Annotated in this window: 43 protein-coding genes (1 of these 43 running past the window's edge); 20 read left to right on the forward strand and 23 right to left on the reverse strand. The window is 31.8% G+C overall.

The window, feature by feature from the left end; genetic code table 11:
- Together E0F76_RS12780 and E0F76_RS12785 are read right to left on the reverse strand one after the other, a co-directional pair.
- Positions 1 to 3,598: the 5' portion of a LamG-like jellyroll fold domain-containing protein gene (locus tag E0F76_RS12780; RefSeq protein WP_165932699.1), read on the reverse strand. Its footprint begins 1,265 nt before the window's first position; 3,598 of the gene's 4,863 nt are visible here — the first part of the coding sequence; it begins with the start codon at positions 3,596 to 3,598; the stop codon falls past the left edge of the window.
- 670 nt (positions 3,599 to 4,268) lie between these two features.
- Positions 4,269 to 5,342, reverse strand: coding sequence for an AI-2E family transporter (locus E0F76_RS12785; protein WP_132006623.1), 1,074 nt, complete (start codon positions 5,340 to 5,342; stop codon positions 4,269 to 4,271).
- A gap of 269 nt (positions 5,343 to 5,611) precedes the next feature.
- Between E0F76_RS12785 and E0F76_RS12790 the strand changes: the two genes are divergently transcribed.
- Complete coding sequence (locus E0F76_RS12790; protein WP_132006626.1) at positions 5,612 to 7,039, forward strand: L-serine ammonia-lyase; 1,428 nt, start codon at positions 5,612 to 5,614, stop codon at positions 7,037 to 7,039.
- Between the two features lie 13 nt (positions 7,040 to 7,052).
- Here the strand turns inward: E0F76_RS12790 and E0F76_RS12795 are convergent, their stop codons facing one another.
- Positions 7,053 to 7,799 (reverse strand): NUDIX hydrolase, encoded by a 747-nt coding sequence (locus E0F76_RS12795; protein ID WP_132006629.1) that lies wholly within the window; start codon positions 7,797 to 7,799, stop codon positions 7,053 to 7,055.
- Positions 7,800 to 7,957: 158 nt separating this feature from the next.
- Between E0F76_RS12795 and E0F76_RS12800 the strand changes: the two genes are divergently transcribed.
- The 13 genes from E0F76_RS12800 (at position 7,958) to E0F76_RS12860 (ending at position 26,368) form a co-directional block, all read left to right on the forward strand.
- Entirely contained in the window at positions 7,958 to 10,429 is a 2,472-nt protein-coding gene (locus E0F76_RS12800) for a glycoside hydrolase family 3 N-terminal domain-containing protein (RefSeq protein ID WP_132006632.1), read from the forward strand.
- A gap of 443 nt (positions 10,430 to 10,872) precedes the next feature.
- Complete coding sequence (locus E0F76_RS12805; protein WP_132006635.1) at positions 10,873 to 11,988, forward strand: acyltransferase family protein; 1,116 nt, start codon at positions 10,873 to 10,875, stop codon at positions 11,986 to 11,988.
- 184 nt (positions 11,989 to 12,172) lie between these two features.
- Entirely contained in the window at positions 12,173 to 12,991 is an 819-nt protein-coding gene (gene panB / locus E0F76_RS12810; RefSeq protein ID WP_132006638.1) for a 3-methyl-2-oxobutanoate hydroxymethyltransferase, read from the forward strand.
- A gap of 42 nt (positions 12,992 to 13,033) precedes the next feature.
- Positions 13,034 to 13,810 carry a glycosyltransferase gene (locus E0F76_RS12815; RefSeq protein ID WP_132006641.1) on the forward strand — a complete coding sequence of 259 codons (777 nt, stop codon included), beginning with the start codon at positions 13,034 to 13,036 and terminating at the stop codon, positions 13,808 to 13,810.
- Positions 13,807 to 15,228 (forward strand): ArnT family glycosyltransferase, encoded by a 1,422-nt coding sequence (locus E0F76_RS12820; RefSeq protein WP_132006644.1) that lies wholly within the window; start codon positions 13,807 to 13,809, stop codon positions 15,226 to 15,228. Before E0F76_RS12815 ends, E0F76_RS12820 begins: the two co-directional genes overlap by 4 nt.
- Positions 15,229 to 15,245: 17 nt before the next feature.
- A complete protein-coding gene (locus E0F76_RS12825) occupies positions 15,246 to 15,935 on the forward strand; it encodes an RluA family pseudouridine synthase (protein WP_132006647.1) in 690 nt (229 codons plus the stop codon).
- Positions 15,936 to 15,978: 43 nt separating this feature from the next.
- A complete protein-coding gene (locus E0F76_RS12830; protein WP_132006650.1) occupies positions 15,979 to 17,307 on the forward strand; it encodes an aldehyde dehydrogenase in 1,329 nt (442 codons plus the stop codon).
- On the forward strand, positions 17,298 to 18,035 hold the full coding sequence (locus E0F76_RS12835) for a nitroreductase family protein (RefSeq protein ID WP_132006653.1): 738 nt from the start codon (positions 17,298 to 17,300) through the stop codon (positions 18,033 to 18,035). Before E0F76_RS12830 ends, E0F76_RS12835 begins: the two co-directional genes overlap by 10 nt.
- 25 nt (positions 18,036 to 18,060) lie before the next feature.
- A complete protein-coding gene (locus E0F76_RS12840) occupies positions 18,061 to 18,834 on the forward strand; it encodes a hypothetical protein (protein WP_132006656.1) in 774 nt (257 codons plus the stop codon).
- A 135-nt stretch (positions 18,835 to 18,969) separates the two neighbouring features.
- Positions 18,970 to 23,013 carry a PAS domain S-box protein gene (locus tag E0F76_RS12845; protein ID WP_246022056.1) on the forward strand — a complete coding sequence of 1,348 codons (4,044 nt, stop codon included), beginning with the start codon at positions 18,970 to 18,972 and terminating at the stop codon, positions 23,011 to 23,013.
- A 58-nt stretch (positions 23,014 to 23,071) separates the two neighbouring features.
- A complete protein-coding gene (gene ypfJ, locus E0F76_RS12850) occupies positions 23,072 to 23,929 on the forward strand; it encodes a KPN_02809 family neutral zinc metallopeptidase (RefSeq protein WP_132006659.1) in 858 nt (285 codons plus the stop codon).
- A 60-nt stretch (positions 23,930 to 23,989) separates the two neighbouring features.
- Positions 23,990 to 24,943, forward strand: a complete 954-nt coding sequence (locus E0F76_RS12855) for a phosphatase PAP2 family protein (protein WP_132006662.1) — start codon at positions 23,990 to 23,992, stop codon at positions 24,941 to 24,943.
- Positions 24,944 to 25,081: 138 nt separating this feature from the next.
- Complete coding sequence (locus E0F76_RS12860) at positions 25,082 to 26,368, forward strand: DEAD/DEAH box helicase (RefSeq protein ID WP_132006665.1); 1,287 nt, start codon at positions 25,082 to 25,084, stop codon at positions 26,366 to 26,368.
- A gap of 278 nt (positions 26,369 to 26,646) precedes the next feature.
- Here E0F76_RS12860 and E0F76_RS12865 read toward each other — a convergent pair whose 3' ends face one another.
- The 20 genes from E0F76_RS12865 to E0F76_RS12955 form a co-directional block, all read right to left on the reverse strand.
- A complete protein-coding gene (locus E0F76_RS12865) occupies positions 26,647 to 27,252 on the reverse strand; it encodes an REP-associated tyrosine transposase (protein WP_132006668.1) in 606 nt (201 codons plus the stop codon).
- 334 nt (positions 27,253 to 27,586) lie between these two features.
- On the reverse strand, positions 27,587 to 27,769 hold the full coding sequence (locus tag E0F76_RS12870; RefSeq protein ID WP_132006671.1) for a hypothetical protein: 183 nt from the start codon (positions 27,767 to 27,769) through the stop codon (positions 27,587 to 27,589).
- Positions 27,770 to 27,950: 181 nt separating this feature from the next.
- Positions 27,951 to 29,486, reverse strand: a complete 1,536-nt coding sequence (locus tag E0F76_RS12875) for a YifB family Mg chelatase-like AAA ATPase (RefSeq protein ID WP_132006674.1) — start codon at positions 29,484 to 29,486, stop codon at positions 27,951 to 27,953.
- Positions 29,487 to 29,770: 284 nt separating this feature from the next.
- Positions 29,771 to 31,048: an ATP-binding protein gene (locus E0F76_RS12880; RefSeq protein ID WP_132006677.1), complete on the reverse strand. Its 1,278-nt coding sequence runs from the start codon at positions 31,046 to 31,048 to the stop codon at positions 29,771 to 29,773.
- 89 nt (positions 31,049 to 31,137) lie between these two features.
- Positions 31,138 to 31,572: a hypothetical protein gene (locus E0F76_RS12885; protein WP_132006680.1), complete on the reverse strand. Its 435-nt coding sequence runs from the start codon at positions 31,570 to 31,572 to the stop codon at positions 31,138 to 31,140.
- Positions 31,573 to 31,602: 30 nt separating this feature from the next.
- Positions 31,603 to 33,018, reverse strand: coding sequence for an eCIS core domain-containing protein (locus E0F76_RS12890; RefSeq protein WP_132006683.1), 1,416 nt, complete (start codon positions 33,016 to 33,018; stop codon positions 31,603 to 31,605).
- Positions 33,019 to 33,036: 18 nt separating this feature from the next.
- Positions 33,037 to 34,446: a contractile injection system tape measure protein gene (locus E0F76_RS12895; protein WP_132006686.1), complete on the reverse strand. Its 1,410-nt coding sequence runs from the start codon at positions 34,444 to 34,446 to the stop codon at positions 33,037 to 33,039.
- On the reverse strand, positions 34,446 to 35,150 hold the full coding sequence (locus tag E0F76_RS12900; RefSeq protein ID WP_132006689.1) for a hypothetical protein: 705 nt from the start codon (positions 35,148 to 35,150) through the stop codon (positions 34,446 to 34,448). The genes E0F76_RS12895 and E0F76_RS12900 overlap by 1 nt, the downstream gene beginning before the upstream one ends.
- A 22-nt stretch (positions 35,151 to 35,172) precedes the next feature.
- Complete coding sequence (locus E0F76_RS12905) at positions 35,173 to 37,680, reverse strand: hypothetical protein (RefSeq protein WP_132006692.1); 2,508 nt, start codon at positions 37,678 to 37,680, stop codon at positions 35,173 to 35,175.
- Between the two features lie 10 nt (positions 37,681 to 37,690).
- On the reverse strand, positions 37,691 to 40,735 hold the full coding sequence (locus E0F76_RS12910) for a hypothetical protein (RefSeq protein WP_132006695.1): 3,045 nt from the start codon (positions 40,733 to 40,735) through the stop codon (positions 37,691 to 37,693).
- Positions 40,736 to 40,746: 11 nt separating this feature from the next.
- Positions 40,747 to 43,995 (reverse strand): hypothetical protein, encoded by a 3,249-nt coding sequence (locus E0F76_RS12915; RefSeq protein WP_132006698.1) that lies wholly within the window; start codon positions 43,993 to 43,995, stop codon positions 40,747 to 40,749.
- A gap of 10 nt (positions 43,996 to 44,005) precedes the next feature.
- On the reverse strand, positions 44,006 to 44,425 hold the full coding sequence (locus E0F76_RS12920) for a GPW/gp25 family protein (protein WP_132006701.1): 420 nt from the start codon (positions 44,423 to 44,425) through the stop codon (positions 44,006 to 44,008).
- Positions 44,426 to 44,438: 13 nt separating this feature from the next.
- Positions 44,439 to 44,729, reverse strand: coding sequence for a PAAR domain-containing protein (locus E0F76_RS12925; RefSeq protein WP_132006704.1), 291 nt, complete (start codon positions 44,727 to 44,729; stop codon positions 44,439 to 44,441).
- A gap of 8 nt (positions 44,730 to 44,737) precedes the next feature.
- Complete coding sequence (locus E0F76_RS12930; RefSeq protein ID WP_132006707.1) at positions 44,738 to 46,420, reverse strand: phage baseplate assembly protein V; 1,683 nt, start codon at positions 46,418 to 46,420, stop codon at positions 44,738 to 44,740.
- 7 nt (positions 46,421 to 46,427) lie between these two features.
- Positions 46,428 to 47,198, reverse strand: a complete 771-nt coding sequence (locus tag E0F76_RS12935) for a CIS tube protein (RefSeq protein WP_132006710.1) — start codon at positions 47,196 to 47,198, stop codon at positions 46,428 to 46,430.
- Complete coding sequence (locus E0F76_RS19350) at positions 47,195 to 47,368, reverse strand: DUF5908 family protein (protein ID WP_165932700.1); 174 nt, start codon at positions 47,366 to 47,368, stop codon at positions 47,195 to 47,197. Before E0F76_RS19350 ends, E0F76_RS12935 begins: the two co-directional genes overlap by 4 nt.
- A 9-nt stretch (positions 47,369 to 47,377) precedes the next feature.
- Entirely contained in the window at positions 47,378 to 47,836 is a 459-nt protein-coding gene (locus E0F76_RS12940; protein WP_132006713.1) for a phage tail protein, read from the reverse strand.
- Between the two features lie 5 nt (positions 47,837 to 47,841).
- On the reverse strand, positions 47,842 to 48,282 hold the full coding sequence (locus E0F76_RS12945) for a phage tail protein (RefSeq protein WP_132006716.1): 441 nt from the start codon (positions 48,280 to 48,282) through the stop codon (positions 47,842 to 47,844).
- A 32-nt stretch (positions 48,283 to 48,314) separates the two neighbouring features.
- Positions 48,315 to 50,231 carry a phage tail sheath C-terminal domain-containing protein gene (locus E0F76_RS12950; RefSeq protein ID WP_132006719.1) on the reverse strand — a complete coding sequence of 639 codons (1,917 nt, stop codon included), beginning with the start codon at positions 50,229 to 50,231 and terminating at the stop codon, positions 48,315 to 48,317.
- Between the two features lie 43 nt (positions 50,232 to 50,274).
- Positions 50,275 to 50,928 carry a DUF4255 domain-containing protein gene (locus E0F76_RS12955; protein ID WP_132006722.1) on the reverse strand — a complete coding sequence of 218 codons (654 nt, stop codon included), beginning with the start codon at positions 50,926 to 50,928 and terminating at the stop codon, positions 50,275 to 50,277.
- An 882-nt stretch (positions 50,929 to 51,810) separates the two neighbouring features.
- Here E0F76_RS12955 and E0F76_RS12960 point away from each other — a divergent pair.
- The 6 genes from E0F76_RS12960 to E0F76_RS12985 all read left to right on the forward strand — a co-directional run bounded on the left by E0F76_RS12960 (position 51,811) and on the right by E0F76_RS12985 (position 57,416).
- Positions 51,811 to 52,824 carry a dipeptide epimerase gene (locus tag E0F76_RS12960; RefSeq protein WP_132006725.1) on the forward strand — a complete coding sequence of 338 codons (1,014 nt, stop codon included), beginning with the start codon at positions 51,811 to 51,813 and terminating at the stop codon, positions 52,822 to 52,824.
- Positions 52,825 to 52,827: 3 nt separating this feature from the next.
- On the forward strand, positions 52,828 to 53,838 hold the full coding sequence (locus E0F76_RS12965) for an aminotransferase class I/II-fold pyridoxal phosphate-dependent enzyme (RefSeq protein ID WP_132006728.1): 1,011 nt from the start codon (positions 52,828 to 52,830) through the stop codon (positions 53,836 to 53,838).
- A gap of 252 nt (positions 53,839 to 54,090) precedes the next feature.
- Positions 54,091 to 54,429 (forward strand): P-II family nitrogen regulator, encoded by a 339-nt coding sequence (locus E0F76_RS12970; RefSeq protein WP_132006731.1) that lies wholly within the window; start codon positions 54,091 to 54,093, stop codon positions 54,427 to 54,429.
- A gap of 855 nt (positions 54,430 to 55,284) precedes the next feature.
- Positions 55,285 to 55,623: a P-II family nitrogen regulator gene (locus E0F76_RS12975; protein WP_132006734.1), complete on the forward strand. Its 339-nt coding sequence runs from the start codon at positions 55,285 to 55,287 to the stop codon at positions 55,621 to 55,623.
- 41 nt (positions 55,624 to 55,664) lie between these two features.
- Positions 55,665 to 56,870, forward strand: a complete 1,206-nt coding sequence (locus tag E0F76_RS12980; RefSeq protein ID WP_132006737.1) for an ammonium transporter — start codon at positions 55,665 to 55,667, stop codon at positions 56,868 to 56,870.
- Positions 56,871 to 56,981: 111 nt separating this feature from the next.
- On the forward strand, positions 56,982 to 57,416 hold the full coding sequence (locus E0F76_RS12985; RefSeq protein WP_132006740.1) for a helix-turn-helix domain-containing protein: 435 nt from the start codon (positions 56,982 to 56,984) through the stop codon (positions 57,414 to 57,416).
- The last annotated feature ends 104 nt before the right edge of the window (positions 57,417 to 57,520 follow it).

Raw genomic sequence — 57,520 nt, forward strand, 5'->3', positions numbered from 1 at the left:
CAACAGAACCAACACCTTTCAGAGTAAATCCTTGTGATGGTTTAATTGGATCTGTTTCATTAAAATGAATCCAATTTGAATATTCTGATCCGTTTTCGAATTTGTATAACCAATATCGTGCTAAACTTATTGACGAACTTTGACTACCATTCAATCCATTAACCCAGTTTATGTTTTGTGGATTAGTTGTTGTGCCACTTTTAAATACAGTATTAACAGTTAGATTATTATTTATTGCCACTGAGTTTGTTGGCCCAACAGGAGAACTCCAATAGTTATAATTGTATTTGTTAACCGATCCTTGTTGCGTTCTTTTAATATAACCCATGCTATTAACATCTAATTCGCTATTTAATGTTTGAATTAATTGTGAACGCCCAGTCAAATCAATTACTCCATCCAATTTTAAATAATGAGAAATTTCTATTTTACTGTCATTACTTACTTTTAATGTTTTATAATTTGACGAATCAGTTCCTAAAACAGTTAGCCCTAGTAGGGTCATATTACCTGTTGATTCAATGTTATGATTTATATTAACAATACACCCATTTACTATTGGTTTTGTAGTTTTATTTACAATAGAGATGTCATTAGGTATTTTTTGAATGGATCCATTTTTCCAAATTGCTGAATCACTCCATATTCCATCAGCTATAGTTTCATAAGGTAATGGAGCTGTTTGTGTCCCCACAATTTGTTTGTTTTTATTCAAATATTTTATTCTTAAAAAATTACGATCATCAGTTAAGCCTTCAACAGTTGTACCATAAAAAGAATTAAAATCGTAATACGTTTTCAATCGATTCCAAGCTATAGAATTCACTTCATTTTTTATAACAGAATAAGGTAATATGGCGCCATCTACAGTATTATCTGGAGAATACTTAACGATTTCCTGATTCATTAAGTAATTAACCTGCTTTGCTACTAATGCTTTATCCCAAATATGAATTTGATCAATTTCACCTCTAAATGGTGCAATAATTGAATTCTTATTTATATATAATGCTCCTACTGAAAATCTTGAAAAATTAGGCGTTGGATTAGTTAGATTAAACGTAGAGGTGTCTAATATTCCATCAATATATAAATCAGCACTTCCTTCATAATAAACCGCTACTATATTATGCCATTTGTTATCTGCTATTATTGTATTAGATGTAAATTGAGTAAGACCATCCCAAAATACTTCAATTTTATTTGCAGCGTTTAATTGGATTCCAAAATTGACCCCTTTGCCAATAATCGTTTTATTAGTTGCACTTGAACCATCATTTCTAATCCAACAACCAATAGTAAATGAACCACTATTTAGATTTAAATTATATTCTCCTACTAAAAAATCAGGGTCAGTTGCCGAAATTTTTACTTGGTATTTACCTTCTACTTTGGTTGATTTTCCGAATGTAAAATATTTCGTTCCATCAAAATCATACCAAGTCTGTAAATTGCCTTGACCATCCGATTTTAAAGGAACTATATCTACAATATTAGCATCGCCAAAACTAGCATCATCACTTACGATTAAAGTATACTCTTCATTTGCTAATTTTGAAAACGAACTGAATGCCGTTGCTGGAATACCCACAATTACATTCCCTACATCACCACCAGTTTCTACAATTTTCCATTTTTTATTGATTCGTATTGTATTTGTTGTTAATCCAGCTGCAATAGTAGAAGAATTTGAACTACCAGCAGTATATGTGCCATTATCAGAACCCCATATCAAAAAGTTTTTATCAATTGGAAATTCATTAATATTGGCACTATTAGTAGCCGATATTTCACCCAAACCAATAGTTACTACATTAGTTTCATTACTACTTTTAGATTGTTTTTGATTTAAATCAGAACCAACATCGTTACCTATACCGGCAATATTATAATTATATCCTACATTTGAGGTCGCATTCCAAATAATTGCTCCTACAGAATTTATATAATTTTTACTTGTACCATTAACTCCTAATGTGATTCCATATTTTATAGCTAAATACGTCTCTATTTTAGGTCGATCACTATCAGGTACTCTTGCAGCAAATGAAATAATCTCTGCAATCCTACCATTCAAATTTCCAAAAGTTCCTCCATTTACATTTTTACCTAAATTATAGGGTGTCCCTTTCCATAACCCAGCGTCATTATAACCTAAATTAGTATAGGTTGTATTGATACTTGTCTGATTTCCTGAATCTATTGAGTTGAATAATAAATCTACACCATTTGAAGCAGTTGTAGTTTTATTTCTAGTATTTATTATGCCTGCTTTTGTATAACTTCCGCTAGCATCAGCAACTGTAAAATAATTACCCGTTGTTGTTTGCCACTGATTAAACCATAATTTTTCATTGGATAATCTACTAGTAAAATCTCCTAGTCCAATTCCAGAATTTTCATTTGGAACTATTGGATATGGCGCTCCTTCCGTTGCTGGTTTTGGTTCAGATGTACCAGAAATTATTGTCATTGCAGCTCCATTTGTTGCATCCGATTCCATGACAATGAAGGTTTCCTGTGTATAATATCCGTTTTCAGTATTGTATAAAAACTGATTTAATGTATTGCCGTTATTTTCAAATTTAACAACTGGATTATAATTAATATTGCCACTTGCACTATTTATAAAAGTAGGTTGTTTTGTGATATCTGATTGACTGGCATCTTTACCGTGTGAACCTAAATCTTTCCACAGTGGCACTTTATTTCCAGTACCAAGATTCATTCCTCGATTTGCTTTTAACCAAAGTCTAAAATCGGCGTTAATACCTCCGGGACCAACTACATTGGGATTATAACCTTCACCATTTACAACAAAAGTATAAGGGTTCTTTGTTCCATCATTACTCGGAATAGTTATAATTGCTGATTTGGTACCTGTAGATTGAGGAGTAAATCGAATTACCAAAGAAGCTGTACTGCCGGGTTCTATAGTTGAAGTTGATAATGATACTATTGAAAAATCGGGAGAAGGAAGCCCTGTTTGTGGGTTGTACGTCAAACTCGTTAATGCGCCAAGAGTCAAAGGACAGGTTCCTGTATTTGAAATTGTATAGGTTCTTGTTACAGATGTCAAAACATCAATTGTTCCAAAACGAGTTCCATTTATTGAGATTGGTGCAGTTTGTCCATTAGAAATAGGCTGTGTAGGCGAACCTCCTAGCACTGAAATCACTGGTGCATTAGTATAGGTTATTACAAAACTAAATGTAGCATAATTTGAGGCATTCGAATATATAGTTACAACTGTTGATTGTGGGGATGAACTACATGCAAAATTATTTTTGCGAATTTTAAATTTCCCAACTTCCCCTTTTTTAATGTTTGAACTTGATAAACCAGATGAAATAACAAAATTACTGTTACTTAAGGTTATATTTTGAATTTCTAATGTAGGGTTCCCTTGGTTAGGGATATTAATTATTGAATACTCAATTTCTGTAGATTGACCATAGTCTACATTGCCAGCATTAACAATATTTACTGATGGACTACCATAACTTAGAAATAAAGCTGGATTTGCTTGGGAAAAACTCACAAACGATCTTAATATAAAAACAATAATTATAAGTTCTTTTGGTATAATTAATTTCATAAGCACATTTATAAATTGCTTCATTTTAAATCGTTTTCAAAAATAAATTAAATAAACAATAAAATCAGTTCAAATACCGTATTAATCGACAAAATACACGTTTAATGCAAGAAAATACTTTAATTATTTTTTTTCATACTAAAAATATTACTTATTAACACCTAATTTAGAATGCAAAAGACTTGAAATAAAAAATTAATTGTAAAGTATTTCAGTAGATAAATAAAAAATCATTGCTCAAATTTAATTTGACAATCCAGAAAATATTAAATTACGTGTAGTAACAATTGGAAAGTAAAATGCCTTTTTTACGACTAAATCATTAGCGACTTCTTCTACTAAATTACCTACTAGAAAAGAGAATTTTGAGTTTGGTTTTTAGCGACCAAATTTACTTCGTAAGGAAAAGCAAATTGTTGTATGGGTTGGTGCGCTAACCATTTCTCTTCGTCTTCTGGTTTTGAAAGTTGTTTTTATTTAATAGTTGCTCGCGTGAGGGATGTAGTGGAGCTCTTTTTTATTTACATAGCCAAGGGTTTAAACCCTTGGTTATGTAAATAAAAAAAGCGGGAACGAAAGCCCGACCCGAAGTTTTTACGGAGGGGCACGCCCAAAAAACAAAAAAATTGATATAGAATTAGATCATTATTTTGATTAATTTTTAGAACAACTAATCTTCTATTTCACCATCCAACCACATCATAAAAAGTTTATACCCAATGGTAAGCACAATAGCACCCAGGAACAATCCAATAAAGCCATTGTAAATAAATCCACCAATAGAACCCAAGAAGATGACCATCATTGGAGCTGGGGCATTTCTACCTAATAATATGGGTTTTAAAATATTGTCCGTTATAAGAGTAATTCCTATCCAAATAGACAGCATAACCGCTGTACCTGTACTAGAAACAGAAAACATATAGATGCAAATAGGAATCGCTATTGGCCCCACTCCTACTTGAACAATTGCAAAAATAAGACATGCCATGGCCCATAAACCTGCATAAGGAACTCCGGCAACAAAAAAACCAATACCTGCCATCGAAGCCTGAATAACAGCAACGCCCAAAACACCTTTGACTACGTTTCGGATAGTGAGAACGGTTGTTTCGGCAAAATGATCTCCCTTTGATCCAATTAATTTTTGAAATATTTTTTTTGAAATAATAATGGAAGTATCCGAATAGATTAACAAAAACCCAGAGATTATTATTGAAACTATAAAAGAAGCAATTCCCTTGCCAACACCAGCGAATGACAGCAATAACAAAGAACCATATTCTTTTATTTCATCAGAATATCTCATAATCGCTTCATGCAAATTTTCTGAAGCTAATTGCCATATTTCAATAATAGGCTTGGCAATAGAGGGCCAATTCGCAGTACTTCCGCCAGGTGCAGGAATTAAAGGTTGTCCTAAACTAAATAATTCCCGAAAATGATTCACTCCTTCGTAAAGCGAATAGACGATCAATCCACTTGGAATTATTATAACACTCACCAGGAATAAAGTGAGAACAATTGCAGCAAAAATAGTCCTGCCTCTAAAAATCTTTACAATAGTTTCATAAACTGGAAATATGGCAATTGCGATTACAACAGCCCAAATCAAAATTAAAATAAAAGGTTTTAAAATATCAAAGCACCAAAAAAGAAGCAATAATAACACTCCAAGGCGAATAACAACATCAACTATATTTTTGAAGTTGAATCCTGTAGCGTTATCATTTGATGATTCCATTAGTTTCACTATTTTAATTTATAAATTGGTAAATATATAAAAGAGCCGTTGAACGCAAATCAAATTTTCCTAAAAACATTACATCGAAATTCAATTCTAAAAATCATTTTGTGCTTTTAATAATTAACTCAAAAAATCATTTAAAAACACTTATTTCATCAACTATTTATAATTTAAAAGAGAAGTCTTAGCAAATTCGCAATTTTTATGATTTAAAAATCATTTTGGGATATTCATTTGCTTTATATTTGTTATTCAAAATCACTTTTATGGAAGAATGTATCTCGGTTTTTGACATGCTAAAAATTGGAATTGGTCCTTCTAGTTCCCATACTCTTGGTCCATGGCGAGCTGCCAAACGATTCTTAGAAGAATTGCGAAACGAAAATGTACTGCATGCTGTTGTCAGAATAAAAGTAGATTTATACGGTTCCCTTTCCTTGACGGGAAAAGGACACGCTACTGATTTAGCAATAATGCTAGGTCTTTCAGGTCAAGATCCTGAAACTATTCCTATCCTAAACATTGCTGATATCATCAAAAATATTAAGGACCAAAATGAAATCCATCTTGGAAATGAAAGCATTATCCCTTTCCATTTTTTGCAAGACATTATTTTTAATAAAAACTTTCTTGATTTTCATGCCAATGGCTTGACTTTTACGACTTTTATTGATGATAGAACCCCATACACTTCAACCTTCTACTCCATTGGAGGTGGATTTGTAATAAAGGAAGAGCGTCTCAATGCCAAAATGAAAATCCAGATAAAATGTGCTTTTCCTTTTCCTATACAAAATGCCGAAGAATTGTTGAATTATACCCTTCAAGAAAACAAAATAATTTCAGAAATTGTCTACGAAAACGAAAAATCAATGCGTCCAGAAGCCGAAATTCATTACGAATTAATGCGCATTTGGAACACCATGCTGGAATGTATGTACATTGGTTGCCATACTGAAGGTGTTCTTCCAGGTGGATTAAATGTGCATCGAAGAGCATTTGACATCCACCAGAACCTCATAGGATTGTCTAATTACAATTCTCCTCAAACCTGGCTAGAACAAATACGATTAACAGAAGTTAAGTTTCGCCAAATATTAAAATGGGTAAGTTGTTTTGCATTGGCAACAAATGAAGTAAATGCATCCTTAGGCCGCGTAGTTACAGCACCTACAAATGGAAGTGCTGGAGTAATTCCAGCCGTTTTAATGTACTATTTAGTTATCGAAAACCACGATGCTGGAGAAAAAGAAATCAAACAATTCCTGATGGTTGCTAGTGAAATAGGCAGTATTTTCAAAAAAGGATCGACAATTTCAGCAGCAATGGGTGGTTGTCAGGCCGAAATAGGCGTATCGTCAGCAATGGCTGCCGCCGCTTTATGCGAATTAATGGGAGGTTCTCCCGCTCAAGTCTTAATAGCTGCCGAAATTGCAATGGAACATCATTTAGGATTGACTTGCGATCCGATTGGTGGTTTAGTCCAAATACCCTGTATCGAAAGAAATACAATGGGCGCCTTAAAAGCAATAAACGCTGCTGAATTAGCCTTGGAAACCAATCCAAAAAACGCAAAAGTACCTTTGGACAAAGTGATTGATACCATGTGGCAAACTGCCAAGGATATGAACAATAAATACAAAGAAACCTCCGAAGGTGGTCTTGCAATCGCTGTAAATATGGCGGATTGTTAGACTCAAAACTAAATCACCAACCTTCATTCAATCCGTTCCTTAATGCTGCTTGATATTTTTCGGTATCATACATATATAAATCCGGTGATTTGTGGGCACCTCCTTTTCGGCTTTCGTCTAGTTTTACTAAAATATCGTATCGCAACATTTTTCTAAAAAAATTACCTCGGTTGAGTTTTTTCCCTAAAATAATTTCATATAATTTTTGAAGTTCAGGCATTGTGAATTTTTCTGGCAATAAATTCAAACCTATTGGTTTATAATTCAATTGTTTTCTAAGTGTGCTTAACCCTTTTTCAAAAATAATTCCATGATCCATCATTAGTTGGGGCAAATCCTCAATATCCTTCCATTCACATGCGTCTGAAAAACTATCAACTACTAAATTTACCTTTGAATAATCAACTAAAGCATAAAATCCAATGGATAGAAATCGCTGTTTATTCCAAATTGTATCATCAAACTCACTAAAAAAACCTTCGGAACGATTCAAATCGCTAAAAACCCTGAATTGTTGTAAATAAATATTCTCTGCACCTGTTCTTTGTTGAAGTATTCTATTAGCAGCTTCTTTAATATTTTCTGTTTTTAAAACATAACCTCCAGGAAGTGCCCAAAGATTATTTTCTTTCATCTTCACTGTCAAAATTTTCAAACTAGCATTATGATACCCAAAAACAACACAATCAATAGACAAATTCGGGATATAAATTTCCCAAGATTCTTTTGACTTTTCTTCAATAATTTTTTTAAACTCCATAATTAAAAATTCATCGCTAAAGTACAAAAAGGAAGTTGACTTCAACTTTTTGAGAACCATATATAAAAATAATCTATTTTTTTTTACGAATATCTAAAAAAAATATCTATTATTGCTTCATATTGAAGCAATAAGTAATAATTAACTAAAATAACCTTATGAAAAACTCATCATTTTTGAAAACAGTGAAAATATCATTGCTTTCTACACTAATTATTTCTGGAATTTCTTGGAATAAAAAAAACGATATTAAAGATGCAAATGGAATTCCATTACTAACAATTAATGCATTTACTTTTTCGGATTTAAACCAAAATGGAAAATTAGATAAATATGAAGATACTCGTCTACCTATAAGTGATAGGATACAAGATTTAATAAGTAAAATGACCGATGATGAAAAAGCAAGCATGCTTATTGGAATTGGAATGCCAGGTTTTGACATGGTCTCAGCAAAATTTACAACTGAAGGTTTTCAAGGAAAAGTACCAGGAGCAGCAGGGGGAACTTATGAATTAAAAAGGTTAGGAATCCCAACTGTAGTTGTATCCGATGGACCTGCGGGACTGAGAATTAATCCAAAAAGGAATAATGATTCTAAAACGTATTACGCAACAGCATTTCCAGTAGGAACATCTTTGGCTTCGACTTGGAATACTGAGTTAATCAATAATGTTGGAAAGGCAATTGGTAACGAAGTGAAAGAATATGGTGTAGATGTTTTATTAGGACCAGGAATGAATATACACAGGAATCCATTATGTGGAAGAAACTTTGAATATTATTCTGAAGATCCTTTACTAACAGGTAAAATTTCGGCGGCTATTATAAATGGTATTCAGTCTAATGGGGTTGGAACTTCGGCAAAACATTTTGCAGCTAACAATCAAGAGCGCAATCGAATGGGAATAAACGCACATATAAGCGAAAGAGCGATGCGTGAAATTTATTTAAGAGGTTTTGAAATTACTGTAAAAGAAGCACAGCCTTGGACAATAATGTCTTCTTATAATTCCATTAATGGAACTTTTACCTCTCAAAGAAAAGATTTATTGACAACTATTTTAAGAAATGAATGGGGATTTAAAGGAATGGTAATGACCGATTGGTTTGGTGGATATAGAAGTTTTAGTGTTCCATTTCTAAAAGAAGCTCCAACTAGCGACGTAACTGCACAATTATCTGCTGGGAATGATCTAATAATGCCAGGAATGCCTTCACAAAAACAAGCCATTTTAGACAATATGAAAAGCGGAAAATTATCTGCAGCAGTTGTTAATACCGATTTAACTCGTATTCTAGAGTTGGTAATGAGATCGCCTTCAATGAGTAATTACAAGTATTCAGACAAACCAAACCTTAAAGCAAATGCCGAAGTGACTAGACAAGCTGCTGCAGAGGGAACAATTTTATTAAAAAATGATAAAAACACTTTACCGTTTACTTCTAAATCAACACCATTAGCCATTTTTGGAATAACTTCTTATGATTTCATTTCGGGCGGAACTGGAAGTGGTGACGTAAATGAAGCCTATTCAATTTCTTTAATAGACGGATTAACCAATTCAGGGTTTTCAATTGATAAAGATCTTGAAGGATTATACAAACCTTATGTAGTGGATCAGAAAGCAAAAGAAATGGAACGTCGTGAAAAAAACGGTGGATTATTAGCCACTCCAAAACGACTTTTAGAATTAGAGTTAAACAAAGCAATCATTGATAACAAATCGAATTCATCCGAACTTGCTTTGATTACGATAGGAAGAAATGCTGGTGAAGGAGATGATAGAAAAGTAGAAGACGACTTTAATTTAGCTGCAGACGAAGTAACATTAATAAACAATGTTTCGGAAGCATTTCACGCTAAAGGAAAAAAAGTAGTTGTCGTATTGAATATTGGTGGCGTAATTGAAACTGCTAGTTGGAGAGATAAAGTAGATGCTATTCTTTTACCTTGGCAACCAGGTCAAGAAGGAGGAAATTCTGTTGCCGATGTTTTTTCGGGGAAAACGAATCCATCTGGAAAACTAACAATGACTTTTCCTGTAAAATATGAAGACGCAGCTGCCTCAAAATTTTGGATTGGCACCCCTGCTGAAAACCCAACAAGTGTTACTTATGAAGAAGGAATTTATGTTGGTTATCGTTATTTCAATACTTTTGGAGTAAAACCTGCATATGAGTTTGGATACGGATTATCCTATACTAATTTTGATGTTTCTGGGTTGAAACTAAGTTCCAATTCTTTTTCCAAATCAATGACTGCAAATGTTACTGTGAAAAATACAGGAAAAATCGCTGGTAAAGAAGTAGTTGAATTATACCTTTCGGCTCCATCTAAAAATACAGACAAACCAAGTTCAGAATTGAAAGCTTTTGTTAAAACAAAATTATTGCAACCAGGAGAAAGCCAAACGGTTACTTTAACTTTAAACCCTAAAGATTTAGCTTCATTTGTAGCTTCAAAAAATGCTTGGATTGCTGAAGCGGGTGATTATAAAGTTGGCATTGGAACTTCGTCTTTAAATATCAAACAAAAGGTTAATTTTACTTTAGCAAAGGAATTAGTTGTGGAAAATACAAATCCATCTTTTGCTGCTGACGTGAAATTTAAAGATTTAAAACATTAGAATTGATTATACTATATTAATCATCGTTGTCCGATTAAATCTTTTCAGAATAGATAAAACGGAATAGGTACAGTCGCTACGGGACATTAGGATTAGATTGACTGGATATATTTCTACCAATATTTTGTTCCTAACAGAGCTTACCTCGTAGAGGTTAAATATTGGTAGTAAGAAAGTTGTAATATGTGATTTGTATATATTTGGAGCTGGTTCTTTTGGTTAGGCTATTGCAAGAAGAGTTGGAACAGGAAAACCTGTTTAGTTTGCAGATAGTAGCCTTAAAAATATTGAATCAGCTTCAAACTATTATGTGAAGCTGGTCCTGCCGCTAAACAGGAAGATGCGCTAGTTCCAATTTTTAAATAATGTAGCTATTAAATTATTAATTTGTATATAATTAAAGAGTAAAAACCTGTTTTTGAGTAAAGTACTAAACGAAATATATGCAAAACGGAATTCTTAAAACAAAACCCCATTATCCAATTTTAGATGGATTACGCGGCGTAGCAGCAATAATGGTGGTTGCTTTTCACATTTTTGAAGCACATGCAACAAGCCATCTTGACCAAATTATAAACCATGGATATCTTGCTGTGGATTTTTTCTTTTTATTGTCAGGATTTGTTATTGCATATGCTTATGATGACCGATGGGAAAAAATGTCGATTGGAAATTTTATTAAGCGACGTTTAATCCGTCTCCAACCCATGGTAATTATGGGTATGATTATCGGAGCCTTATTATTTTATTTTCAGGATTTCGCATTATGGCCAGTTATACATGATGTTCCAGTTTGGAAAATGTTGCTGGTAATGGTTATTGGATTTACATTAATTCCTGTAAGTTCTTCTTTGGATATTCGAGGTTGGGAAGAAATGCACCCACTTAATGGACCTGGTTGGTCTTTATTTTATGAGTATATTGCCAATATAATGTATGCTCTTTTTGTTCGAAAATTTTCAAAAAAATGGCTTTCAATACTCGTGTTTCTTTCTGGATGTGCTTTAATTCATCTCGCGGTTACAAGTCCTAACGGAGATATTGTTGGAGGTTGGTCATTAAATCTCGAACATACACATATAGGATTTGCCCGAATGATGTACCCATTCTTTGCTGGTGTTTTGCTTTTCCGTTTAGGGAAATTGACACAAATCAAAAACGCTTTTTTATGGTGCAGTTTGTTCGTTATAATTGCATTGGCTATGCCAAGATTTGGTGGAGGCGAACATTTATGGATCAATGGAATTTATGATTCATTAATTGTTATTCTGTTTTTTCCTTTAATTATTTATTTGGCAGCAAGTGGAGAAATCACAGGCAAATTTTCTACAAGATTATGTAAATTTTTTGGTGATATTTCATATCCAATTTATATAACTCACTATCCTATAATATACATTTATACAGGATGGGTAATCGATAATAAAATTCCGTTAATTGAAGCATATCCATTTAGTATATTAGTTTTGATTTCCACGATAGTTCTTGCTTATACATGCTTAAAGTTATATGATATTCCAATTAGAAAAATACTAAAAGAAAAATTCTTGAAGTTTTAAAGAATAAATACTATAATAATGGTTGAAATAAACTAATAATTTAAAAAAGCAGGTGTTTGAAAATTAATTATTTTAATTAAATATATTATAAAGGATTTGATATTAATATCAAATCCTTTTTTTTGTGTTTTATACAAATCGATTTTACTACTTTTACAATCTAAATTTTAATATCCAAAATTACATGTCTGCATCTAAAAAAGATTACAAACGAGTTACCACAAAGTCATTAATTGAAATGAAAGCGGACGGAGAAAAAATCTCTATGCTTACTGCTTATGATTTCTCAATGGCCAAAATTGTTGATGCTGCTGGTGTCGATGTAATTTTAGTAGGTGATTCTGCTTCAAATGTAATGGCTGGTCACGAAACTACTTTACCAATTACTTTAGACCAAATGATATATCATGCATCAAGTGTAGTTCGTGCCATTTCAAGATCATTAGTTGTAGTAGATTTGCCTTTTGGAAGTTACCAATCAGATGCTAAAGAAGCCTTACGTTCTGCCATAAGAATTATGAAAGAAAGTGGTGGACATGCCGTAAAATTGGAAGGTGGTAGTGAAGTTAAAGACTCTATTAAAAAAATATTGAATGCTGGAATTCCGGTTATGGGACATTTAGGTTTAACACCACAATCTATATATAAATTTGGGACTTACACTGTTCGTGCCAAAGAAGAAGAAGAAGCCGATAAATTAATGAAAGATGCTAAATTATTAGAAAAACTGGGCTGTTTTGCCATCGTTATCGAAAAAGTTCCAGCCCATTTAGCAGAGAAAGTGGCAAAAAGCATTTCTATTCCTGTCATAGGAATTGGAGCAGGTGGCGGAGTAGACGGACAAGTATTGGTTATTCACGATATGCTAGGAATGAATAATGAATTTAGCCCCCGTTTTTTAAGAAGGTACCTAAGTTTATATGAAGAAATGACCACAGCTATCGGACAATACGTTAATGATGTAAAGTCAAGTGATTTTCCGAATGAAAAAGAACAATATTAATTAAGTTTAAAAATGCTTTTAGACCAAACTTAAATCGTTTATATGTCAAAACAAAACAATATAAGTATTGTCATTCCATGTTATAATGAAGAAAAAGGCATATCAAATAGTGAATATTCCACTTTTCTTGACAATAAACCTGATGTTTTTATTTGTTTTGTAAATGATGGATCCACAGATAAAACTCTGGAGGCACTCTCTATTTTAAAGTCAAAATACGTATCACAAATTCACATTCTTACATTAGAAAAAAATTCAGGTAAAGCCGAAGCAGTTAGAACTGGCATTACCTTTTGTAATCAAAACTTACAACATCAATATATTGGATATTTAGATGCTGATTTAGCCACTACACTTGAAGAATTTGTTGAACTTCGCAATTATTTGCATGATGGAATAGTCTTTAGTTTTGGTTCCAGAATCAGAAAGATTGGCTCTCTTATAGAGCGCCAAAATAGTCGCTTTTTAATAGGTCGAGTTGTCGCTACTCTTATTTCAAATATTCTTGACATCAAGGTATATGATACCCAATGTGGAAGTAAACTTTTTACTAGAGAAATTTCTGAAAAATTATTTAATGAAGAATTCATTTCAAAATGGTTGTTTGATGTAGAAATTTTCTTTCGAATGATTCATCTTTTTGGGAAAGAAAAAGCAATAAAAAAAATGTATGAAGTTCCCTTGAAATTATGGGTCGAAAAGGGAGATTCTAAAGTTAAATTTACCTACGGTTTTAAACTTTGGTTTGATCTATTTAAAATCCGCAGAAAATACAGAAAATTGCAAAAAATAGTGCTAACTCAAAATCAAAATAAATGATTTCAGATCAACTCAAAAACAACTCCAAGATTCTATCAATATCTGTAATCGTACTTGTTCTCTTTAGATTATTATTGACAATTACAATTCCTTTATTAGACAAAACAGAAGCACGTTATGCCGAGATTGCTCGAATTATGCAGGAAACGAATCATTGGATTGTATTGCAAATTGATTATGGTGTTCCCTTTTGGGCAAAACCGCCATTATCGACTTGGTTATCTGCATCTAGTTTTGAAGTCTTTGGCGTAAACGGATTTGCATCAAGATTCCCTTCTTTCCTGATCAGTATTATACTAATTATAATTGCTGGAAAAATAGTTAAAAAAGAGGGTGTACCCTTTTATTTACCTGGTTTTATTTTATTGACTATGCCCGAATTTCTGATACATACAGGAGTTGTTTCAACTGATACTTCACTTGAATTTTGTGTTGTTATCATGATGATTTCCTTTTGGAAAACTATAAAAAGTGACGTAAAAACGTATTGGAATTATCTCTTTTTTATAGCATTGGGACTTGGATTTCTTGCCAAAGGACCGTTGATAATCGTATTGACTTTTCCTCCATTATTTTTATGGTGTTGCTTGGATTTAAAAAGATTTAAAGAAGTATTTTCTAAATTTTCCATTATTCCAGGACTAATTTTAACTGCTATAATTGCGATTCCTTGGTATTATTTTGCTGAAAAAGAATCGCCCGGTTTTTTAGATTATTTTATTGTTGGAGAGCATTATAAACGCTTTGTGGAATCGGGATGGAAAGGGGATTTATATGGCAGTGGTCACTCGCAACCCAAAGGAATGATTTGGGTTTTCTTGATTGCATTTGCATTACCTTGGATTCAAGTTGTTCTTTATAAGTTATGGAAAATCAAAAAAACCATTCTTAAAAATGATTGGGTTTCTTTCTTGGTATTATGGGCTTTTTGGACACCACTTTTTTTTACTATTTCCAGCAATATATTACATACCTATATCCTTCCATCAACAATGCCAATCATGTTTTTGATGGTGTATTTCTGGGATGATTTCACTCGAAAAAAATTACTGATTCGTATTGCATTAATTTTTCCTATTATTGTATTCTTTGCCTATTTTGGTTTGTTTGCAACAGGAAAATTGGATTACAAAATGAATACAGACAAATATTTATTAGAAAACTTAAAAGTTACTACTGCCAATAAAGAAATTCCCTTGTATTATTGGAAAGAGAAAAATTATTCAGGACAATTTTATTCTTATGGCAAAGCGCAAATTATAAAAAACGAAACTGAATTAGATTCCATTTTGAATGCCAACAAAAAAATATTTTTTGTAATTCCAACTAAAAAGCAAACAGAAATTGCGAACCAATATCTTGAAAAAATGAAATTAGTCGAAAGCAATTATAAAACTTCAATTTTCGAATCTAAATAAAGAATATTCCCCAATTAATGAAAATACTATCTAACAAAAACAACCTACAAATTCTACACGAAGACAACCATCTTATTGTGGTTAACAAACGTGTTGGAGATATTGTACAAGGTGACAAAACGGGCGACAAGCCGTTATCTGAAGTTGTAAAAGAATATATAAAAGAGAAGTACAACAAACCTGGTGAAGTATTTCTGGGAGTCGTCCATCGATTAGATCGTCCTACAACTGGAATTGTTGTTTTTGCCAGAACCAGCAAAGCTTTGACACGAATGAATGAATTGTTTAGTAATCGTGAAACGCAGAAAACTTATTGGGCAGTCGTAAAAAACAAACCTGAAAAAGCAGAAGATAAACTCGTTCATTATCTGAAAAGAAACGAAAAAAACAACTCTTCAAAAGCGCATTTAAAAGAAGTGCCTGATAGCAAACTAGCCAGTTTAGATTATAAAATAATCAAAGAATTAAACAATTATTTTGCTTTAGAAATTAATTTACACACTGGAAGGCATCATCAAATTCGAGCACAACTTTCGGCAATTGGATCACCCATAAAAGGGGATTTGAAATATGGTTTTGACCGTAGTAATCCTGATGGAGGCATTCATCTTCATGCTCGAAAGCTCGTTTTTGCTCATCCAGTTACAAAAGAAAACCTAATTATTGTTGCTCCAGTTCCAAATGAGGTAATTTGGGATGCCGTTTAATTTGAAAAAAATGTATCTTTAGAACTTATTTTAGTTTTAAATTATGGAATTCAAATCGAATATTAATTACCGAAAAGAAACTCTAATAAAGTTGTTGAATGCTATAATAATACATGAAAATGATATTATTCAAGCTTTATATGATGATTTCAAGAAACCGGCTTTTGAAGCTATACTTACAGAAACCAGTTATGTGATTTCTGAATTAAAAGACACCATCAAAAATTTGAAAAATTGGTCCAAGGAGAGAAAAATTTTTCCTTCTTTATTGAATTTTCCTTCGAGTGATTATATTTTTAAAGAACCTTACGGTAAAGTTTTGATTATTTCGCCTTGGAATTATCCATTTCAATTGGCACTTTGTCCATTAATATCAGCAGTTGCGGCTGGAAACCAAGTTGTACTCAAACCATCGGAACTCACCCCAAAAACATCCGAAATTATTACCTTAATTATCAGTAAAGTTTTCAATAAAGAACATGTTGATGTAATTGAGGGAGGAATCGACGTTTCTCAAAAATTGCTTGCCGAACGATGGGATTACATCTTTTTCACAGGAAGTGTCGCCGTTGGTAAAATAGTAGCTATGGCTGCTGCCAAAAATTTGACACCAGTTACACTCGAACTTGGAGGGAAGAATCCATGTATTATTGATGAAACTGCTAATTTGAAACTGGCTGCAAAAAGAATTGTGTGGGGAAAATTTATCAATGCTGGACAAACCTGTATCGCTCCTGATTATATCTTGATTCAACAGGATATGAAACCCTATTTTGTAAACTATTTAAAAGAAGAAATTACCAAGGCGTATGGAGAAAACCCCAGTGAGTCTCCTGATTTTGCAAGAATAGTAAATCCTAAAAACTGGAATCGATTGGTCAATATGATGGATCCAAATAAAGTGATTTTTGGCGGACAAACTGATCTGGAAAAACGCTACATATCCCCTACCCTTATTGAAGAATCTTCGGTTGACAGTTTAATTATGAAAGAGGAGATTTTTGGACCATTGTTACCCATTATTACCTATAAAAACGAATCAGAAATAGAGGTCATACTATCTAATTACGAAAAACCGCTGGCTTTGTATGTCTTTACAGAAAACCATAATTTTTATAATAAGATAATTCAAAAATATTCGTTTGGTGGCGGTTGTATCAATGATACCTTAGTTCAATTTTCGAATAAAAGGTTGCCCTTTGGAGGCGTTGGTCATAGTGGAATTGGTTCATATCATGGTAGTTTAAGTTTTGATGTATTTTCGCACAAAAAAAGCATTGTTAAAAAGGGAAATTGGCTAGATTTGCATTTCAGATATGCTCCTTATAAAGACAAATTACCAATTATTAAAAAAGTATTGAAATGGTTTTAACCAATGAAAAAACGGTAAGTGAAGCAATAGAGTATCGCCGTTCCGTAAGAGTTTTCAGCACAGAACCAATTGAGGACCAAAAAGTAAAAGAATGCATCCGCTTGGCTACTTTAGCAGCAAGTAGCAGCAACATGCAACTTTGGGAATTTTATCATATCGTTTCACCAGAAGTGCTTAGTCAACTCACGAATGCAAGTTTTAATCAAGGTGCAGCAAAAACTGCACAACAAATGGTTGTTATTATCGCTAGAAAGGATTTATGGAAAAAAAGAGCCCAATCGAATATTGATTTTCTTAGATCCCAATATGGAACAAAACCACAAACGGACTATTCGAAAAGGGAAAAATTCGCTTTGAATTATTACCAAAATATTGTTCCTAGTATTTATGCAGATTTTTTGGGAATTGCAGGTAGAATAAAATATCTAGCTTCAAAAATTGTTGGAATATTCAGACCTATTTATAGAGAAGCAAGACAAAGTGATATGCGAATTGTAGCGCATAAAAGTGCTGGATTGGCAGCACAAAATTTCATGATGAGTATGGCAGCCATAAATTATGATACTTGTCCAATGGAAGGTTTTGATTCCCTAAGAGTTAAAAAAGTACTGAATTTACCAAGATCATCCGAAATAAATATGATAATCGCCTGTGGTCTTCGAGAAGAAAATGGCATTTATGGAAAACGTTTCAGAGTACCATTCGAAGAAGTGTATTTTAAAAAATAAAATTATAAAACATCAAATCAATAAAATGAAATCAATACAAGACAGAATAGAAGAAATACAAAAAAATGGATACCAACTGGATTTCGGAACGGTTTTCGAAAATGCATTCGAAAATTATAAAAAAATTGCCTTATATGCAGGTTTAATGCTTTTGGTTTCTACCTTTTTAATTTCAATTATTCTACTAACGGGGGTAATCGCATATATTGGAATTGAAAACTTAGAAGCTTTTGGAGAAACATTAAAACGGTATTCAACAATTAAAATATTGCCATTAGAAATTGCCTTACCTTTACATATTGGTTTAATTTTGTTTTCAGGATTGATAAATCCATTTATGGCAGGTTTTTTTAAAATGGCTGATTGTGGTCAAAAAGACGAGGAATTTCATGTTTCAACAATGTTTACTTACTATAGGTCTCCCTATTTTTTAAGTATTTTTGTAGCAATTGTACTTACCACTTTCATCAGTACAGGTTCTTCATTGTTTTTCAATTATGTAGGATTTGAAATATTAGGTTCACTACTTTCAATAGTAATTTCATTTTTAATATATTTCACCATACCATTAATTGTATTTGGAAAAATGAATGCTACTGAGGCAATAAAATCAAGTGTTATCATTGTTTTAAAACAGCCATTACTAATTGTAGGATTAATAATTGTTGCAGGATTCGCTTCAATAGTAGGTTTAATAGGGCTTTGTATCGGAATTTTTTTTACAATCCCTTTTATATATTCAATGAGTTATACCCTTTATTTCTCAATAATTGGGAATGAAAACGATGCTAAAATGTAAGAAACGTTTTTAGTTATAGGATTTCAAATAGTTTATTAGTTTGTTTTTATCTAAAACGCACTAAAAAATTACTATTTTTACATCCAACTGATAAGATCCCAAATCTAATCTTAAACTTTACCTAAAACGTTCTCAATGCCCTGTAATTTATTATCAACTTATATTTATATATCAAATAATTCCTGTTTTTTTAATGATAATGTGATTTACAATATTTCTATTGCAAAATTTAAATTATTTTTAACTACTAATCTATTTGATGTTATTTCACCCATTTTAATTTTTTTGGCTTTTATAGTAATATATAAGTTTTTGGGAATTAAAGCTCATATCGATAAAAAATATATTGAGAACCTTCCTAAAGAAGATTCAAGAAACAAGGAAAACCAGCTTTATCTATTGTACTTGGGAATACTAATTCCAGTACTTGAGCTTTTCTTTGAACTATTTAAAGTGAGATCCAAAAGTTTAATAATACCCAATATTAGTATAGGAGCTTTTTTCTTGATCTTGTATTTTATAAGTAAAAAATCATCTTTTGTATTTCAGAATTTACAGCACATTTTTAAGTTTATTTATATACTTACATTTTGTTTAATTTGTCGAAATATAATTTACACCCCTGTTGATATAATTCCAATCATTGCATTCCTAATTTGGTTTTTCTTTTCCTATGACATCCTAAAACCTTTAAAATTATATTGGTTTTTCGTTTCCTCGGTCCCTATTTATATTAGTATACTAATTGTTTTTGATATAATTCCTTTAAAATCAACAACTACTTTATTAGATTTTTTTTTAATTATACAAATAATCAATTATATCCGTCATAAATCACTTTTAAACATTAAAGAAAAATTCAAATTTACTAATGTAATTATAAACAAAGGAAGCACACTAACAATTGCAACAAATACAATTGGTGAAGTTACTTTTTGTAGTGAAACAATAACTTCAATTTTAGGATATTCTCCTGAAGAAATTATGGGAATGGATTTTTGGAAACTAACAGACGACGATCAATTTAATATCGAAAAATACCAAGAATGTTATACAGATGAAATTCCATACGTTAGAAAATTGAAGTGCAAAAACGGCGAATTCAAATACATACAATGGAAAAATAAAAAACATAATGAGAATCTAATAATTGCAATAGGAAATGATATTACTAAAGAAATAAACCATCAATTTCAATATCAGAATTTAGTGCAAAATGCAACTGATATTATTTTTGAAGTTGATGTATATGGAAATTTCACTTTTATAAATGCATTTACAATTAAGACTCTAGGCTATTCTTTTGATGAAGCTTGCAATAGTAATTATTTAGATTTTATACGAAAAGATCACACAAAAAATATCAAGGATTTCTTTCATAATCTACCAAAAAATAATTGTGATTATTCGACTATCGAAATTCCTCTAATTAAAAAAAATGGAGAGGAAATCTGGATTTCTCAAAAAGTGATCATTCAGAGAAATGAATTGGGAAGAATAATAGGGTTTTCTGGAATTGCAAGAGATATTACTAAGTTTAAAGACATTGAATCCGAAAATCAAAAACGTCAGCAAAAAATAGAAAAATACAACCAAGCCATTAAAATTTTATCAACTACAAATTTCAGTAATTATAAAAATTTTGGGGAGATATCAAAAATTATAATTAAAACAGCTGCAATAACTACTGAATGCAACAGGGTTAGTTATTGGAAATATAAAGAGGATGCAATCACTCGCAAAAAACTGTATAAATTAGATACAAATGAATATGGGAAAAAAGTTGTTTTAACTAGTGATAAATATCCAATATATTTTGAATCAATTAAGACTAAAACACAAATTTGTGCAATAGATGCTTTCGATAAATGGGAAGTGTCAGAATTCAAAAAATATTTTAGTAATAAAGACATAAAGTCAATTCTAGATATACCAATATTTACAAATGGAAATTTAGTTGGAACGTTAAGTTTTGAATCAACCAAGTTTCAAAGAAATTGGGATAATGAAGACATTACTTTTGCAAGAACCATTTCAGATATTATTTCATTAGCCATTTTATCTGAACGAAGAAATGAAGTTGAGAAAAAACTCGAATATAAAAGTGAACTTTTATCTGCGATGGCGCAGTGTACTGAAAAATTTCTGTCGAGTAAAAGTATCGAAGAAATGTTTGTTGCTACTTATGAAATAATGGGTAAAGCAACAAAGGCGGATCACCTTTTTTACTATGAATTAGATTTTGAAACTAAATTATTCAGCCAAAAATTCAAATGGACTAAAGAAGGGATTCCAATTCAAACAACAAAAACACAATCTTTTACTTATGATAATCTTAAAGAAATAATATCCAATGCTGAAATCAAAAAGTATTTCAAAGGCATTACTCGAAAACTAAACGATTCTTATTTTAAAAAATTATTGTTGGACAATACTATTCAATCTATCCTAATTTTACCCATTTATGTAAATAATAAATTTTCAGGTTTTATTGGTTTTGATGATTGCTTTAGAGAAAAAATTTGGTCTAAAGATGAAATTTACATTTTGCAAATGCTTGCCAATAATATTACCTCGGCCTTGGAAAAAAATAGAAATGAATCTATTTTATTTGAAAGCCAAGAAAAATTTCGATTATTAACAGACAACATACCTGGCACAGTGTATTTGTCAAATAATGACGCAAATTGGAGCAAGATTTATATTAATGATGAAATTGAAAAACTTACAGGGTATAATAAATCTGATTTTTTAGAAAACAGAATAAATTATATTGATTTAGTACATCCTGAAGATTTTGAATACGTTCAAAGCATTGGTAAAAAGGTAGTTGAGGAAAATATTAAAATGCAAATCACCTACAGAATCATTCATAAAAATGGTCATATCGTTTGGGTAGAAGAATATGGAGACAGTATCAAAAAAAACAATATAATTAGTTATGTAGGCGGAATATTTTTTGACATTACAAAGAAAAAGGAAGCTGAATATGCATTAATCGCAAAAGAAATAGCCGAAGCCGCCAATAAAGCTAAATCAGAATTTCTTGCCAATATGAGCCATGAAATAAGAACACCATTAAATGGAATAATTGGTTTTACTGACTTACTGATGAAAACCAATCTTGACAAGGTACAAGAAAAACACATGATTACTGTAAATCAATCAGCGCTAACCTTGTTAGATATTATAAATAACATCCTTGATTTTTCAAAAATTGAAGCTGGAAAAATTGAATTATTTATAGAAAAATGTGACATTAACGAATTATTAAATCAAACAATTGATTTAATCTCCTATGAATCCAAACGGAAAAACTTAAATTTAGAACTTGAAGTAACATCCCATGTTCCAAAATATCTTTGGGTAGATATTGTTCGCCTAAAACAAATACTGATAAATCTGCTATCAAATGCGGTGAAATTTACCTACAAGGGTAGCGTCAAATTAATCGTTTCTATCCCAGAACAAACCGTTAATTCGAATGCCAAAATTCGTTTTTCTGTAATTGATTCTGGGATTGGAATACTTGAGAAAAATCGAAATAAAATTTTTAATGCTTTTACACAAGAGGACAATTCAACGACACGAAAATTTGGAGGTACTGGTTTAGGTTTAAGTATCTCAAATCAATTATTGGGATTAATGAATAGTAGGCTTTGCCTAGAAAGCAAAATAGACGTTGGAAGTTCATTTTATTTCGATTTGGATTTTCAAAACAGTAATCAAATAAATGAGGATAAGGTAAAATTTGAAATTCCATTAGATATTAATATTGAAAATAAAACTAGACCGATTGAACGCTATAAAAATTTGAGAGTTTTAATTGCTGAGGATAACAAAATCAATATGATATTATTGAAAACCATCATAAAAAACATATTTAGTGATGCAATAATTTTTGAAGTTTTTAATGGTAAAGATGCATTTGATCAATTCGAATCTATAAATCCCGATATTATTTTTATGGATATCCAAATGCCGATAATGAATGGTTATGAAGCTACAAAAGCTATCCGAAATACAATTTTAGGAAAAAAAACCCCAATAATTGCAGTTACAGCAGGAACTGAAAAAGAAGAAAAAGATAATTGTCTTAGCGCAGGAATGAATGATTATATTTCAAAACCTATTATAAAAGGATTAATAGAAAAATCTATTTACAAATGGATAAACTAAATTTTGATAATTATTGTAATTTTGTATATTCGTAATTAAGTCAATAAAAAGCAAATATATGAAATGGAAAGGCAGAAGACAAAGTGATAATGTAGATGATAGACGAGGAATCTCAGGAGGAAAAGCCGTAATTGGTGGTGGAGTAATTGGAATTATTATTTTATTAGTCAATATATTTGGCGGTGATAATGCAAAACAGCTTAGCCCAATTTTAGAACAGCTAAGTCAACAGCAATCAGCCCCAACTGAATCAAGAGCTTTAACTCCTGCAGAAGTTACAGAAGGTGAATTTGTTAAAACACTCCTAGCCGATAATGAAGATATTTGGAATCAAATTTTTAAAGAAAACAATTTAACTTTTGAATCTCCGAGATTAGTATTATTTAGTGGTCAAGTACAAACTGCTTGTGGTGGTGCAAGTTCAGCCTCAGGTCCTTTTTATTGTCCTAGTGATAAAATCATTTATATGGATATGAATTTCTTCGAAGAACTTAGAACAAAGTTTGGTGCAAAAGGAGGTGATTTTGCAGTTGCCTATGTTTTGGCACATGAGTTCGGTCATCACATTCAAACCCTACTTGGAACGTCATCTAAAATGCGTGAAATGCAAGAAGGTCAGAGTGAAAAAGTAAAAAACAGACTCTCTGTAGCTTTAGAATTACAAGCCGATTTCTATGCAGGACTTTGGACACACTATAACGAAAAACAAAATGCAATGCTCGAACCAGGAGACATTGAAGAAGCTTTGAGCGCTGCAAATGCTGTAGGTGATGACGCCATTCAAAAAAAGATGCAAGGGCAAGTGGTTCCTGATTCTTTCACTCATGGAACTTCTGAACAAAGAAAGTATTGGTTTAATCGCGGTTTTAAATCTGGAGATATTAAAAAAGGAGACACTTTTGCAGAATTACAATAACTAGGAATAAAATTTCTTTTTTAAAATTTACTATACTATAAAACGACTATAAATTATCGAATGAAAAAATACTCCCTGATATTTTTTATCATTATTACAAATTCTTGCTTAGCACAAATTGATACTCTTTCAAATAAAATAGACAGTCTTTATAGCAGAGAAAACCGATTTAAAGTTGCTGGTTCTGTGTTAAAAAATGTTGTCCTCAGTGTTCCAGGTGATTTTTCTGAAATGGGACATACTATATCAAGTGATTGGAAAAGAACTGCTTATTACACCGCAGGAATAATTGGATTAATAGCTACAGATAAAATAACGACAGGTTTTTTACACGACCATATTGAACCTGCCATCAATTATTCACTTCCAAAAAGAGACTATTTAAATACTAATATTACAGGAATAGGTGGCAATAACAATTACATTCTCTACCCTATAATGGGATTATATGTCGGTTCATTTGCTATTAACAACAAAAAAGGACAAACCGTGGCTACAAATGCCATGAAATCCATAGTCTATTCGTACGTAATTTCGCATTTAGTATTAAAAACTATAACCGGTAGAAACCGACCTCAAAGAAGGATAAATGATAACGAACCCATTATTGAACCTTGGACAAAAAACAATTGGGATTTTGGAAACTTCCATAAAGTGTATACAGATTCTAAATCTGACGGTACTGCCTTCCCTTCTTTTCATGCAACTTTTTATTATGCTGTTGCTAAGGTTTTTCAAATGGAATACAATAACTATTGGATACCCTATACAATCGCAACCGGAGTATTTCTATCTGACATCAAAGGGCATAACCATTGGGTTTCAGATATATTAGTAGGCGGTTTGGTGGGAACTATTATTGGGAAATCAATTGTAATAAGCAGTAGAAAACAAATAGAAAAAGATAAAAATACAGCTTTAATTTATAACCCTCGAAAATTTAGAATGAGCAAACAATTGATTCCTCAAATTTCAAGTTCTATGATAGGATTTCATTTCGTAGGAAGTTTTTAATGTAAATAAAACATACAAATTAACTGCATATTTCAACAAACTCATGTATTCAAAAGCAAATCGGAAAAATTAGCAGTATCTTCGCGCCAACTTAAAGAAGTACACCATTTAATAGTGCTTACTTCATAAACACTATTTATGTCATTCAACTCATTAGGATTATCTGATGCTATATTAAAAGCCATCAGCAAAAAAGGATATTCAACTCCTTCACCAATACAACAAAAAGCAATTCCACCCATTTTAGAAGGTCAAGATGTATTAGCATCCGCACAAACTGGAACAGGAAAAACAGCGGGTTTCACATTACCCATATTACAAATATTATCCCAAGGAAAACACCTAAGTCACAGACCTATACGTGCTCTAATTTTAACACCTACTCGAGAACTAGCCGCGCAAATTTTAGCGAATATAAAAGAGTATAGTGAATTTTTAGATCTGCGCAGTACAGTAATTTTTGGTGGTGTAAACCAAAATCCACAGGTTACTCAATTGCGTCAAGGAATTGATATTTTGGTAGCTACTCCTGGCCGATTAATCGATTTACAAAATCAAGGTTTAATTTCACTTTCAAAAGTTGAAATCTTAGTTTTGGATGAGGCAGATCGTATGCTGGACATGGGTTTCTTGCGAGATATTGAGCGTATTATGAAAGTATTGCCTGTAAAAAGACAAAACTTGCTATTTTCCGCAACCTTTTCTAAAGACATTAAGAAATTGGCAATGGGCATATTGCATAAACCAGTTCATGTAGAAGCAACGCCCGAAAATACAACTGTTGAAGCCATTATTCAAAAAGTATATCCTTGTGCAAAAGAGAAAAAAACAGAATTGATCATAAAATTGATTTCGGAAGGAAACTGGAAACAAATTTTGGTTTTTACTCGTACCAAACAAGGTGCCAATAAATTGACTGAAAGCATGATTAGTGCTGGAATTAAAGCAGCTGCCATTCACGGAAACAAAGGTCAAGGTGCCAGAACCAAAGCCTTAGCCGGTTTCAAAAACGGAAGTCTAACCGCTTTGGTTGCTACTGATATTGCCGCTCGTGGTTTAGATATCCCATTATTACCACATGTTGTCAATTTTGAATTACCTAATATTCCGGAAGATTACGTACACCGCATTGGTCGTACAGGACGTGCTGGAGCAAGCGGAGAAGCCATTTCTTTGTTTAGTCCAGACGAAACTGTGTTTTTACGCGATATAGAAAAATTAGTAGGCTTGAAATTGCCTAAAGAAAATATTGCAGGTTTTGAACCCGATCCAAACGCCTCAACAGAGCCTATTAAGCAAGGACAAGGAAGAGTACAACGCAATTCTACCCCAAAAAAACCAAAAACAGAAAATACAACTAGAAGTAATAATAGCTTTGGTCCAAGACGTCCTAGTCAAAATAACGACAGACGATCTAATAGATAATTTCATCTTAGCACCTGAATTTTATTATTTTATTAGGAGCAGAATCATTTCGTTTCATAAGAACGTATTTCCCGCTATCCACTATAATCTCCCGATGAAAAATCGGGAGGATTTTCGTTTCTATCGGGGCTAAAATTCGCGATTTTCTTTCTAAAAACCTTTGTATTCAAATCTTTGAAAAACAAAGTCGCTCTCGTTTATGGCAAAGTTTGCAAAACTGCGCCACGCTCCGCAAAGTCTGCGACTTTGAGGATGTGATAAAAGGTCTCCGACCTTCATTACCAATTATAAATAGTGCTGATTGATTGTGGTTTCAAAACATCTATTACCGGATTATCAACTTTTGTAATTGCTATAATTCCACTATCTTCAACATAATTGGAAGCACTGGAATAAACATAATGAGAAGCTTTGGAAACAATTCCTGCTCGAACTGCATTCAAATGAATATAATCCAATTTCGACCAAAAGAACTTTTCTGAAAAAATTTCCTCGGGATGATTTCCATATTGCCAAAACTGATATTTTTCATTTCGGGTATGACTTTTACAAGCAAATTCAAAACGTTTCAGCATCCAATCAGCTCTACTTTCTGGCTCAGTTTCTATTTTATTCAAAATGGTCTTTGCCGTAAACTTTTTGAAATCCCGAATCAAATCGGATAATTTACTGTTTTCTGACTGAATGATTAAATGAATGTGATTGGACATAATTACAAATCCATACAAAATCATTCCTTTGTTTTTTATACAAAAATCCAGACTTTCGATGACGCAATCTTTATAGGTTTTTCTAGAAAAAACATCAACCCAGTCCACAACGGCGGCAGTTATAAAATGCGCTTTGGATTGATCTCGAATTATGAATCCTTCTTTCTCTTTAATTTTGTATTTTTTTAAGGTCAGTCAGAGACTGAAAATCACTACCTCAAAGTCGGAGTCTTTGCAGAGTGAAACTAGTTTTGTTGACATGTTCTTTTTAAGGTACACTTCATATAACTGGGTACTCAAAGTATTTGTTTTAAGTTATTTTTAATCTATTTTTCCATTATATTGATCAAGATTTTGAAAAAGGTCTATCTTAATATTCCCAAATGAATATAATCTAGTAAATGACGAATTAAAACCACCTTCCGAAGGGTCTTTAGGGATTAATGAAATTTCTGAACCCCCAAACGAATAATCTAACTTATTTTTTCCTTTGCCATAATATCCGCTCTTATAAAGTATTATTATCAAATAACACTAGTGTGTCTGCACGGTCAGGCACTTCTGCGATAGGGTGGTTTTTATTATAATTTGTATTAACGTAAACTCCAGTTATCATACACTTTAAGAAAAAGTGATTGTAGATAAACGAAACAACCAAGAAAAGCACCACACCTATTATTATTTTTTTCATTTATATTTTTTATTAACCTGTCATAAATTTATAGGTTTCGAGCTCCGCAAAGTCTCCGACTTTGAGGATGTGTTCGTCAGTCTATGACTGACATAAAATTAAACAATCCAAAATAAGGTCGGTTAAAAACCGAAAGTCACTTCCTCAAAGTCGGAGACTTTGCGGAGCATATAATATAAAACTACCCCAACCACCCATCACGATCCAAACTCCTATACTGAATCGCTTCAGCTATATGTGAGGAAATTACTTTTGGAGCAGCTTCTAAATCGGCAATGGTTCTGGCTACTTTCAAAATCCTATCATAAGCACGCGCTGAAAGATTCAATCGTTCCATAGCAGTTTTTAGTAATTGTTTCGAAACCTCATCAAGGGCACAATATTCGCGGATATGCTTGGTATTCATCTGGGCATTGTAATGTATATTTTCCATTTGCACAAAACGCTCCGACTGAATTTCTCGGGCAGCAGTCACTCTTTTCCGAATATCAACACTACTTTCGGCTTTTTGGTCTTCGGATAATTTTTCGAAAGGAACGGGTGTTACTTCGATATGAATGTCGATTCGATCCAATAAAGGTCCTGAAATCTTGCTCAAATAGCGTTGCATTTCATGTGGGGAAGATGTTTGTGGAGAATCGGGATCGTTAAAAAATCCACTTGGACTCGGGTTCATACTTGCCACCAACATAAAGGATGATGGATAAGTCACTGTAAACTTGGCTCTCGAAATGGTCACTTCTCTATCTTCTAGCGGCTGACGCATTACTTCAAGAACATCTCTTTTGAATTCTGGTAATTCGTCCAAAAATAAAACTCCATTATGCGCCATGGAAATTTCACCAGGCTGTGGATAACTTCCTCCCCCAACAAGGGCCACATTCGAAATGGTGTGATGAGGACTTCGAAACGGCCGTTGATTCATTAGACCCACTTCTTTTAATTTCCCCGCAACACTGTGTATTTTAGTTGTTTCGAGTGCTTCACGTAAAGTCATTGGAGGTAAAATACTGGGCAATCGCTTGGCCAGCATTGTCTTTCCTGCTCCGGGAGGGCCAATCAGAATAATATTGTGCCCACCTGCAGCAGCTATTTCCATGCATCTTTTTATAGACTCCTGCCCTTTTACATCTGAGAAATCAAACTCAGGAAAATCTAAATCTTTATAAAATTCGGCTCTAGTATCTATTTTTGTTGGTTCTAAAGTCCCTTTTCCTTCTAGAAAATCAATTACTTCCTGAATATTTGTTACACCATAAACGTCTAAACCTGCCACAATAGCTGCTTCTTTTACGTTTTGGATTGGCAGGAAAAACCCTTTAAAACCTTCTTCTTTCGCTTTAATTGCAATTGGCAAAGCACCACGAATGGGTTGCAAGCTTCCATCAAGTGAAAGTTCTCCCATGATGATGTATTTGTCGATTTCGTCTGCTTTTATTTGAGAAGATCCAACAAGAATTCCAATGGCCAAAGTCAGATCATAAGCTGAACCTTCTTTCCGCAAATCGGCAGGTGCCATATTGATGGTGATTTTTTTGCCCGGCATTACATAGCCATTATTTTTGAGAGCTGCTGCAATTCGATAACTACTTTCTTTGATCGCGTTATCTGGAAGCCCAACTAAATGATAACCAATTCCTTTGTCTATATTTACCTCTACAGTAATCGTTGTGGCTTCGACACCAAAAACAGCACTACCAAAAACTTTTACTAGCATTTACTTTTTGTTTGGAATAAATGTAGAAAATTTACTTACAAAAACAAAAATTATTTTTGGTTTCAAAAAACAGCTATAATGTCCTATTCTTGACCAATTAAATATTTTGTATTAGTTTTGAATAGACCTCTATTTTTTAATGTTTTGAAGAATAGATAATAGTGAACAATAGCCCCGATAGAAGTGGAAATCTCCCGATTTTTCATCGGGAGATTACAGCGAATAGCGGGAAATAAGTTATTAGGAAACGAAAATAGTGTGCTCCTAAAAAAAATCGAATCCCGCTACAACGTTTTGAACTGCTTTTCTTCTTTATCAAACTCAGCTTTGATTCCAAGTAAAAGTTGTTCTGTTGACAACGAAGTTGACTTTTCTTCAATTGCCAAAAGCGAAGTGTGCATAATCGCTGAAATAATTTGGGCTCCTGTCAATTCATATTTATCTGCTATTTTGTTAATTAAATCTGAGGGGACACTTACATTTTTTGGAATTGAATTGGTCCAAAGTTTAATGCGTTCCTCAGCATTCGGTTTCGTAAATTTAATAATGGAATTAAATCGTCTTAAAAACGCATCGTCGATGTTGTTTTTGAAATTAGAAGTCAAAATCACCAAGCCATTAAACCGTTCGACCCGTTGCAACAAATAACTCACTTCCTGATTGGCATATCTATCGTTTGATGATTTAGTACTGGTACGTTTCCCAAAAAGGGCATCGGCTTCGTCAAATAATAAAATCCAATCTTTGTTTTCAGCGAGATTAAATATTTTCTCTAAATTTTTCTCGGTTTCGCCAATGTATTTTGATACCACTTGCGATAAATCTATTCGATAAACGGGGCGGTTGAACTCTTTTCCTAGTAAGGTTGCAGTAAGTGTTTTTCCCGTTCCTGAAGGGCCATAAAACAATGTTCTATAGCCTGGGAGAATATGCTTTTGCATTCCCCAATCATGCAATAATGTTTTTTGATGTTTAATCCATAACTTAATCTGATTAATTTGGGTGTGCACTGCTTCATTTACAATCAAATCATTCCATTCCATTAAAGTGCTAACTTCTTGAGCGGGAAAGTTTGTGCCAAATTTGGGTTTAAGGATTTCACCATAACAAAGTAAATGTACCATTTCCTTTGAGAGCATTAATTTTCCCGACATTAATGGTTCCCCTTCTTTAACCTCATCGATCAAAAGAATATTTTTCTTAAAAAACCAATGTTCCGGTGAAAATAATTGTTGAATTTGCAACCGATAGACAATCTCGTTTTTAGCTAATAAATATAAAGCCGTTTGGCCAGTAGGAATTAAACCTCTGTGATTTTCGGTCTTCACGCCGCCAAGTTCTGGTAATTCCCCTCCTTCAGGATAGACTTCTTTGATGATTTCGTCTAAAAAATTGGGTATTACATGTGGCACCAATGCCAATGAAAGGATTAAACCTTCTTCATGTGTGGTTTCTTTTCCAAGTATTTCCGAAAAGGTATTTTGAAAATTAAATATTTCTTCTAAATCTGAATTGGATTGAAGTGATTGAAATAGGAATGATTTTAGGTTATTGAAAAGCATAATTATTTTTTAGATATGATGCACTCTTCCAAATATAAAGGCGCTTTAATTAAAATATTTAATTAAAGGAAAGACAACAAAATGTTTATTCATACACTAAAAAAAAACTCAATCAACGAGGTATTAGATGAGTGAATTTTAATTGTATTGCTTTTTAATTGTCCAATAAACACTCCTGCTTCATTAGATTCTTTGGATTCATGTATTGTTATTTTTGAATAAATTTCAATTTCTTCTTTATCAGAATATTTAGGAATTAAATTACTCTCCCAATTATTTTTATGTAAATCTAGGCCATATTCATATGAAGAATGTGGGGGTATAATTATAAATGAGGGGCCATTTCTAGTAAAGGTTTTCGGTTTTTGATTAAATCTTGTTTTCACATTATTGACAATTACTATTATTTGAGTATTTCCCCATCCCCAAGAATTGTTATTATCCCAAAATTTAACTTCCATATCGCTTTCATTATAAATAATGTGCGATAAAAGATTATTTTTATAAACTAATTCTAATTTCATATTGTTAAGTTTTCTAATTGAAAAAATAAATCACCAATTAACATTCACAAAATCCTGACTTCCAATGGTTGTATTTCCATTACAAACATCTAATACTTTTATCATAAATCTCCATTGACCAGCCATACCAGTTCCTCCAGGACTGTCACTTCCAGCATATACATTTCCAAACGCTTGATTTCTTCTTCCACTAGAGTCTAAATATTGGTCAAAACTTTGCGGGTCTGAAAATGTACCTGATCGGTGTCCATAACGATTATTAACTGTGTCATCTCTGTCTTCTATCCATGTATTTACTGGATGAGCTGCTGGAAAACCAGCATGAGGCACTACACCTGGAGCAAAACTTGCTGCAGCTGCCGCGTTCCATCTTATAAATTGTCTTACTTCACAACAAGAAGGTAAAATTTTATTAGCTGGATCACTTTTAAATGTAGATGCTAATCTGAAAAAGGCTTGTCTTGCTCCTAAACCAGCAGGAACATTTATTGTACCTCTTGGTGAATAGCTAGGTCCGGTATCTATTTCGCATCTACCTGCCCCTTCTGCCCCAATTTCTAAAAAAAGAGGTCTAGCAGTTGCTGGGCCAAGTTTACCGTCTTGAGTCATTCGATTTACAGCTTGCCAATTTACAACTGCATTCACAAAATCTTCGTCAATAACTGAGGGTAACTTATTAATTCCTAAAACATCTCTAATTAAACCAATCATCTCAACACTATTAGGAATATTATTAAGTATATTTTCATTAAATGCTATTGCTTCTAAAATTTTTGCAGGATTCAAAACGGCACCTATTGCATTTGGTCTTGGGGGTACTAAAGCCCAATCTCTCTGTATCTTCCTTCCAATAGCACCACTTTGCTGCACCGTATGTGTCAATTCATGCGCCAACAAATGTTTTCCTGCATCAGAACTTGGATTAAATTTTCCTTCATTGAAATAAATAGCATTACCTACTGTAAAAGCTTGTGCATTCAGTTCCCTACTCATTTGCACAGCTTGACTTCCAGTATGGATTTTTACATCGGAAAAATCTGTTCCAAAACGATTTTCCATAAAGCTCTTAGTTTCATTATCCAAGTTGCTTCCTCCTCCTTTGGAATTGTTGATTTGATTTTCTATATGACTCGATGCATTACCTTCACTTTCAGAATTTGAAGAACGTTGAATTAAGGGCGTTATGCATTCTGCTAAAGGTTTTCTTTGTAGTTTTTCTTCTTCTTCGCAATGTGCGCATTTTCTTTGTAATAAAGCTCCTGTCTGCGTAACATTTTGATGTGACGGTTCATTAATTCGCATGACATTATTTGCCATGTTATCTGCTTCTACTTCATAACTATCATCTGCACTGCCTATATTCAGTTTTTTTTGAATAGCAGGTTTAAAAAACGAACTTCTTATTGTCGTTGTTTTATTTTCTGGTTGTAAAACTGCTTTTTCCATATCATGTCCATTTGTAATTTAACTCCAATGACAGCTTAAGTAGCTATCCATCCATGGTGTTTGTATCATACTTATTCCCCATGGTAATTGTTCTAATAAAATATCAACTCCTTTTTCTTCTACCCACAACTCATATTCATTTTCGCTTACTAATTCAAATTTTGCTTCTCTTTGTAGAAAAGTTTGCTGTAAAGCTTCAGTTGAAGAAGTTGACATTACTTTCCAATGCTCTTTTACAGCTTCGAGTAAGCTGTTGCATTGATCTATTTCTATACCTGTAATTTTTAATTTTACATTTACCACTTCTTCCATTGAAAGTCCACAGAGTACTTTATTCAGAATTAAATCGCTCTCTTGTATTTTTTCATCACTATTCACTAAATATTGCGTTAGTAAAATGGCTTTTTGTTGACTCCTTTTGCTTTTCCAAAGACCATCAGCTTCACACAAATTCAATTGTTCAAAAAGTGCTTTAAAAAAAGGATGCAAAATAATTACTCCTGCATTCTTTATATAATGTTTGTTTCCCAAGCCAATTTCTTTTTTAGCAATATTAACTTGAAAACCATCTTCAAAATTCTCAACCTCCCTTCCAGAGAAATCATTATCTATATTCTTTTTTATTTTTTCGAATAAATCATTAATTACAGATATGCTATTGTTGTTTTCAATAAAATGTTGGCAAACTAAACTTAATTCTTTAGATTTTATTTCGAAAAAATCTTCGGAAAATTGTACAAATTCATTTAAAAAAATATCTTTTGAAACTTCTTTATTTTCAAAATAACAGATCCAATGTACATATTCAATCCATTGTTTTTTTAAAACACTATCACTATTAATTTTGTCTGTACTTATTTTGATTCCTTCTATTCCTGTACTAAATCCATCTAATTTTTTTATAAATATTTCTTTAAAAAAATCCGGCACGGAGAAAATCCAACGTAATAATGAACTACTATTTTTTTCAAAATTTAAAAGCACTTCTTGAATAAAAGTTGTTGAAACCTCAACTTCATAAACAAGCTTTTCTAAATCTTTAACAATTGCGTTTTCAATTATTTTTCCAGTCTTTAAAAACTCAATAAAAACATATTCTGCATGTGTACTATTCGAAATAAAATCAATATTTACTAGGCCTTTTTCGTCAAGATATGAAAGCTGATTTCTATTTAAAAAGGCTTCTATTTGAGTAAGACTTTTTTGCACCAATTCTTCCTTCCAATATTTTTTAGAAATAGATGCTACTTCTATATTTAAAACTTCAACTCTTAAAGTTTTATTTTTTGAATCGTATTTATTAAATAATGTTTCCAGTTTTGGATAAAATTCTTTTTCTAACAACAAACTCAATTGACTGTGTATTTCTTTCCCAAATTCTTGAGTCGAACATTGAATATCAAATGTATGTTGTTGAATAAGATGCATTATTTAAATTTTGCTCCAAATATTGCTTCCGCAAACGAAATATCATTTACATCTATTGGTCTTGCACTCCTATTTCTTATTCTTGAATCAACATTAACATTTCCTAAATTGTTAGTTACTGGGTCAATTGCTGATTCTTCAAATTTTTGAGTATGCATAGCAATTGAAGTTGAAATAAAACCTCTTTTTAAATTTGGTACTGAAATGATTAATACATTATTAAAATCACTGAATTTTCTAGCAAGCGCGATCACTAATTGCCCTTGATTTAATTCATTTCCAAAAAGTGGAATTTGATAAGTTAAAAAATTTCGGTCATCTATTAAAGGAAGGATTCCCTTGCCATCTTGCCCAGCTAATAAATTGAAGTTTTCAACGCTAAACATTCCTTGAGTTTCATTAAAAGGGATTACAAATGCAATAGCGGTGTTAGTATCTGTTGCAACATCAACAGGAATTGGTTTTACTAATAGCGTCATATTAGCTGTTTCGCCTTTTATTCCTTTTATCGAAAAGAAAAGTTTTGCATTTTTTCCAGAACTTATAATTGCATTTGCTGAAAAAATATGAAAAGTCTCCAATCCTGGCTTATTTTCTGTGTAATCTAACAGTTCTGTTAATACATCTCTCACTTCAAGAGCGGTATTATTGCCCTTATCATTTATAGCTGTAATTTTTGATTCTACTGTGGTTCTCGTTGCCATGATGTTATTTATTTAATGTTATTTATTTTGTATTAAAATCTTCTGAATCGAAGTCCTCAGGATTAAAATCGCCAATAGTCGTTTGCTCTTTTCCAATTATAATATTTATTGTACTCCCTTCTGAACAACATAAATAAGGAATATAAAAATCTGCTAAGACTACTTTTTCAGTAATTGTACTACCTACTGCAGAGAATATTGGTTGAAATTGTAGTAACGAACTAATATTTCCTATAAAGAATTCTTGTAAATGTGTTGGGTAATTTTGAGAAAGATTATAGCTCGCTAGCTTAATTAAGTTGTCTTTAATATTTTCTGTTTGTTCCTTACAATCTATTAATGCATTTGGATCATACGGTAATGCCTGACTGAAGTTTACTTTTGTAAGTACAACTGTAGATACAATTTCATCCTTAATCGCTTGCGATCCTGGACCTAGATTAATTGATTTATTGTAGTTACTAATTGTGTTTAATAAACCTAAATATCTTGGAGGTATTAACTTTCTTTTAAAAATGCTGCTGTCCGTATACACAAGTATAAAAGTTCCTCCTTTGGTTACTCCCGCTTTGTGTTCTATTCCTTTGTTTTTTTGTAAAAAGGTAGAAAGAAACATTTCTTTATAGATAGTAGTCCATCTTTTATACGATTCATCATAAATAACTGTAAATGCATCTTCAAGAAACATTTCGTTAATTTCATCAAGATGATCTATTAAATCCTCTGCTATTACGGTTAAAGTTGATTTATTTAAAGTCATACAAAATCGGTGAAACAAGAACAAAATATTAAGGTTTTTAAAGATTTCGTAAAAGCTTTTGTAATTGGACAAAAAATCAGTCAAATCATCAGTCAACAAGGTTTTTACTTCGGTCAAAATATTTTTAAGTGACGCTATCGTAGCATCTGTCATAAGTGATTCTTCGACAATTTTAACCTTGTTTGAATTTATCCAATTCACCACAAATTGTGTCACATTGAACACTTTGGTTCGAGCCATATCATAATCCAATTCTAAATCTCCCCAATCGCCTTGATGCTCGCTAATGTCAACCTCTTTTCCAACAAAATCAATGGCGTTAAGGGCTATTACTTTAAAAGGCAAATTATAAATTTCTTTTAATGACGATAATTCAGTCAAAACTTCTTGATAGTTTTTCCCAATGTGACCCTCAATTCTAAAGAAATTAAACGGTTCGGTATCAAATAACAAAGGATCTTTAACTTCAGGCTTATTGGTATAGTTAGGAATAGTGGAATGATAGGAAAGAATCGTATCATTTTGATTTTTTGATGTCAATTGAGGATTCCATTTTGTATTCAATTCTAAAATCGTATTGTAATAATAGGGAATTGCTTTATCACTAATGGGAAAGTTGCCTAAGGAGGATGGAGTTATTTTTGTTCCATTCCCTTTTGGCACTTCAAATGTAGAAAGGATAAGCACCAATTTTTCAAATAAAAGTGACAGTTCTTTAAGCTTAGCATTTTCATCATTTGTTCCATTCAATGTTTTAATAAATGGTGTTCTATATACAGCATCATCAATTGAATTCCCTCCCAATACTACATGAAAAGGAAATAGACTTTCATCAATACAACACAAACTAGGATTTATTTTCTTGAACTCTATAATTTCGTTATAGGTGGAAACAATATCAAAAATCCAATCCCAAACGTACTGAAGATTTAAACTACTCTTATATTTATCTACTGTTTCTGTGATTTTACCTTTGTTGTTTTCAAGCATAGTCAAACTACTTCCTTGTGGTAAAATATTTTTAAAATCTTGAAAAACATTCGCAATTGAAGTTGAAATCGCTGTTAAAAAACTATCATTATATACTTTTCTAAATCCATCAAGAACATTAGCTGCAGTAATTAAGTTTTTGTACGGAACATTGTATCTAGGAAATGCTATTTTAGAATACAATTCTGGTAATTGATAGGCTGTAATTAATTCGTTTGTGGCCGGACTAATAGGGATAACAAGTGGTCGCATGTTAAATTGGATGCGTTTTCCTTTGTCGTCACAATTAGTAGTTACACAATTTTTTTGATCAATAAGGGTCATTTCTAATAAGAGTATAACTAATTTATCTTGGAAGAAATTATTAGGAATTGGTTTTTTGCCTTCATCAGAAGCATCAGTAGGAAGTAATTCAGAACATTTTTTTATGGAGGCATATTTTGTGGCGTATTTAAAAATAGCATCTAAATAAGGTTCTCTTATGTAATCTGGTTTTAAAAATTGATCAGAAATTTCGAAATCATGGTATTGAGTAAACGTAGTTTCTTTCCAATTGATTTGAAAACCAAGAGAAGTTACTGCCGTTCCACACCCTATTTTTACACTATTTGCAGTTGAAAAAGTAAGTTCTAATCCGCAAACGATTCCTAAACCAATTAGATTTTTTCGCGTAATGCGATCCTGTTCTTCTAAATGACTTACTAACAAATTTAATTCCTTTTGACTTAGCACTTGATCTGCTTCAAAAACCGGATAAATAGAGGTGTTATACGCTTCCATGATGTGTTTTTTATAATGTTCCTAATGATGTGTTTCCAAGAATTATAGGATTGATTGAATCACTCAATTGGCAATCATATAAATTCCCTTCTGGATATAATGTATTGAGCTCTTTTAGGGCTAAAATGAGTTCGTGTACTGCTTTTCTATATTTAGCTTCCTTTACTTTTGTTAATTTATTTTGGGAATAATTGATTCTATAATACCTGTAATTTTTAATCCACTGTTTATAGGCTTTCTGAAAACCAAGCATGTCATCCGCATTTACCCAACAAATTTTCAATAAAGTATGCGCTGGAGCTTCTTGTCTAAATGTTTTTTCAGCATACTTTCTGAAAATTATATTCTTAAACCGAGATATATACCCTGGTAAAACTATGGTTGCTTTAAAAGAATAAGGGTCGTTATTCGCTTCATCATCGCAATCGTCATTCAAACAAACGGTCAATAAATCGTCATCTAAAAAAGTATTATTGTTAAAAGGTCTAAGTAAAATATGTTCCAAACAATAAAAATTTTCATAATAAATATTCATTGTTTTTATCATGTGCACCAAATAGTCATAAGCTTCACTTTCCGACATGAATTTCATATCAAGCTTGGCAATTTTTTTTGTTCCATTTACTAAATACAAATAAAAATTAGCTCCTAAATTGTCTATTTTATACAAATTTTGATCTAAAAAATGCAGTTGTGCCCAATCCCATTTATCTTGCAAATTTGTTGCAGGAGTGATTATTTTAAAAACAAAGTGAGTGGGTTTCGTTTCAACTGTCCATTGGGTTTGTGGGCTATCTTCGGCAACTATATTTCGCAACGGAATTTCGTTTATACCTAATAATTTGGCCACTCTTTTTTCATATCCTGCACGATGATCTGAATTCCAAAAAGGATGAAATTCTAAAGCTTTTGTAGTTTCGTTTATCGTAGCATTCAAATAATCAATTCCCAAACCTCGATTACTGCTTATTTCTGGGTACTTATAGATGAATTTTTGTTTGTCTGCAATTAAATCTTCATAGTCAAAACTAAGCGAACCCATTCCACCAGTTTTTTGCGACAATTGATACATCATAAACACGTAGTCATTAAAACTTTCGGAAAATCGGGCTAATAAATGGTCTAAAACTCTATTTTTTCGATCATAAAAAAGGGATTTGGATTCGTATAAAGAAAAATCGTCATCTGATTCGCCTTCCAACAATGCTTTTTTAAGAGTATCTGTATATAATTCTTTCGAATAAAAATCATTTCCAGTTTCATCGTCTTTTTCTAGATATACGGGGAAATAAGTTTTATTTTCGACAACTTTATCGGTGTCAATATTGATATTAAACAACTCTTTAGCATTGTAGAGCTGACTGAAAAAATCAGCTAAAATTTGCTCGTAGAAATACAAGTATCCCTTTAATTGTTTGGCCTGTGCTTTACGCAAAGGAGTGTCTTTTTCTGAAATGTAGTTTTTGCCCAAACCATAATTTCTTGGAAACTCATCTTGAATGCTGTAATACTGATTCAAATCAAAATAGGTTCCATTTTCGATTTCAAAATCGTTTTTTGTATTTTGTAATTTCTGTTGATTGAATTGCGATTTGTAAAGAATTACTTTTTGTTCCACCAACATTAATTGGGTTTCCGAAAGTAAAAAAGGGATGTTTTTTTGGAACAATAATAATTTTGACTTTTGTGCATCGAAAACCGGTTTAACTTCCCCAGAAAGTTTCAAAACCCATTTTTCATTTTTTGCATTAGTATAAGGTGCACCCAATTCAGTATAAGCAGTCATCATTAAGTTTCTAACTGATTTTACTGCTGATATTTCCATTAAAACGGCAATTATATCCGATGCATGAATTTCACTTGCTAATTGTGCTTTTTCAATTTCAATATCTTTTAGAAATCCGTGAGTCAATTTTGGTCCTAAAAAAATATCCTCAGAATGGTAGCCTTCGTTGACCAATTGAGCCAAAGTGTAAAATACAATCTTGGGATTAATGATGTTATCTATGGCAATTTGAATTTGAGTCATTGCCTCCACTGCATCGGCTCCAGCTTGCAATTCAATATCTGCACAAATACCAATAGCTACTTTTTCAACAATTTCAGTACACAAATAATCTTCTGTAAAATTTCTATTTTGGTGTAACTTTACGGCAATCGTTGAAAATACTTCTTGTATTTTGTCTTTCTTTTGTTTGAACAACGAAATTACTTCACATACATTTTTCTCTTTTGAAAAATGATGTACTATTAAATCTACTTCGGCTATATCTCCTGGAAAAATTCTAAAATGCAATGAATCGGTAGGCTTGCTATATCTATTTACAATTAGATAAACAATGCCCTGAACTTTCTTAACACTATCTATTGTTATTTTTGATGGTTTGTTCATTTTCTTGAACAACTGCGCATCAGGATGATTCCAATTAGTAAATTGAGGAACTATTTTAAGGTTTACCCAACGATTTTTTTCCCAAAAAGCAAACTCCAACAATAAGGTGTTTAAATCTCCTAGTATAGGATTTTCTTCGAGTTCAATTTTTACTTTATTTAATCCTCTTAATGGTAATTTTTGTAAAACCTTATTATTTTTATCAACATTTTTAAGGCTTAACTTATCTTCTATTTTATTGATGTAAATAGTGGCTTCACTATCATTTGGAAGTAAATAACCATCCGCATCAGTACTTGTTTTTGTTGGCAATAACCAAGCGTTTGAAACCCCTTCAATATCGATGAGTAATTTTCTATAATCAGTTAAAGTTAAAGGAGCATTTGTAAAAATGGTCGCAGCAGAAAAGAAAGTATGGTTTTCAATTTTACCCTTTTTATTGGTCAATACATCTTTAATATCAAAATCGGCTCGATACCCTAGCTCCGTAATAGCATAACAGAGGACATCCAACATGGTTATACCCGGGTCATGAGCATTATAATCGGTCCAGAATTTTGAACCATAACGCTCAATATATTTGAATCCTTCATTCAACAAGAATTGAAAATCTTGTGAAGGAAGTAATTTTCTATTTCTATCTATGTAGTATTCCGTTAGCATTTTTGATTCTTTTAAATTTCCGTAATTAGATGAGTATCGGTTGGAATAAATAATGTAAAATCAGATTGAGGAGCAATTTTATTTAAGTTTTGAATAGCACTTCCAACAATAATATTGTTTTCGTCTAGTAGGTATTGGTTCACCTTAAAATCGGTGATGTAATCCACATAACTTTGATTGTCAATGAGCTGAATAATTGATGAAAATTCGATTTCACTAGCAAAATTGAAATCTTCTTTATCAAAAGCCCAAGGACTTAAATAACTATTAATCGTTTCTTTCAATAGATCAATGTACAATCGGGTATCCATGCCTTTGACAAAATAAAACTTTACCTTAAACTGAATTTCTACTTTTTCTAACCGCGGCGGTTTTACATTTATTCGTACTTGTGGTGATACTTTTTTATGCAGCTGTTCTTTAATCAATAGCATTTTATTAAGGCTTAAAAGCGGTTTCCAAGTAATATTTTCGGATGTTGATGCTTTTGCGATAGGAATAAGCGCTACAAAACCTGCAGAAACATTAGATATTTTAGTATCATATCGATAATGATTCAAGGTTTTTAAACGATACACTTCTGGAAATTCTTCCAATATTATTCTTTCATAATCCCATGAAGTGATGGCTCTGTTTTTATGTCGCAATCTTTCACTTGTTCTTGTGTATAAAGTAGTGTCTTGTTCTGCCATTCTACCAAAAAAAGAACTATAAGGTTGAATAATCTTTTTTACACCGTTTATGGCTTTGTACGCTTTGCTAATGGTTTCTTTTGGAGTGTTTTCTAGGAAATCAGTACCTATCTTTTCAAAATCGACCAACACTGCTTTAAATGCTTGTGTATGAACTCCAAAAAATTTACAAATAGCTTGATTGTTTGAAACAGATAGTCGCACCCAAAATAAATCACTAGCTAATTCTGTATTGGTATTGGCTATAAAATCTGGAACAGTAATGGAGACTAATCCCGATTGGGTCAAAGAGTACGTTTCATCCCCTATTTCATTTTCTGGAAAATCATTCCAAATATTATTACTCAAATAATGCCAAGTAATTTTGGCTGGTTCCAATAATGGATTTGCAGTTCCTTCTTCTAATTGGATTAAAAAACTCAAACTATCATGAGGTTCAATAGTATCAAAACCTAAATAAACGGCGCCTTCATTAGACTTTAAATTAGAAAAATTAATAGTCCCTTTTTTTCTTTTTATAAACCCATAAGGCAAGACATGAAATAGTTCAATTGTGTTATTTTCATTTGTTCTGGTCTGCAAATTAATGGTTTCTGAAACCGAATAGTTAAAAACAAATTCTTTAATTCTAGGTTTATAGGGTAATTCAGTTGCAGGTTTATTTTGACTAGCAATAATATAGTCTTGCATGTATTTTTCTCCGCTGTATTCAGCATCTTTTAATTCAATTCTAAATTTTCCATTAGAAACAATTGCATCAGTAACCACGGCATCAAAATGATATTCTTTTAAAGGATAATTGTTTGGAATGGGTGTTAAACTAGTCGAATATTCTTTCCATTGTCCATCAACCAAATGTAAAATAGTAACTTTCTCATTGATCCAATTCCCTGCTGATAGAAAGTTTTTTTTTCTGCTTTCCATAAGAAAAACTTGTTCTGTTTTTTGAGTTGTATCATTAGTAGTTCCTTTATTTTCTATTAAGTTAACAGCGTCATTAATCACAAAAAGGCTATTTAATAATGTTGTTATTCCAAACGTAGCAATGGCTTTGTTTTTCATAAAAAACTCATTGGAACTCAAAATTATTCCATTGCCATTTTTTGGAAATTCACCAAAAGGATAAAACGGTTTTTTTACATCGATAATTCCAAAATCGGATTGTAGCACAAATGATTTAAACTGATTTACGGTTACTTTTAAATCTATTTTGTTTACAGTTGTAATTATATCTTTATTTATGGGTATAATTTTTAAAACTGGAAATTCGGACTGAACTAAAAAGTCTTTATGAATTTTTGCATCAAAAGGAACAATCGCTTTTTCAGTTGCGGGAATTGTTAATTTAATAAAACCCTCACTATTAATTTTTTGCGTAATTTCGATTCCTTTCTTTTCCCCTGTTATGTAAAATTTAAAATCATTTGGATTGAATGTTTTTTGATTGAATTTTAAATGAATATTTCTTTCTCCACTTTGCAAAAACAATAACGGACTTGCAATCATTATTCCTTCTTTAAATTCTTGTTTGTTGTTTGCAAAAACATCAAAACTGTTGCCTTTTGCATTAACATTAAACAAATCGGTTGTTTTAAAAAATTGATTGCCATTTCTATGATGACTCAATAATGAATTCAATTTAATTTGGTTAACCGTATGATCTGCAGTTGAAGCATAAAATTTATTTTTACCATTACCATTTTTACCTGCAGAAAAAACAGTGTTATTAGGAATCAAAAAGGGTTTTACTTTAAATGGTTCTACTAGTAAATGGACATAATCTGGTTGTGCTATTTTATTTTGAATTTTTAAAACATCTTTGTAATAAAAATCCAAATGCCTCTTTGTAAATTCATTGTACTTTTCTTTGGCAATAGCCAACAATTTCAAAAAAGTTAGAAATAGAGCATAATGAGGGGAGTGTTTTGAATACTTTTCTAATTGATATTCAACGGCTTTTTGAGTAAAATTTTTCCAGGATAAAAGCAAACCAAAAAGTTGTTGGGTCGTATTTATAAACACATAATTTTTTAATAACGAATTGATGCTAGGAATTTTATCTGTCGCAATGTCATTAATTGCTTCAATTTGATCAATAATTAATTTAAACTTTGCATTTATTAAAAACTTAGAAGAAATTAAATTTTCCTTTTCTATAATTTCATCATCTAATCCTTCAGCTCGTTTTATAAGATCATCAAATTCCTCTTTCAATAGTGTAAAAAAATCTGTCAATATTTTTTTTTGTGTATTAAAATCCGAATTTATTAGAATTTCATTTTTTTTAATTTCGAATGAATTCTGAAGCAATTCAATATTCCAACTCGCAATATAAATTAAAATAGAAGTAGATTCTTTTTGAAAAAAATTAGACCAATCTCCATCACTAATATCAAATTCATTATAGAACTTTACATACTTCGAAAGTCGTTGTACAAACAAAATAAAATCTTCTTCACGTCTTTCATCAAGCAAAAAGAAGTCCGTTTGCAAAGCAGGCCTAACTCTCTCTTTTTGAGTCGTTCCCATGCCTTCATGTATTGATAAAGTTGAATTACAATTTTTCATTTGTATCTAATTATTTATTCACAAACGTTCCTTCCTCTAAATAATAAGGGAACACATAATTCTTTCTAGAATTAGTGGCTCTTATTTTATACACAATTTCAATTTTGATAATGCCATTATTGATTTCAGTTTCTCCTGATTGAAAATCGACATCCAGCAAATCTATTCTTGGTTCATATTTTAGTATGGCATTTTGTATTATCCCTTTTATTTTTGTCAAAAGTGTAATTGTGATGTTTTCATATAATAAGGCGCTTAAATCACAACCAAAATCAGATCGCATCACTCTTTCATTCAATTGAGTGGTCAATAAAATTTGCAAACTTTGAAAGATGTCTTCTTCACCTGAAACCATCTCAACTGTAGCTAATTGATTCTTAAATGTGGGTGGAAAACTCCAACCCGTTCCTAAAAATGATGTATCTTCCATTATTTTAGTTTTTTTATCCGCCAATAATAACTGTTGGGCAACCTAAAACGACTACTCCACCATGTGCAGTTGAATCTCCCATTCTAACTGCAGGACTACCCGCAATAAATACAGAAGAAGAACCCGCTGACAAAGTATCTGGTGGTCCAGTACACACACAACTATCTCCAACTATTGATGCTGGAATATTGCCTATCAAAACCGTTGAGTTACTTCCGGGTAATAAAGGGCCGCCTACATGAGGAACTGTTCCTGTAACCATAGGACAAGTATGCATATCTGTGGCTCTTGCTGCTGCTCCCATTGCTAATCTTAATTTATATTTACTAATGATCCTTTCAAAGTCATATTACCACTTGCTTCAATGTTAATTTGAACCCCTTCAACCTTTATATTCCCAGCGGCTTTCAAATTCAAATCTTTGCTGCTTTCGATGGTGATACCTTGATCGTTCATGGTAATTTTATTACTATTTTCATCTTCTAAAACAAAGCCCTTTAAATCATCACTTATCGTTAGACTATTGCCATTTTTAGTGCTCAATTCGATACTTTTTTTCTCATCATCTATGATAATTTTTGTTCCTTCTTTAGTTATAAATCCTTTTAAATAATTTTCTTCAGCAATAGGAAAAGGCATGGCTTTGTTACTACTATATAAACTTCCCAAAATAATGGGAGTGTCTGGGTTATTATTCAAGCATCCCACAATAACTTCATCATCAATACTGGGAATAAAATAGCTTCCCATTTCATTCGAAGCATTTAGTGTTGCTAATCTTGCCCATACTCCCTCACCACTACTAGACAATTGAGGAATTCTCACTTTTATGCGAAACTGATTGTTTGGGTCCTCCACAATTTGAGTTACAATTCCTATTAGTAAGCCATTAATTGTATTCGATTGACCTATTTCTGCATGTGTATTATTGATGCCCGCACTAGTATTTTGTGTAAAAGAACGTTCACTTTCTAAACCATACCTATATTCAGTTTTCCAACAGCCATTTTCAATAATGTGTTCTTCTTGAGTAATTAATAAAATGGCATCATTAATTTGTGTATTGACTTTTTTAAAACTTATGTAATCTCCAGATTTTGCTAGTAAATTTCCAAAAGTGGTCACCATTCCTGAAACCGAAGCCAAATTGCTTTTTGCAATTATAGTATCGGCTACTCGTTGCAGGGTAGCTTCTTGCAACACCGTTTCACTTAAACGAACGGTATGCGGATTTTCTGGCGTACTTTGAGAAGCGGTTACAGTAACTGTTTCTTGATTTTCAATATCCCATCGCTCAATAGTTACAGCCGATTTTCTTCTTTCTGGGTCTATTTGTCCATTAAAAGCAAAAACATTAATGCCATTTTCAGCAACATAAATGGGCTCACTTTCTGGATCTAAAACATCGATTCCAACAAATTCTCCGTTTCGTAACGCGACCATCATGCCGATAGAATCTAAAAACCCAATCAAATAATCCCAAGGTACCGTTGTATTATTATGAGTAATGTGTTCTTCACCCCATCCTTGCCCAGTTAAATTATCACTTAATGTTAAATTAGTGGTGTAATTGGTTAGCTTTTCTTCAAACGTTTGATTGTTATTTTCTTCTTCAGTAGCCGATTGTGATAAACGTAAAGCAATATCTTTGCATTCAATTTTAGCCACTAGCTGGCAATTTTCATTGTGTTGGTCTAACGATTTTACAACACCTTTATAAAGTGTCTTCATACTGCCTTCAAAAGCAATTTTTACTTCAATTTCAAGTGGCGGATCCGTTGGATTATGATGTAAACTGTGCAATGGCGACGTATCATTATCTTCAAAATCTTCTTCTACAGAAGTAAAAGTGAATTTGGCAAACGGTATTTTATTCAATTCAAAGTGCACCTTCGCTTCTGTTAACAAAGAATCTAAACCAGTAATCACACCATTTATGGTAAACTCTAGTTTTAATAAAGTGTCAGTTGGAAAAAAAGGTTGTACTGTTGGCATTCTGTTTTTATTTAATAGGTGGGAATTTTATTTTTTGACCCGTACTAAGATGTCTAAAACTCAATAACTTATTGTTTTTTGCAACATCGATATAAAAAGTATTGTTGAGGTATATCGTTTCTGACATAAGAGCTAAGGTATCATTCATTTTAAAAGTTCTTTCATGTGTTAAATCGGGCGAGTTTTTATTTTCTTTGGCAACCATTAATTTATAGTCAATAGTTCCTTTAAAAACACATCGTACTTTAGCTCGAATGGGTCTTCCATCTTTTCGAAAAAGAGTGTATTCAATATCCATGCTTTTTAACCTACAACTTAAACTATAACCACCCCAAAGTAATTTTAAATAAGCTGTTTGATGAGTTTCGCCATCATAACCCATTAATAAATTTTTAAATTCTCCCACTTCTTTTTCAACTGTTTCCACTTCAGCAAAGGGATTTACAATGGCTGGTTTTAGTGTATTTGCAATATCTCCAACAAGATCCAAAAGCGTATCTTCTCCTTTACCTTCTTTAATTTTTCCTGGTGGTACAATACCTGAACTGTCAAAAAAGAATTCAAAACTGACTTCCTCACCTTCAATTCTATTAAACCGCAAATCAGTTCCAGAAGATCCCAATGCTTGATTCTCACAAAACTCAACAGTGTGTTTCATGGAATATTTTTCGGGATTCAACTGAACAAAAATGGTTTTCTTAGGTGGTTCTACATATTCTTTGGTCGGAAAAACCTCAATACGCATTTTATCTATTATTCCAAATAATCCTTGTATCATCTCTCGGCTTTTTCTTTAATTTTTTCTAATACTTTCAAGATACATTCATTGACAATTGAATTCTTTACCTCTTGCAATTTTACCGAAGTGATTTTATCAGTAAATTGAGAATTTTCACTAGGTTCAATTACAGTTACTTTTATCCGTAATTCTTTAATTTCTATAGCCATAATTGTTTATTAAAAACCTGGAATAGGCAGTTCTTTAAAAAAATTATATCGTAAAGTAATGGTCTCAATAACGATTTTATTTTCTTCTGCATTAAAGTCGCTAAACTCATAACTCAATGGAATAGCATGGGATACATACCAAACCTTTATAGGATTTCCATTTTCATTTAAAAGAGAAACCACTAAGTTTGCTGGATAAAAAACAAAACTTTCTAAAGCTTGATTGCACCACATAGACAAACCCGATATATTAGACGTTAACCCTCTTTTTAACACCAAATCTTGATAGCCCGAACGAAGTGGAAAATTATGTTTAAAACGGTTTTGTCCTCCTTCGGTATAAGATTCTGTTTCCATAGTCACTTTCAAACCGTTTACACTTTGAAACTTAGTATCAATAGAAAATTGAGGAACTAGTTCAAAGATGACCGAAAAGTGAAAACCAACTATGGGATCATTGCTTGGCATAGTAATTAGGATTTATATTCAATTTTAAAACCATGATTAGCTACTTCAACAGTTTCAATTGCTGCTTCATTGGCATCAGATTTCAAATCGGTACATTTTAACGAAACGATAAAGCAATCATTAACGGTCCAAATCACTCTTGGTTCATGATTTTCATCTAATAGTGAAATGACAATGGTTCTTTTTTCAACTGTATTTTGAGCCACAGTATTGTACCATTCAAAAAACTCATTATCCCCTAAGAACACCCCTCTTTTTAAAGTGATATTACTTAATTTATTCAAACCAGGCATTTTTTCTTTGAAGTAATTAGGACTTGAACCCACACGGTGCTCAATAACATCGATTTCTTTGTTCAAACCTGACACTTCAGTAAAAGCTATTTTACTTCCTCCCCATTGCACACTAAAATGGAATTTTGGTAGCGGAAAATTTGTATTTGGCATAATCGTTAAATTTAAAAGTTAAACACTAATTATTAAGATTTTTGTTGCATTTGTTTGAATTCTAAAATAATAAATTCAGCAGGTCTTGAAGGAGCATAACCAATTTTCACAATCATTCTTCCCTCTAAAATATCTAATGCAGACATGGTTTCATTTAATCCAACCGATACAAAAAATGCATGTTCCGGTTTTCCACCAGCTAAAGCGCCATCTTTCCATAAGGTGGTTAAATAATTGTCTATCATTCCTTTTACACTTACCCAAGTTAAAGCCACATTGGGTTCAAAGACAAATTGCATGCAGGCTTTTTTAACTGATTCTTCAATCATATTGGCTAATCTTCTAACATTGATATACCGCCAATCATTAGAATTTCCCGCTAAGGTTCTACCACCCCAAACTAAAAATCCTTTGCCAGTAAATTTTCTAATAGCATTAATTGACTTTCCAGTTTCATGAATGTTCATATCCTCTTGCTCAGCATCATTTATATCGTCAGTTAAACCAACAATTCCGTTCACACTCACATTCGCAGGAGATTTCCAAACGCCTCTGGTTGCATCTGTTTGGGCATAAATCCCAGCTATTGCTCCAGATGGTGGAACAGTATTCATCGATTGTGATAATTTGGCAACAATAGCAATGTAAAAAGGAATTTGAGCCGTTAAATTATTCTCTTCGAATAATAAAAAGGTTTCCATGCTTTTCAGTACATTATTTGTCGCATTAATAATTGCTGCATTTAATTTTTGAACAACCAATTGGATTTTTCCAAAATCAGGTTCATCGTGAGCTGGAATTGGCCCTGCAACAGGAACATTTATACTAATTAAACCTGTATAAGGATTCGGAGCCGAAGCTACGTAGGTAGAAATATTTCCCCAAACACTTTTAAAAGCAGTGTCGTTATCTAATGCTGATAAATCATCAACATCCGTAACACCATCCGCTTTTTTAAGGACTTCATAAGCCGTTTTAAAATCCACTAGGTCTTGCGCATATTTTTTTAAAAAATTGGTCACTAAATCTTGTGCAAATGGGGCCATTTTTGTACTCGTTATTGAAGGTGCAATCGGTTTGCCAATGTTTTTCAAAAGCGTCCAACATAAATCTGTAGCTGTTTTTAATTTAGTGTGGGTATCTATAGGAACCACTACATTTGTAGGAGTCCAAGCAGTGCTTAAGGTGTTATAATCTGTTACTATTTTTTCAAATTCTTCAATATTGTTTTTTGTTGTAGTATTAGTTGAAAAAATTCCTTTAAAATTGACTTTTCCGGCAGCTGTACCATTTATATCGCTAAATCTATAGCTATATGGAAATGCGCTTTGTAAATACGGATAATAAGTAGCACCATATTTTAGGTTTTGATTCCCAACACTATCTCTATAATTAGCACTATCTGTAATAAGTCCCGATTCATTTTTTACATCCATAATGGTAAATCGATCCATTAAATCGGCGCATTGTCTTAATGCTTGTTGTTGTACCAATCCTAAATTTGTTGCGCTTAAATTGATAGCATCTGGAAACAACAATAAAGTAGGTTCATCAAATTTTCTTAATAAATCTAAACCATCAGTAAAGTCAGAAACGCTAGTAATTGCTGCCGCATAATTACCAATTGAAACTAAATAGCAAACACCGCCTCCATTACCATAAAAAAGACGCAAACTATTGTATAACTTAAATTTACTTTCTGTTACTTTACAATCGTCTGTAGGCATTAGATTTCCATCAAGTACAACTTCAAGAGATGTTGGATTGGGTGCTCCACCAAATAGTTGTTCAAACTCCATAAAAGAAGTAATTCGAGTTGGAGTTGTTGGTCCTTTTTGGGTAAAACCTACAAAAGCTGGAACGGCTGTAGCTACTTGTGCTACTGAAGGAGGAAATGCATCAATCTCATTGATATATACTCCAGGTGTTTTAATTGAGCTTACATTCATGACATTTTTATTTTTAGTTTATATTATTTTGTTAATTAAATTTTTAAAACTCTTGGGTTTCTATTAGCCCAATGGGGTTCTTCATGTTATTTTCCCATAGATTAATTTTCACTGTTTGAATCACTTTTTCTTGAATTGTAGTAGTACTTTGAATAGAGCATAATCTCATTTTGTATAATACTGAAGGCATGTATTTAGAACCCAAATAAGACCACATTTGGTTTAATTGTTCCATACTTAAACTCACTAATTCCATAGTGATTTTTATATATTTAGCTTGTTCAATATCTGTTTTTGTTAAAAATGTAGCGTATTCAATCATTTCACTATCATCATTTTTATAGTAGAAAGAATTATTTTGCTGGAAATAACTAATAATGGTTTTCAATTTATCTATCCCATCTAAATATTTAGATAAATCTTTATTATAGGAACTAAACAATAGTGAAAGAATTAAATGCTGAGTTGGCTGTTTGTATCTTAAAATATTCGTATTATCATTTGTATCATTCAGATAAACTGACTGGTTTTTTTGTGTCCTATCTTCCTCAATATTTACAATTGATAATACAATGGGGGTTTTTGATGCTAAAAAATCATCGCCATCATTTAGCATAGCAATATTAGTAATATCAATTACTTCGTCAAGTGGATCAACTAATTTACTAAGATTTTCTAATACAATTTTTAAGTCCATATCATTTTGATTTTGATCATATAGAATACTATCTTACAAATAAACCTCTATAAACCTGATAATGATGTTGTTAAAAAAACCACCTTTACAGGAGTTTAGTCACCCCTATTTAATTAATTTTAACCTAATTTTTTTTCTTGTAATTTTTTTTATTTGAGTTTCAGAAATTCATAAAACTTTTTAATTTCTCTGTCAATTCAAATAAATTCTTGGATTAAGTTTTCCAGTTATTATTACTATTATTATTATTAAATATTTTAGCTTTAGATAATAAAAATGTCAATATTCATTTTTAGAAATGAATTGTTAATTGTCAATATTCCGTTGTAATAATTTAAATGCCAATTCGAAAGTTTTGTGTATTATTCCCAATAAAGATTTAGGGAGGTAAAAATTGTATCGAGATTCCATTTATGAAATTTTCATAGTTCACAATATGATTTTCAGTCAAATATCGCCCGAACATTTAGAAATCTAACTTACAAAACTAATTATTCCCTAATGAGTATTTAATGTTGTCTTCTAATTCCTAAATTTTATCTAAAACTTCATAACAAGCTAAAATTAAGTACTTTAAAAATATCTTCCAAATTTATTTTTTATAAATAATAATAAATTAACATAATATTTTCAATTATTTATTCTAATAAAAAACTATTAAATAGAAATAAACCCACTGAAATCCAGCATTTTAAATTCTAATCATGTAAAATCATACAAAAAAAACATTTAAGTATTTAAACAAGCTTCTCAAAAATGCATCAGAAATTAATATAAATTTACTTTCAAAATGAAATTTACTTAACATTTTAATTTGTAAAACAATTTATATTAATTTCCTTTGTTATAAATTAAACATTTAATCAATAATAAGTCATAAAAATGAAAGTAGTCCTTCGAACATTCGACCTCAAACTTAAACATACTTTTACAATCTCAAGAGAATCTTATGATGTCCAACCAACTTTAATAGTCGAATTACAAAGTGAGGGTTTTTCTGGATATGGTGAAGCTACTTCAAATCCCTATTATAAAATTACTGTCGCATCGATGCAGCATAATTTAGAGAAAATCATTCCATTTATTGAAAAAATAACTGATGAGACACCTGAAGAATTTTGGGATATTGCACATCGGTTATTAGGAAATGATATGTTTTCACTTTGTGCCTTAGACATTGCGTATAATGATTTGTATGCTCGAAAAAAAGATAAAAAATTATATGAATTATGGGGCTATGCTACAAATAACAATCCAAAAACCGATTTTACTATTGGTATTGACCGCATAGAAAAGATGGTGTCAAAAATGAAGGAAATGCCTTGGCCAATTTATAAAATTAAATTAGGAACAAAAGAAGATATCGCAATTGTAACTGAATTAAGGACACATACAGATGCTATTTTTAGAATTGATGCCAATTGTAGTTGGACCGTTGATGAAACTATTAATAATGCTGTTGAATTAAAAAAATTGGGAGTTGAATTTTTAGAACAACCATTACAAGCAGACAATTGGGAAGGACATGCTGCAGTTTTTAAACATTCAGTACTCCCTGTAATTGCAGATGAAAGCTGCATTATAGAAGACGATGTAGCCAAATGTCACCATCATTTTCATGGTGTAAATGTAAAACTGGTAAAATGTGGTGGACTCACATCAGCTAGAAGAATGATTGCTCATGCAAAAAAATTGGGAATGAAAACGATGGTGGGCTGCATGACAGAATCTTCGGTTGGTATTTCGGCAATTGCTCATTTACTGCCAGAACTAAATTATGTTGATATGGATGGTGCTTTACTCCTAGCAGAAGACATCGCAACAGGTATAACAATTTCGAATGGAATTATAAACTACTCCGAATTGAATGGAACTGGAGTTCAATTAATCTCCTAAATAATGACTGTAGAAAATTTTCCTGATCGAATAATTATAATTGACAATGTCGAATATCTATATTTTGGTGGAACCAATTATCTTGCAATGTCCACCAATATTGATTTTCAGCATATTTTATTTGAAAGCATCAAGAAATGGGGAACGGCATATGGCAGTTCTAGAAATTCAAATATCAAACTGTCGGTTTATGATATTGCCGAAAAAATATTAGCAAAAAATATGGGAACAGATACTGCTTTGGCAGTTTCTTCAGGGATGATAGCAGGAAAATTTGTACTGGAATATCTTTCGAAAGTTACAAATGCAATTTTTCATTTTCCTGATACACATCCAGCTTTAATGGATTCTTCAAGTCTTCCTATAATTATAAATGGAAAACTGAACACTAAAATATTCGATTCCACAATTTCTAAAATTGGAGTTTTAGCAGATTCAATTCCTGGATTTAAAATTGAACCTGTTGATTTAAAAATTTTGTTAGAAATTCCATATGACAAGGAACTGTTTTTGGTTATTGACGAAACCCATAGTTTTGGAATTTATGGTAATGAGTGGCAAAATTATCTAGAAAAGGATAATATTAAAATAATAAAGATTGCCTCAATGGGAAAAGCACTAGGACTTTCAGGAGGTGTTATTGCGAGTAATTATTCTATAATTTCAGAAATTAGAAATCAAAAGACCTTTATAGGATCTTCTGGAATGAATCCTGCTTATTTGAATACTTTTGTCAATGCACAAGAACTATATCTAGAACAAAAACAAAAATTACAACAAAATTTAAATTATTTGGATACTCACTTTATTAATAGGAATGGATTTATATTCCATGCTAGCTATCCTGTAATTTACTTTGAAAATGCATCTGTTACCGAAAAATTATTGAACAACAGAATCATAACTACTTCTTTTAACTACACAAATAGTTCTGAAAAACTGAATCGAATTGTAATTACTGCTAATCATACTTTTCAAGATTTAGATCACCTGATATCACAATTAAACACTTAAAAACTGTTTTTAAATTAATAGATTTCGATACGGAATTTAAACTACTAATTATAAAATAAAAAAGAGTGGATATATATTCCGTATTTGATGCAGAATAACTTCCTTTTTCTATAGGAATTGCAAATCAATTTCTATTTTTGCATAAAATAAATTGTAAATCCTAAAATTCGTTAATTTACCCCCCCAAATCGCTTTACTTTTCGGGACAAATAGACAACTAAATTATATAAGACCATAAAAATAATATCCTACATGAAAAAAATAGAAGCAATTATTCGAAAATCAAAATTTGAAAAAGTAAAAGAGGCTTTACACAAAATTGACGTTAATTTTTTTACCTTTTGGGATGTAACTGGAGTTGGAAATGAACAAGAGGGTCATGTATACCGTGGGGTTACTTATAGTACTGCTGATATTCAGAGAAGATATATTTCAATAGTGGTATCAGACCCTTTTTTAGAAAGAACTGTTGAAACAATATTAAATACAGCTTACTCTGGAATGGTTGGCGACGGAAAAATATTTGTTTCTGAAATACAGGAAACTTATAGAATAAGAACTAAAGAACATGGAATAGACGCTTTAAATTAATCCCAAAACATATTAAAAACGTTAGCTGTATTTTTAATACAGCTATAACTATACGGACTTATATTTTTCATACAATTATATATCTATACCTAAAGAGAATAACAAAATTGTTTACGCTCAAGGTAAACATTAAACTATTTATCTTCTAAATTTAATTAAAATGGAACTTCTCTTCTTTTTGAGTAGGCCAACTATTCAATTAGCCTATAAACTAAAATAATGATTATATTTTGAACATTATAAATTCAGTTGTCTCAAAATATTAAATTAGCATTAAAATCCCATTTTATAGAGACCTAACCATATAACTTAATTTTAAACGAAACGACTAATTAATCTCATAATTAGCTTTTTCTCTATGCGTTTAAAAAACACAAATTGAGTTACACCCAACTGCTTCATGTAATTTTAATGGTCTTTGATTCTTTTTTTTTGTAAATCGAGGATTTTTTAATTTCAATTCTTAATTACCAAAAATCTATTACTATATAAAATATTTTATATTTTATTTTCTAAAAAGTAATTCATTTATCATTACCTCATTTGAATTTCAAAATTCAATCTTTAGACAAAATTTAAGTGTTTATTTAAATCTATTCATAAATAAATTGATTTTTATATCGAAAAAATAAAGATATTTTTTAATACATACCCTCAAAATTAAGGGGTAAAAAATAACAAATCAATAAAAATGACACTAAATACCCATATTAATTTTGGGGTTTAACATATTAATATACTTTTATAGAAATTAAAAACGAAAAAAAATGTTTAAACTAGTTTTTAATTGTAATTATATTAAATATTAAAAAAGTATTAAACATTATTACTCAATTCATTAAAAAAAAACCATTTATGAAAAAAATTGAAGCAATTATTCGAAAATCAAAATTTGATGAAGTTAAAACAGCTTTACATCAAATTGAGGTTAATTTTTTTACCTATTGGGATGTTACAGGTGTAGGAAATGAAAAAGAAGGTCATGTATATAGAGGAGTTACTTATAGCACATCCGACATTCAAAGACGTTATTTATCAATTGTGGTATCAGATCCTTATTTAGAAAGAACAGTTGAAGCAATTTTAAAAACTGCTTACACAGGCATGGTAGGTGACGGAAAAATATTTGTTTCTGAAATTCAAGAGACCTATAGAATCCGAACAAAAGAAAGCGGAACAGATGCTGTTAACTAATCGAACAAACTTAATTACAATAAACAAATAAAAGAAATATTATGGATACGAATACTGCAATGGACTTAATGTGGGTGTTAATCGCCGGAAGTTTAGTGTTTTTTATGCAAGCTGGATTTACACTTGTTGAAACTGGATTTACCAGATCAAAAAACACTGGAAATATAATAATGAAAAACTTAATGGATTTCTGTATCGGAAGTGTCGCTTTCTGGGCAGTAGGATATTCATTAATGTATGGTAAATCAATAGGAGGCTTAATTGGAGACGTGAGTGAGTTTTCATTTTTCGATAGCGCTGCAGATATGCACAGCCTGTTCTTTCAAACTGTATTTGCTGCTACTGCTGCAACAATAGTTTCTGGAGCAATTGCCGAAAGAACAAAATTCACCACTTATTTGATTTTTTCCTTATTAATGACTTTAATCATCTACCCAATTTCAGGTAGCTGGGTATGGAATGCTGGAGGATGGCTTGCAAAAATGGGTTTCACCGATTTTGCTGGATCAACAGTAGTACATGCAGTTGGTGGTTGCGCTTCATTAGTAGCTGCAGCTTTGGTAGGACCTAGAATTGGAAAATACACAGACGGAAAATCAAATGCAATACCTGGTCATAATTTAATGATAGGCGCATTAGGAGTATTTATTTTATGGCTAGGTTGGTTTGGTTTCAACCCTGGTTCCCAGCTTGCAATTTCAGGAGACAATGCTTTTGCAGTTGCTAAAATATTTATTACCACAAATTTAGCTGGTGCAGCTGGTGCTTTAGCCGCCATGTTTATTACTTGGATATTTTACAAAAAACCAGATATCTCAATGACTCTTAATGGTGTTTTGGCTGGATTAGTTGGAGTTACAGCTGGTTGTGCCGCTGTTAGCCCAATTGGCGCATTAATGATTGGACTTATCTGCGGGATCACAGTTGTTTTTTCTATTGAATTTATAGACAAAAAATTAAAAATTGACGATCCAGTTGGTGCTGTTTCAGTACACGGGGTTTGCGGAGCATTAGGAACTATATTAGTTGGAGTTTTTGCCACAGATGGTGGCTTACTTTACGGTGGTGGTTTTGAAAAACTAGGAGTTCAAACAATTGGGGTATTAGCGATCGGAGCTTGGGCAATGGGAGCCTCTTTTGTAGTTTTATTTATCCTTAAAAAAACAATTGGACTAAGGGTAACTAAAGAAGAAGAAATAGATGGCTTAGACATTCACGAACATGGTACCAATGTTTATAACGACTAAGTTTTATAATCATCAATAGTTTAAAATAAAAAATGCTGACTTGTAAAAAGTCAGCATTTTTTTATAAAAAAATGTCCCGTCCTGAAATAGCGATACACAAAAAGTATCCTAATGGAAAAACATGAAGAAACACGCTATGTTAAGCGAACACAAAAAGATTACTCAATGTCTTTTAAATTACAAATTGTTCAAGAAATTGAGCGAGGTCAGCTCACAGTTACAGAAGCTGCGAAGACTTATGGCATTCAAAATAGAACAACTGTTGTTAATTGGCTAAAAAAATTCGGTAACTTTGATTGGGAAAATCAAACACCATTTACTATGTCAAAGTCACCAGAACAAAAGATCATKGAGCTTGAAGCCAAAGTGAAACTTCTAGAGAAGCAGAAGTCCTTTTTGGAGAGACAAGCCTTTGTTGCAGATAAGAAAGCAATCATTTTTGATATGATGATTGATATCGCAGAAGAAGAATATAAAATTGACATACGAAAAAACTCTCCACCCGAACAATCGACCATTTTAAAGACAAAGAACAGCAAACAATAATGTTCGCCTGTAATTTGTTCGGGATAGACAGACAGGTTTATTATCGAAGAATTAAAAGAAAAATTAACAAGGAAGCTAAAGCAATTGAAGTCGTGTCAATGATT

It is taken from the genome of Flavobacterium cellulosilyticum (assembly GCF_004349355.1).
GTDB lineage: Bacteria > Bacteroidota > Bacteroidia > Flavobacteriales > Flavobacteriaceae > Flavobacterium > Flavobacterium cellulosilyticum.

What these genes read in the sequence shown, in the direction of transcription:
- E0F76_RS12890 (WP_132006683.1), bottom strand. Translation starts at nt 33,018, where the DNA reads ATGGAAAAAGCAGTTTTACAACCAGAAAATAAAACAACGACAATAAGA.
- E0F76_RS12815 (WP_132006641.1), top strand. Translation starts at nt 13,034, where the DNA reads ATGTCAAAACAAAACAATATAAGTATTGTCATTCCATGTTATAATGAA.
- E0F76_RS12960 (WP_132006725.1), top strand. Translation starts at nt 51,811, where the DNA reads ATGAAAGTAGTCCTTCGAACATTCGACCTCAAACTTAAACATACTTTT.
- E0F76_RS12820 (WP_132006644.1), top strand. Translation starts at nt 13,807, where the DNA reads ATGATTTCAGATCAACTCAAAAACAACTCCAAGATTCTATCAATATCT.
- E0F76_RS12790 (WP_132006626.1), top strand. Translation starts at nt 5,612, where the DNA reads ATGGAAGAATGTATCTCGGTTTTTGACATGCTAAAAATTGGAATTGGT.
- E0F76_RS12805 (WP_132006635.1), top strand. Translation starts at nt 10,873, where the DNA reads ATGCAAAACGGAATTCTTAAAACAAAACCCCATTATCCAATTTTAGAT.
- E0F76_RS12940 (WP_132006713.1), bottom strand. Translation starts at nt 47,836, where the DNA reads ATGCCAAGCAATGATCCCATAGTTGGTTTTCACTTTTCGGTCATCTTT.
- E0F76_RS12915 (WP_132006698.1), bottom strand. Translation starts at nt 43,995, where the DNA reads ATGAAAAATTGTAATTCAACTTTATCAATACATGAAGGCATGGGAACG.
- ypfJ (WP_132006659.1), top strand. Translation starts at nt 23,072, where the DNA reads ATGAAATGGAAAGGCAGAAGACAAAGTGATAATGTAGATGATAGACGA.
- E0F76_RS12900 (WP_132006689.1), bottom strand. Translation starts at nt 35,150, where the DNA reads ATGGCAACGAGAACCACAGTAGAATCAAAAATTACAGCTATAAATGAT.
- E0F76_RS12855 (WP_132006662.1), top strand. Translation starts at nt 23,990, where the DNA reads ATGAAAAAATACTCCCTGATATTTTTTATCATTATTACAAATTCTTGC.
- E0F76_RS12875 (WP_132006674.1), bottom strand. Translation starts at nt 29,486, where the DNA reads ATGCTAGTAAAAGTTTTTGGTAGTGCTGTTTTTGGTGTCGAAGCCACA.
- E0F76_RS12885 (WP_132006680.1), bottom strand. Translation starts at nt 31,572, where the DNA reads ATGAAATTAGAATTAGTTTATAAAAATAATCTTTTATCGCACATTATT.
- E0F76_RS19350 (WP_165932700.1), bottom strand. Translation starts at nt 47,368, where the DNA reads ATGGCTATAGAAATTAAAGAATTACGGATAAAAGTAACTGTAATTGAA.
- E0F76_RS12965 (WP_132006728.1), top strand. Translation starts at nt 52,828, where the DNA reads ATGACTGTAGAAAATTTTCCTGATCGAATAATTATAATTGACAATGTC.
- E0F76_RS12910 (WP_132006695.1), bottom strand. Translation starts at nt 40,735, where the DNA reads ATGCTAACGGAATACTACATAGATAGAAATAGAAAATTACTTCCTTCA.
- E0F76_RS12945 (WP_132006716.1), bottom strand. Translation starts at nt 48,282, where the DNA reads ATGCCAAATACAAATTTTCCGCTACCAAAATTCCATTTTAGTGTGCAA.
- E0F76_RS12970 (WP_132006731.1), top strand. Translation starts at nt 54,091, where the DNA reads ATGAAAAAAATAGAAGCAATTATTCGAAAATCAAAATTTGAAAAAGTA.
- E0F76_RS12830 (WP_132006650.1), top strand. Translation starts at nt 15,979, where the DNA reads ATGGAATTCAAATCGAATATTAATTACCGAAAAGAAACTCTAATAAAG.
- E0F76_RS12795 (WP_132006629.1), bottom strand. Translation starts at nt 7,799, where the DNA reads ATGGAGTTTAAAAAAATTATTGAAGAAAAGTCAAAAGAATCTTGGGAA.
- E0F76_RS12980 (WP_132006737.1), top strand. Translation starts at nt 55,665, where the DNA reads ATGGATACGAATACTGCAATGGACTTAATGTGGGTGTTAATCGCCGGA.
- E0F76_RS12835 (WP_132006653.1), top strand. Translation starts at nt 17,298, where the DNA reads ATGGTTTTAACCAATGAAAAAACGGTAAGTGAAGCAATAGAGTATCGC.
- E0F76_RS12785 (WP_132006623.1), bottom strand. Translation starts at nt 5,342, where the DNA reads ATGGAATCATCAAATGATAACGCTACAGGATTCAACTTCAAAAATATA.
- E0F76_RS12925 (WP_132006704.1), bottom strand. Translation starts at nt 44,729, where the DNA reads ATGGGAGCAGCAGCAAGAGCCACAGATATGCATACTTGTCCTATGGTT.
- E0F76_RS12870 (WP_132006671.1), bottom strand. Translation starts at nt 27,769, where the DNA reads ATGAAAAAAATAATAATAGGTGTGGTGCTTTTCTTGGTTGTTTCGTTT.
- E0F76_RS12825 (WP_132006647.1), top strand. Translation starts at nt 15,246, where the DNA reads ATGAAAATACTATCTAACAAAAACAACCTACAAATTCTACACGAAGAC.
- panB (WP_132006638.1), top strand. Translation starts at nt 12,173, where the DNA reads ATGTCTGCATCTAAAAAAGATTACAAACGAGTTACCACAAAGTCATTA.
- E0F76_RS12880 (WP_132006677.1), bottom strand. Translation starts at nt 31,048, where the DNA reads ATGCTTTTCAATAACCTAAAATCATTCCTATTTCAATCACTTCAATCC.
- E0F76_RS12930 (WP_132006707.1), bottom strand. Translation starts at nt 46,420, where the DNA reads ATGCCAACAGTACAACCTTTTTTTCCAACTGACACTTTATTAAAACTA.
- E0F76_RS12840 (WP_132006656.1), top strand. Translation starts at nt 18,061, where the DNA reads ATGAAATCAATACAAGACAGAATAGAAGAAATACAAAAAAATGGATAC.
- E0F76_RS12845 (WP_246022056.1), top strand. Translation starts at nt 18,970, where the DNA reads ATGCCCTGTAATTTATTATCAACTTATATTTATATATCAAATAATTCC.
- E0F76_RS12975 (WP_132006734.1), top strand. Translation starts at nt 55,285, where the DNA reads ATGAAAAAAATTGAAGCAATTATTCGAAAATCAAAATTTGATGAAGTT.
- E0F76_RS12800 (WP_132006632.1), top strand. Translation starts at nt 7,958, where the DNA reads ATGAAAAACTCATCATTTTTGAAAACAGTGAAAATATCATTGCTTTCT.
- E0F76_RS12955 (WP_132006722.1), bottom strand. Translation starts at nt 50,928, where the DNA reads ATGGACTTAAAAATTGTATTAGAAAATCTTAGTAAATTAGTTGATCCA.
- E0F76_RS12920 (WP_132006701.1), bottom strand. Translation starts at nt 44,425, where the DNA reads ATGGAAGATACATCATTTTTAGGAACGGGTTGGAGTTTTCCACCCACA.
- E0F76_RS12895 (WP_132006686.1), bottom strand. Translation starts at nt 34,446, where the DNA reads ATGCATCTTATTCAACAACATACATTTGATATTCAATGTTCGACTCAA.
- E0F76_RS12935 (WP_132006710.1), bottom strand. Translation starts at nt 47,198, where the DNA reads ATGATACAAGGATTATTTGGAATAATAGATAAAATGCGTATTGAGGTT.
- E0F76_RS12905 (WP_132006692.1), bottom strand. Translation starts at nt 37,680, where the DNA reads ATGGAAGCGTATAACACCTCTATTTATCCGGTTTTTGAAGCAGATCAA.
- E0F76_RS12950 (WP_132006719.1), bottom strand. Translation starts at nt 50,231, where the DNA reads ATGAATGTAAGCTCAATTAAAACACCTGGAGTATATATCAATGAGATT.
- E0F76_RS12860 (WP_132006665.1), top strand. Translation starts at nt 25,082, where the DNA reads ATGTCATTCAACTCATTAGGATTATCTGATGCTATATTAAAAGCCATC.